Source organism: Halorubrum vacuolatum (genome assembly GCF_900188065.1).
Taxonomy (GTDB): domain Archaea; phylum Halobacteriota; class Halobacteria; order Halobacteriales; family Haloferacaceae; genus Halorubrum; species Halorubrum vacuolatum.
This window is the reverse complement of record NZ_FZNQ01000019.1, coordinates 1-42,081: the sequence shown is the minus strand read 5'-3', so window position 1 is coordinate 42,081 and position 42,081 is coordinate 1. Positions and strand designations below refer to the sequence as shown.

The following is a 42,081-nucleotide window of genomic DNA, read 5'->3' as shown; positions in this document are numbered from 1 at the left end:
TTGTTGTACACAGACAGGACTTCCTCATTCCTTCCGAAAGATGCCTCGATAAGCCGCCGCTATCACGCGGTTTCTCGCTTAACTAAAGACGGATGCAGGCGACGCTTTTGATCGTCTCCATGTCGTGTTTCTCCAACCGCCGCTGCAACTCGTAGGCGAAAAGCAGGTTCGCGAGCTTGCTCCGACCATACGCGCGCCACTTCCCGTAGGATCGCTCCCAGTTGAGGTCGGTGAAGTCCATCTCGCCCTGCTCGTGGGCCGCCGAGGAGTGGGTGATCACGCGGGCCGCCTCGGCGGCGCGAAGCAGCGGAAACAGTCGACCCGTGAGCGCGAAGTGGCCGAGGTGGTTGACGCCAAACTGCGTCTCGAAGCCGTCCTCGGTCTCGGATCGCGGGATCGCCATCACGCCCGCGTTGTTACAGAGCACGTCGATGGCGTCGAAGTCGGCGGTGATCCCCTCCGCGAACGATCGGATCGACGCGAGCGAGGCGAGGTCACACTCGCGGACGACGAGCGCCTCCTCGGGAACCCGACTACGGCCCTCCTCGCGTCGGATCGCCGATTTGGCACGCGCTCCCCGTTCGACGCTTCGACAGGCCATGATCACGGTCGCGCCCTTCCGTGCGAACACGCGGGTCGCCTCGTAGCCGAGTCCGCCGTTCGCGCCGGTGATGACGACGGTTCGGCCCGCCATCGAGGGTACGTCCGCGTCGGTCCACTCGCTCATGACCGATCGAGGCGCCACATGCACCCAAATCTGTCGCCACGGGTCGCAGTCTCCCGGCGCGTCCGCCGATCACTCGGCATCGGGAAACGGCACCTCGATCCGGTGCCCGTCCTCGGGAATGAAACAGTCGCCGTCGAAGGCCGCCCGGGCGTCGTCCCGTATCGACGATGGATCGCCGGCATACCGCGAGGAGATGTGTACGAGCGCCAGCCGCGTCACGTCGGCCCGCGCGGCGATCTCGCCGGCCTCCCGTCCGGTCGAGTGGGCGGTCTCGCGGGCCCGATCGGCCAGGCCGTCGGCGAAGGTCGCGTCGTGGATGAGGAGGTCCGCGCCGCGGGCGACCGCGACGGTTCGATCGTGTGGGCGGGTGTCGGCCGTGTAGACCACCGTCCGTCCCGGACGCGGCGGTCCGACGACCTGTTCGGGCTCCACGACCGTCCCGTCCTCGGCTTCGACCGCCTCGCCCGCGTGTAACCGCCCGAACTTCGGGCCGACGGGGACGCCCAGCGCTTCGGCTTTCGGGCGGTCGAACCGGCCCGGTCGATCCGCCTCCGTGAGGACGTACCCCTGTGAACGCGTGCGGTGGACCGTCTCGAAGGCCTCCACGCGGTAGCCGTCGGCGTAGAGGGCGACCTCGCCGGGCTTTACGGGCTCGATGGCGACCCGGAAGCCCGGGTCGTGGCCGACGGCGTGGACGAGGTCGTGGAGGTCACCATGGGTGTTCGGCGGGCAGTGGATCGTGAGGGGCTCGTCGCGGCCGTTGAAATCGAGCGTCTGGATCAGCCCCGGGATCCCGAGGACGTGGTCGCCGTGGAGATGTGAGACGAAGATGTGGTCGATCCCGAAGCCCGTGCCGAACCGCATCATCTGCCGCTGGGTGCCCTCCCCGCAGTCGAAAAGCAGCCGGTCACCCTCGCGGTTGATGAGGATGGCGCTCGGCGCGCGCTCGGTCGTGGGGACGGCACCGCCCGTCCCGAGGAAGGTGACGCGAAGGGACATACTCCCATCTTCCGTCCGGGATTTTTAAACCGGTGTCGATGCGCTTCCCTCCACCACGTCTCCCTCTGCTCGCGTCCCGGGGCGACCGCCCGACCCGTGGCGACCCGTTAATGTGGGAGCGTCTCCGAGTGAGGATCATGTACGATGCGATCGCCGCGCTCGTCGCCCGCGACGGCTGGCGGGCGGAGGGTGCGGCCGCGCGCGTCCACTACGAGGGAGCGGGTGACCGTTTCGCCGTGGAGTACTACGCGCCGACGGATGCGGTCCTCTACTGGTCGGTTCCGACCGACGGCGACGTGGATCGGGATGCGGATCCCGACGGCGACACCGCCCGCGCCGACCGCGGAGCCGTCGGCACGGCGACGCCCATCCGTCGCGATGACGTTCCGGACCCGCTCCGAAAGCGGATCCGTGCGGATCTCTCGGCGGCAGGTGTCGATCCGGCCGTTGAGCGACGGTCGGTTTGAACCGTTCTCCGGGGTAACGGCGGGACGCTCTCTGACGGATCGACTCAGCGCTCTTCGCCGTAGTCCGCGAACTTCTCCCGGAGGTGATCGACTTCCTCGTCCGGCAGGAGTTCGGGCTCCCCGATCGCACGCGCCTGATAGTGAATCCGCGCGCAGTATTCGACCATCTCCGCGGTTTCAAGCGCCGACCCGAGCGTGTCGCCGACCGCGAGCACGCCGTGGTTGGCGAGCAGGCAAGCGTTGTACTCCTCGCCGAGCGCCGCCACCGCCTTCCGGCCGAGCGCCTCCGTCCCGTAGGTCACGTACTCCGCGACGGGTACCTTGTCGCCGATGAAGGCGATGAGGTAGTGGGACGGGCGGATCGGGTCGTTAAGGCTCGCGAACGTGCTCGCGTACGGGGAGTGGGTGTGGACGATCCCGCCGACGTCGTCGCGGGCGGCGTACACCAGCCGATGCATGTCGACCTCGTTCGAGGGCTTCTTCCCGTCGTGAACCACGTCGCCGTCGAGATCGAGGATCGGCACGTCCTCCGGTTCGATCTCCGGATAGGGGACCCCCGAGGGGCTGATCGCGAAGCCCTCGGGTCCGGTCCGCCGACTGACGTTCCCCCCGGTGGCTTTGGTCAACCCTTTCTCGAGCATCTCCCGGCCGTACCGCTTGACAGCCTCCCTGGCGTCGCGTCCCGTCGCGTCGTCCCCGCTCGTGTTCGTCATGATTGGCTCACGTGACGTGGCTATCGTCCCGACCGGTGAGTAAAGCTACGGGTCATGTCGCCTCCGCCGCGCGTTCGTCGATCCGGACGTCCGGAACGCCCGCTTCGCGGAGGCGAACCCCTATGCCCGTCGGCCCCCGTGTACGGATAATGGGTGGCATCGACTGGGAGGAGGATGACCCCTTCGAGGAACAGCGTGCGGAGATCGAGAACCCGATGCGTCGGCTCTTTTCGACCTACGGGGTCCCGAACTGGTTCTCGCTCACCGTCGGGATCGTCGGCAGCGTCTTCGCACGCGCGCTCGACCTGCTCCCGCCGCTGCTTCTCGGCATCGCCATCGACACGGTCTTTCTCGACGACCGCCCCTTCGCACTCCCGCTCGTGCCTGACGCGTGGCTGCCCGCGGACGACGACTCGCAGTTCTTCCTCGTCGTCGCGATCATCGCGGGGTCGTTCGTCTTCGGGGCGCTGTTTCACTGGATCCGTAATTGGGGCTTCAACGCCTTCTCACAGGACATCCAACACGAGATCCGGACGGACACCTACGATCGGATGCAGCGGCTGAACATGGAGTTCTTCTCGGACAAACAGACCGGCGAGATGATGTCCATCCTCTCGAACGACGTGAACCAGCTCGAACGGTTCCTCAACGACGGGCTCAACTCCTTTTTCCGGCTCTCGGTGATGGTCTTCGGGATCGCGGGGCTGCTCATCTACCTCAACCCGCAGCTCGCGCTCGTCTCGTTGCTTCCGGTCCCGCTCATCGCCGGGTTTACGTATCTCTTCGTCAAGTTGATCCAACCGAAATACGCCGAGGTTCGCTCCTCGGTCGGGACGCTCAACTCCCGGCTGGAGAACAACCTCGGCGGCATTCAGGTGATCAAGGCGTCGAACACCGAGGAGTACGAATCCGGCCGCGTCGACGACGTCTCCCGGGCGTACTTCGATGCGAACTGGGGGGCGATCAATATCCGGATCAAGTTCTTCCCGGGCCTGCAACTCCTCTCCGGGTTCGGCTTCGTGCTCACCTTCCTCGTGGGCGGCTACTGGGTGTCAACGGGGACCGCGCCCGGCCCGTTCACCGGGGCGCTCGGCGTCGGCACGTTCGTCACGTTCATCCTCTACACCCAGCAGTTCGTCTGGCCGATGGCGCAGTTCGGCCAGATCATCAATATGTACCAGCGCGCCCGGGCGTCCTCCGCGCGGATCTTCGGGCTGATGGACGAGACGAGCCGGCTCGGCGAGGAGGACGGCGCCGACGAGCTCGTCGTCACCGACGGCGACGTGGCTTATGAGGACGTCTCCTTCGGCTACGACGGTGGCGATCGGGTCGTCTCCGACATCGACTTCGCCGTCGAGGGCGGCGAGACGCTCGCGCTCGTCGGGCCGACCGGCGCGGGGAAATCGACGGTGCTCAAGCTGTTGCTCCGGATGTACGACGTCGACGAGGGGGCGATCCGGATCGACGGCCACGACATCCGTGACGTGACCCTTCGCTCGCTGCGTGAGTCGATCGGGTACGTCGGCCAGTCCGCGTACCTGTTTTATGGCACCGTCGAGGAGAACATCGCGTACGGCGCGTTCGACGCGAGCCCCGAGGAGATCCGCGAGGCCGCACGCGCCGCCGAGGCCCACGAGTTCATCGAGAACCTCCCGGACGGCTACGACACCATGGTGGGCGAGCGTGGCGTGAAACTCTCCGGGGGGCAGCGCCAGCGGCTCACCATCGCTCGGGCGATCCTCAAGGAGCCGGCGATCCTCGTGCTCGACGAGGCGACCTCCGACGTCGACACCGAGACGGAGATGCTCATCCAGCGCTCGTTAAACCGGCTGACGGCCGACCGGACGACCTTCGCGATCGCCCACCGGCTCTCGACGATCCGCGACGCCGATACGATCCTCGTGTTGGAGGGCGGTCGGATCGTTGAGCGGGGCACCCACGAGGAGCTGCTCGCGGAGGACGGGCTCTACGCGCACCTCTGGGGCGTGCAGGCCGGCGAGATCGACGAGCTTCCCCGCGAGTTCATCGAGCGGGCCCAGCGCCGGACCGCCCGGATCGTCGACGAGGCGGAGACCGACGATGACTGAGAGGGGCGGTTCCCCGACTGTGCGGAAGGCACCGGTTCAGACCGACAGCTTGCTCCACTCGGCGTCGTCATCGCCGCCCTCGTCGGTCAGTAGCTCCGCCGCCTCGTTCGCCTCGAAAGCTGATCCGGCCGCGAGTCCATCGAGGATGGCGTCCCGTACGTCCCGTGGGTCACGGAACGTGACCTCTTCGGCGCGTCCGAGGGCGTCCTCCAGCCGATCGACGCCGTCGGGTCCCTCGAACTCGAAGCCCCCATATGTCTCGATGAGTTCCGCCGACGTTACCGGATACACGTGTTCCCGGAGCGCTTCCCGCAGCGGTCCGAACGTCGCGACCTCCCGTTCCCCCTCCTCGGACTCGTCCATGGGAGTCGTTCGCGTGGATATAAATTAACTGTCGGGGTGAATTCGCCACCGTCGCCGTCCGAGCGGATCCGTCTTCGACCACCGCTTATAGGTGACCGACCGCCGATGTGGCCGTATGCAACTCGCGGATGCGACGTGGACGGACGTCAGGGACGCCGCCGTCGATATCGCCGTCATTCCGGTCGGCAGCACCGAACAGCACGGCCCACACGCCCCGCTCGGGACCGACACGCTCGCCGCCGCCGCCGTCGCGGAGGCCGGCGTGGCGGCGTATGAGGCGGAACACGGCGCGGACACGGCGATCGTGACGCCGCCCATCCCCATCGGGATCGCCGAGGAACACCGCGCGTTCGACGGCACGATGTGGGTCTCGCCCGATACGTTCCGGGCGTACGTGCGGGAGGCGGCCGCCTCGCTCACCGCTCACGGGATCGATCGCGTCGTGTTCGCGAACGGACACGGCGGCAACATCGACGCCCTCGCCGAGGTCTCCCGACGGTTCTCGCGCGATCCCGCACACGACGGCTACGCCGTCGCGTTCACCTGGTTCAACGCGGTCGGCGAGCACACGGGGGAGATGGGACATGGCGGCCCGCTGGAGACCGCGCTCATGCGGGCGACCCATCCTGAACTCGTCCGGGAAGACCGGATCGAGGCGGCCCGGGAGGGCGGGTCCGACCGGTGGGGCGAGTGGGTCGCCGGCGTCAACCTCGCACACGACTCCGACGGGTTCACCGAGAACGGCGTCGTCGGCGACCCTGCCGACGGCGACGCGGACCGGGGCGAGGAGCTGCACACGCTCGCTGGCGACGCCCTCGCCGAGTTGCTCGCGGCGGTCGTCGAACGTGAACGCTCGACGTGACGGATCACTCGAACTCGGTCAGCTCCGGTTCGACGTCGCGATGGGCGTCCGATTCGTGTTCATGTGTTTCGCGGTAGACGTCGCGGTAGCGCCAGATCTTTCGGAACAGGAGGTAGGCGAAAACGCCCTGAAAGCCGAGGATGAAGACGAACAGCGCGGGAATCTGGGGGATACCGGTGAGCGCGGAGATACCCACGGTCACCGGCCCGACCAGGCTGTTATACAGCGCGTGGATCGCCGCGGCGATGAGCAGCCCCTTCACGATGATCGGCCCACGGTTCTCCGGGTTGAACTTCGCGAGCCCGAGGTAATAGCCCGCGAACGCGGAGTAGACGACGTGGCCGGGGCCGACGAGCGCGCGGACCGCGGCGATGCCGTCGCCGGCGCCGAGCGCGCCGACGGCGAACTCCAACTCGTCGAGGTCGACGTTCTGGGCGATGTAGACGAAGTTCTCGATGACGACGAACCCGAGGCCCGCGATCGCGCCGTAGACCGCGCCGTCGATGACGGCGTCGAAGCGGTCGTCGCTGTAGGCGTAGAGCCGGACCGCGAGCAGCTTCACGGTCTCCTCGACGGGGCCGACGATCAGGAAGAAAAAGAGGACGAGCCCGAGGTAGCCGAGGGGCGCGAAAAACGGGCGCGTGAAACTGTTCAACACGGCCGCGAACGACGCCGTGAGGATCGACAACAGGAAGGTCGCGACGAGCAACGAGAGCGGCTCGTTCGTCGTCACATCGGAGACGTACACGTACGCCGCAAGGCCCAGCGCCGGGATCGCCGACAGCGCGACGAGCGCGGCGACGACGGGATCGAAGACGAGCCCCAGCCCGAAGGAGGCGAGGATCGCGAGCAGGATGACGAACGCGACGAGCAGCACGAAGAGCTTCGCGGAGCGGGTGATGAGCCAGTGGACGGCGACGGCGAGCCCGTCGAGGGAGGTCCGCTCCTCCCACGTCGCGACGTCATAGAGGTCCCGATCGTCGTCCGCGGCGGTCTCGATCGGGTCCGACCCTGAGGACATGCGTATCGATCGCTTCGGTGCGATCCGGGATAGACCTTGCCGCCGTGACATCGTGGGTCGCGACGTCGACGGACGCTGACGGGTACCGCCGTTCACGTCTCGAGCCGTCAGGCTTGAACCCACGGCAACCGAAGGACGGGTATGTATCCGTTCGACCGTCGGCCCCTGCCGTTTGCGCCGAGGTGCCAGCGCACATGACCGCTCGCATCCGCCTTCGCGGGATCTACACGACCGCGCTCACCCGCCTCCTCCTCGATGCCGGCTACGAGGTCGTCGACGCCTCCGATCCGATCCGCCGGCGGTTCGAGGCCGACTTCCCGGACGTCCCGCCGGACGTCACGGTCTCGACGAGTACGGACCGAACCGGCGTCGGGCTCTCGGGCGACCCGGAGGCGACGGCCTCGGTCCTCGATCACCTGTGCGATGTCGGCGTCGACGCGCTCTCGTGGCACGATCCCGCCCCGCCCGGGGCCGTCTTCGACGGCACGGTGACGGAGACGCTCGGCGGCGGCGCGGTCGTCGCGCTCGCGGTGGACGAGGACGGCCGCGACGTTCCGGGCGGAGGCGACAGCGTCGAGGGCTACCTTCCCTACAACGCCGTCGACGCCCACGTCGAAACGGGCGATCCCGTTCGCCTGCAGGTCCGCGAGTCGTCGCCGCCGTGGGCGGATTCACGGCCGACCCTCGACGGCGACCTCCGGGTTACGGGGGGGCTCGTAACCCTCGAACCCGGCTCCGGCACGCGCGTCGACGGCCGAACCGACGCGGCCGCCCGCGAACTGGCCGGGATGGTCGACCTCCTCGGGCTGGAGCCGCCTTCGGGCTGGCGGGCCGTCTGGAGCCGGGCGGCCGTCGACGCCGACGGCGACGCGCTCGCGGCCGCGCTCGAGGCGGCAACCGAGCGGGCCGAGCGGTTCGCCGCCGACATCGGCGAGTTGGGCGTCCGTGCGGGGTCCGACCCCGCCGAGGACGGCCCTCTCGCATCCCCCCACGTCGGCGCGTGGGTCTGGTTCGGGCGCGAGTGTCGATTCGAGCTCGATTCCGCCCGCCGCCGCGTGACGACCACCCTTCCGGGTCACCACCGGATCAAGGCCGGATCGTCGGACGCCTCCGCCGGCGTCGACCTCGCGGAGGCGCTCTGTGAGCCCTCGCCGGACGCCGAGTTCCCGTTCGAGGCGGTCGTGGGGGCCTTCGGCCCGAGCGAGGGCGACGCGCTTCGGATCGAACACGGGAAGCCCGACGGTCGGCTGATCGTCCTCGGGGAGGGCGAGGTGACCGCGGTCGAGCCGGACGGCTCCGTCACCGTCGAGCGGTCGATGACCGGCGGGGGGACCTATGACGGCCTCGACGTTCCCCGGGACGCGGGCGACGTCGCCGTGACGAGTTTAAAAGAGGGCCGATGGTGGTACCCGACGACCTATCGCGGGACGGACGGGACGGTGAAAGGGACCTACGTCAACGTCTGTACGCCCGTGGAGCTCTTTCCGGACGGCGCCCGCTACGTCGACCTTCACGTCGACGTGATCAAACACGCCGACGGCACCGTCGAGCGCGTTGACGACGAGATCCTCGATGCCTCCGTCGCGGACGGGAACACGCCGGAGACGTTGGCCGAGAAGGCACGGGCGGTTGCGAGCGCGCTTGAGGGAGCGCTCTGAGCGGGTACGGATCGTCGCGGGAACGGACGTCGATTTAAAAGTGGTTCGCGGATTCGGTCTCGTACCGGAGGTCGCCGCCGCGGCCCCCCTCGACCGTGGAGGCGCCCTGATCGCCGCTTGCGGGGACCTTCACGTGCACGTCGGTGACCTCCTCGAAATCCATGATGAGGTCCCGACGGATGTTGTCGGCGGTGACGTTCGAGATCCCACAGCCCGAGCAGGTGCCGCCGAGCTCGACGACGACCTCGCCGGTCTCCTCGTTCGCCTCACGGACGACGCTCGTCCCCCCGTGCATCTGAATGATCGGCATCTGACCGACCATCCACCGCTCGATCCGGTCCGCGAGGCTCTCATCGCTCATACCCCTCCATACGGACCGGAACCTTTGGAAGGTTGCGGTTTGGGACTCCACGACGCCACGGAAAACAAGTGTGTCACGATCTCACGTGATCGTTTGCCCGACCGCCGGGGGTTCACCGCTCACTCGGGCGCACGCGCCTCGAAGAAGACCTCCGGTTCCATGAGTTGCAGTTCGACCACGTCGCGGTCGTCGAGCGGTCGCAGGCGGATCGTCAACGAGCCATGGGTGTCGGCCGCCATCCGCATCGGCCCGGCGTCCTCATCGAAGAGGAACGTCGGTACGCAGCACGCGAACTCGGACGTCTCGTCCTCGCCGACGACGAGTCGAAAGGTGACCCCGGCCTCCGCGGCCGCATAGACGCGGAACGCGTCGATCTCGACCTCGGCCATTCGCTCGCTTACGTCCTCGAACGCTGACCCCGGGATCAACACGTCGAGCCGCGCGTCACCCTCGATCGGGTTGACGTCGCCCGGGCGGACCGAAAGCGCGTCCCAGCCCCGCTCGCGGTACTCCTCGACGGTGGCGTCGGTGTCGGCCAACACGTCCGCCCATCGGCTATCCAGCGCGCGACGGTGGTGCTCGTTCATACTCTCATCCGGTTGACGGACGGTGTTAAACGTTCGTTCCTTGCGGTCGTCTCCGTTTCCCTCGTGTCACCGCCTGCGTATCGCCGCTCGCGCACCGCCGCTTGCGCGTCGCCGGTCGCGCGCCGCCGCTCGCGCGTCACCGCTCGCGCACGACGACGAACTCAGCGAGGTCACGCAGGTAGCCGATCGCCTCGCTTTCCGGCGGGTCCGCGTCCGCAAGCGCCGCGAGCGCGAGCGATGACTGCTCGCGGGCCCGCTCGTTCACCTCCTCCGGGGAGAGCGACGTGACCTGTACGACCGAGGGACGATCCATCTCGGCGTCCTGCCCGGTCGGCTTCCCGAGGTCGTCGGCGTCGGCGGTCGCATCGAGCACGTCATCGCGCATCTGGAAGGCGACGCCGACGCGCTCGGCGTACTCCCCGAAGGAGTCGACGACGGCGGGCTCCGCGTCCCCGGCGACCGCGCCGAGTTCGGCGGCCGCCCGAAAGAGCGCGCCCGTTTTGCGTCGGGCGAGGTCCATGTATTCGGCCTCGTTCGTGGGGCGGGCGACAAGCTCCGTCGCCTCGCCCTCCCCGAGTTCGACCATCGCCTCCGCGACGATCCGCATCGCCCGCTCGTCCGATGAAAAGAGCGCGAACGCCTCGCCTAAGAGCCCGTCGCTCGTGACGATGGCCGGGCCGTAGCCGAACTCGGCCCATGCCGAGGGGGTTCCCCGGCGGATGTCCGAGCGGTCGATGATGTCGTCGATGACGAGCGAGGCGTTGTGGACGAACTCGATACCGGCGGCGAAGTCGACGGCGTCCTCGGGCTCGCCGCCGAGCGCCTCACAGGCGAGGATGGTCACCGCGGGCCGGACCCGCTTGCCGCCCGCGAGCACGACGTGTTCGAGCTCCGCGGAGAGCTCCTCGGGCTCGACCGCGTCGATGGCCGCCTCCAGTCGATCGTCGACGAGCTCGACCCGACGCTGCAGATACTCCATTACGCGATGTCGGTGCCGACAGCGCAAAGGCCTGACGGACCGGGGACGCGATCGTGAGCATCGTGGGACGTGGTCGTGAGCCGTCGGGGCCGTTTCACCCTTCAACCGCGGCTCAGGTGAACCGCACGCCGAGGTCGTGGAGCCCGTCGTTGTGCTGGGCGATATTGATAAGCAGCGGCGTGAGCGCCTCGATCTCGGGGGCGTTGGCGAGCCCGCCGGCGTCGAGCGCGCGCAGGCCCTCGATCCCCTCGGCGAGGTCGGTCACGATCCCCTTCGCGTCCTCGTCGTCGCCGATCACGAGGGTGTCGACGCCGAGGTCGGCATCGAGGTTCGCGAGCCGGCCCGCCGCGAGGTTGTGGAACGCGCCGACGACGGCGACGCCCTCGGGAGCGGCGTTCGCGGCGATCCGCGTCACGGATCCCACCCCCGGTTTGTGGTAGTGGAAGCCGTCCTCGTCGCGTTTCATTCCCGTCGCCGGCGAGACGAGGATGTCGCCGTCATCGAGGACGTCGGCGACCTCCTCGACGGTGTCGCCGACGTGGTACGGGGGTACCGCGAGGACGACGACGTCGGCGCGTTCGGCGGCCGCGACGTTCCCGTGGCCCGCGATCGAGACGTCGTCGACGCCGCGGCTGTCGAGTTCCGTCTCGTAGGCCGCCGCCTTCGTCTCCGCCCGTTCCGGATCGCGCGAGCCGATGATCACCGTGTGTGACGTGTCGTATGCCCATCGGAGCGCGAGCCCCTCGCCGATGTCGCCCGTCCCGCCGAGCAGCGCGATCTTCATATAAACGCTGGGGTCGGCGTCGTCTTAGGGGTTGCGTGACCGGCCGTCCTCGCCACCGTCGGTCGCCCTTTGGGTGGTCGTTCCCGTCATCCCGTATTATATCACTGACACCCCCGGCCCCGCCGCCGTGCCCGTCGTTATTTATCACCACCGGGCGTCGCTCGAATATGGAGCAACAGGAGCGCGTCGCCGCCTTCATCGACCGTCACGGCCTCGACTGTCCGCTCGCACACCGCGTTCTCGACCTCGAAAGCGAGGTGGGCGAGCTGGCGAAGGAGGTGTTGGTCTCGACCGACTACGGCGATCGCCCGGACGACGCCGCGATCGCCGTCGACGAGCTCGGTGACGCCCTCTTTGCGCTGCTCGCGCTCGCGGAGTCGGCCGGCGTCGACGCCGAGGAGGCGCTCGACGTCGCGCTGGGAAAGTATCGGCAACGGCTCGACGAGTCGGGCGACGCCGGCTCGGGGGCGTGACTGGAGGACGGCGCCAGGGGTGCGCGCTCGGCGATGGCAGGGGCCGCGGGATGTGGACACCCGTCCACTTATAAGACGGATCGGACGGGAAGCACACACAAAAAGCTCGAATCCCACGAGAGTCGCTGGTCGCCTGCGGAACCGAGCGCACACCGCGGAAAGCTTCTTATACGAGGGTGTCATACACTAGCATGCATGTCTAGCGCACCCAGTACGAACGAGGACGTGTTCGACGAATTCCTGTCCGACCGCGGTCACGAGACGGAGATCGTACGCTGGGAGCGATCCTATAACAAGCTCCAGTGTCCGGAGTGCGGTGCGCTTCACGCGGAGGGATCGACCCGCTGTGGCGTCTGCGACTGGCGGCCGAGCTGAGCCACCCGATCCGACATCGAAGCGGCCTCGGGTATCCGCCCGGATCGCCGTATCCGAACGCCTTGCCGCTTTCTTTCGATGAGAGTCGCCGGTAGTATTATTTACGATGATCGATTAGCTCCGATCATGCCGAGGTGCCAGAACTGTGATTCGTTCGTGACGACGGACTACGTGCGGGTGTTTACCCCCAACGGGGTCGATCGACCCCGCGTCTGTCCCTCCTGTGAGGACCTCGTCCGTGACGGTGCTGACGTCCGCAAAGCGCGGGCGACGAGGAACAACTGAGTACGCCCGGTCGACCCACCGCTCTTAAGAAGAACCGTGCTCATTACGGTAGCATGACCGATCCGACCGTGACCCGCCTGTTCGGCGGTCCCGGGAGCGGGAAGACGACCGCGCTCCTGGACCGCGTCGAGGGCATCTTGGACGAGGAGGATGCGGACGTCCGCGACGTCCTCGTCGTCTCGTACACCCGAGCGGCCGCCGCGGAGATCCGCGACCGGCTCGCCGAACGCCTCGACGTCTCGCCCCGCTCGTTACAGGGGAACGTCTCGACGATGCACGCGAAGGCGTACGAACTGCTCAACCTCTCGCGGGGCGACGTGGTGAGCGAGAGCGACAAGGAGGCGTTCTGTACGGAGTACGGCATCGAGTTCGAGGACGAACACCGCGGCGCCGGCCGCCGCACCGCCCGCTCGACGACCATCGGCAACAAGATCATCGCCACCTCCCAGTGGCTCCAGCGCACCGAGCGCGACGTGGCCGACTGGTATGACGTCCCCTTCCAGTGGAACGTCGAGGAGGTCCGGCTCCCGCCCGACGTCGACCCCAACGCCCAGGAGGGGAACAAGTACACGCCGACGTGGCCCTCGGATGACGACCGGATCGACATCCCGGAGACGATCCGCGCGTGGCGGGCATATAAAGGTGACAACGGACTCGTCGGCTTCGCCGACATGCTCGAACGCGTCTCCCAGCGCTCGCTCGTCCCGAGCGTCGATTACTTGATCATCGACGAGTTCCAGGACATCACGACGCTGCAGTACAACGTCTTCGAGGAGTGGCGGCCCCACATGAAGAAGGTCCTCATCGCCGGCGACGACGACCAGGTCGTCTACGCGTGGCAGGGCGCCGATCCCGACCTGCTTCTCGACACCGCCGTCGACGAGGACGTCATCCTCCCGAACTCCTACCGGCTCCCCTCGGAGATCCTCAACGTCGTCAACGCGGAGATCCGTCACATCGACAAACGTCAGGAGAAGGACCTTCGTCCGCGCAAGGAGGGTGGCACGGTGGAGGCGATCGAGTCGCCCTCGATGCTCGAACTCGTCCGTAACGTCCGATACACGGTCGATGACGACGAGGGAAGCGTGATGTGTCTCTTCCGGGCGCGCTATCAGATGTTCGATTTCATCGACGAGTTCATCGATCACGGCATTCCGTTCACGATGCTCACGGACGGCCGGATGTGGACCGACCGGCTCCAGGACTATGTCAGCGCGATCGAAAAATCCGCCGCGGGCGACCCGGTAAACGGGCTTGAGGCCCGGCGGCTCGCCGACATGCTTCAGGAGTCGGCGTTCGGCACGAACGCGCGTGAGGATTTTTATGACCTCATCGAGGACCGCGAGGAGGAGGCCGACGCCGACGACGCCGCCGAGATCGAACTCACGACCGACGAGTTGAAATCACACATCCCGTTCCTGCCCGGCCCCGAAAGCGCCGACGACATGGTGCGGAAGGTGACGAGCTTTCAGCGCAAGTCGATGGCGGCGTACTTCACAAACGACTATCAGGAGATGGACCCGAGCCGCGTTCGCGTTGGGACGATCCACTCCGCGAAGGGTCGTGAGGCCGACCACGTCTTCGTCGCGACGGACCTCACGGAGAAGGTCGTCGAGCAGATGGCGGCTTCCATCGACGACCCGACCGCCGTCGACGGGGTCGACGAGTTCACGAAATCGACGAGCCCGGTCCCGATCCTCACCGACAACGAGCGGCGGGTGTTTTACGTCGGGATGTCGCGCGCCCGCGAACGGCTCGTGATCTTGGAGAGCCTCATCAGCGGCGCGCCCACCCTCCCCATCAGCGTCCTGCTTTTCAACGAGCTTCGCGATGAACCGCCGTCGGAGCTGATCGAGGAGGTACAAAGCGAGCTCGCGGTCCCGGAACCGGAACCGTGACCGAGGGGCCGGACCGCTCACCACCGGCGGGGAACCGCCGATCGACGGAGCCCATCACGCCGCCGGTCGAGCCGAGCGACACTCACCCGCGTGGGGACGCCCCACGAACCGACCTGTCGCCGCTGCTTGCGGCATGTGAGGCCGCGGACGCCGACGGCGTCGTCGTGATCGGGGACCGTTTCGATGACAACCTCCGGTACCTGACCCGGTTTTCGGGTCCCGACCGCCCGTTCGCGCTGGTCGTGGTTCCGGCGCGTGCGGAGTCGCGTTCGGGGGGCCCGGACCCGTCGTCCGCTCGGGCGGTCCTCTGTGCCCCGGCGCTGTTTCACGAGCAGGCGGCCCGCGAGTTCGTCGAGGCGGCCCGGGAGCCGGTGGACGCCGATCCTCCGGACGGGTCCAACCAACCGTTCCACGACGGGATCACCCGTTCCGTCTGCATCGAAGACGCCGGCGACCCTCCCGGCCTCCGCGCCGCGTCCGTCCTCGATGACCTGCTCGCCGACCGATCCGACCCGACGGTGCTCACCCCACGGTCGATCCCCCACGACGCCGCCCTTCATCTCGAAGGGGCGGGGTACGGGCTCGCCTCGACGACCGCCGTCGCCGACGCCCGCGCGATCAAGACGGCCGAGGAGATCGATCGCCTCGGGCGGGTCCAGCGCGCGACGACGCGGGCGATGGCGCGTGCCGAAACCGTACTTGCGGAGAGCGGTCCCGTGTACGACCCCGACGCGCTCGCGACGCTCGGGGTCGAGGAGCCGGTTCTCGTCTGGCGCGACGGGCCGCTCTCGACGGAGCGTCTCCGCCGGCAGGTGAACGCGACGCTCGCACGCTACGGCGTCCGTGACGCGGGCAACACGGTCATCGGCGCGGGGGCCAGCGCTGCGGACCTCCACTACACGGGCGTCGACCTCCTCCGCCCCGGCGAGACCGTCCTGCTCGATATCTCCCCCCGCGGCCCGCACGGCTACTACGGCGATCTGACCCGGACGTTCGTCGTCGACGGGGACGGCGGCTGGGAACGCCGGGCGTACGTCGCGGTCGAGGCCGCCCGGAAGGCCGCGCTCGCCACCCTGAATCCCGGTGTCACCGCACGCGAGGTCCACCGGGAGGCGGCGGCCGAACTCGCCGCCTACGGCTTCGATCCGAACGCCGGGGAGGGGGAGGCGGGCTTCACGCACGGCACCGGCCACGGGGTCGGCATGAGCCTCCATGAAGCGCCGTCGCTCTCGGCGGACCTCGAGCTTCGACCGGGCCACGTCGTCACGATCGAGCCCGGCGTTTACGACCCGGATCTCGGCGGCGTCCGGCTGGAGGACCTCGTCGCGGTGACCGACGACGGTCACTCGATCCTCGCGAGCTATCCGTTCCGGATGGTTCCGAAGACTCCCGAGCGTCCCTAACCCTCCCGGGCATCCTCACGCCCTCGGCCGTCCGCACGCTCCCTGACGGCCGCGACCGCGGGCTCCAACGCCGCATAGAGCGCGTCGACGTCCGCGGGAAACACCTCGATGGGCTTCGGGCGGCTGTGGGTGTGGATCCGCACCCGATCCCGTTTTCGGTAGGTCCGAAGCAGGCTCCACGCGCCGAAGACGACCATACCGACCCCGAGCAGGACGTTTTCATCGAGCGAGAGGACCCCGACGCCGCACAGCGCGAGGCTCATGATCGCGAGGAACCAGTCGAACCGCTCGTTCGTCACCTCGCTCACGTTGGTGTAGGGTATGCTTTCGGTCCGCTCCTCCCCCGCGATCAGCAGCCGTTCGTCGGTGACGGCGACCGCCCGTCCGGATCGGAGCCGTCCCCGGTAGCGGAGTCGTTCCTCGGGGTCGAGTTCGAGGCCCCGTCGGTCCGCCATGGTCGACCCGCTCAATCGGCGCCCCTCGCGGGCGTCTCCTCCCCGCGGGAGCGGAACCGCTCGAAGGCGGTGACGAACTCGTCTTCGCCCTCCGCGAGCTGCTCCCACTGTTCGAGGCCGCGTTCCGCTCTGGTGCCCCTGATCGTGTTGTCGAGGACGAAGGCGACGATCCCGCCGACGGCCATCGTCGTCGAGCCGATGACGAAGATCGTGTCGGCGACGATCTGCTGGCCGAGCACGGGTCCGACGACCGCCGCCCCGGCGGCGATCTCGCGGAACGCGGCGGCCTCGCCGACGTTGGCCATGTACTCGGGGATCGCGAGGCCGACGAAGAGCGCGATGCCGATGATGAAGACGTTCCGTGAGGCGTCGAGGTCGACGTATTTGAGGTTCGCGAGCCCGACGGCCGCGATCTGGCCGAACATCACGATGTAGAGCGCGCCGACGATGGGCCCGGGAATGGTCGTGATGAGCGCGCCGAAGTAGCCGATGAACCCGACGATCAGCATGGCGACCGCGCCGATCTGGACGACGTACCGCGAGGCGACGCCGGTGATCCCGATCGCGCCGATGTTCTCGCCGTAGGAGGTGGAGCCGTTGCCGGTGCCCATGATCCCGGCGAAGACGTTGCCGACGCCCTCCATCCCGATCCCGTGGTTGATCCGCTTCTCGCTCGGTGCGCCGACGCCGGCGATGCGGGCGACCGCGAAGTAGTCGCCGACGCTTTCGATCATCGAAGCGACCACGCCGGCGAAGATGCCGACGATGAACGCGGCCGTAAACTGCGGCATCCCCCACTGCAACGGGGTGATCACCTGCACGGCCGGCGCGCCGGCGATGACCGCGGTGTCGACGTATCCCAGCGTCTCGGGGCCGTAGACGCCCGTCACCGAGAGGACGGCGGCGACGAGCCAGGCGATCGTGATCCCCAAAAGCACGGGGAATAGCCGGGCGTACCGGCTGTACTGGTCGAGGTACTGTGAGAACGCCACGATCAGGAACAGGGTGAGCCCGAGCAGCCACCAGTTCTGATCGGGGGTGGTCACGTCGTCGACGCCGATCAACGAGAGCCCGATCAGCACGATGACGGGCGCGATGACGACCGGCGAGAGGTACTGTTTGAGCCGGCCAAGCGCGCCGACGTACCCGAGCAGGACCTGCACGAGCGCGGCGACGATGACCGCCCCCTGCAGTTCGAGGATCGTCGCCTCCCAGCCGGCGCCCATCGTGGCGATGATCGCGAGCGCGGGTGCGAGCAACGCGAACGTCCCGCCCTGGACGATCGGATAGCGGTTCCCGACCGTCGTCTGGAGGAGGGTGGCGACCCCGGAGACGACGAAGAACGTCCCGACGAGCCGGGCCGTCTCCGCGGGCGGCATCTCCATCGCTCCGGCGAGAATGAGCGGGATCGCCACGTTCGCGCCGATCATCGTGAGGTAGTGCTGGAGACCCAAAAACACCGACTGGCCCAGCGGCGGCCGGTCATCGATCCCGTATTCCACGAACGACGCCTCCTCGCGGGAGACCGCTCCCCCGTCGGTTCTTCCTTCCTGTCGGGCCTCGGTGTCCGTCATTGCTTGCTTCTCCGGGTGCCCGCCCACTCCGGTTCACGCGGACACCGGTCTGGCTGGATCGGCAATGCATATCGAAATAAACCTGTCGCTCCATTCCGACGATCCATCCACCGATATCCCGATACGCCGATCGGATCGATACGTCTCACGGCCGATCGGGGTCGAAATGTCAACGGCACGTGCCTCGTCGGGACAACGACTATAGCAGTTGCCACACGACCTGCAACCATGACAGAACGCGTGTTAGTCCCGGTGGACGGCTCAAGTCGGTCGATGGAGGCGCTGGAGTACGCGATCGCCATGTACCCCGATGCGGCGATAACACTGTATCACGTCATCGAGTCGGGTCAGGGGGACATCGGCGCGCTTTCGGGGATCACTGGGAACATTCCGGACGAGGAAGCGGCGATGACTCATGCCGAGGAGGTCCTTTCGACGGCGAGCGAGCGTGCCACCGAACTCGGTGCAACCGTCGAAACCGCCCGTGGTCGTGGGCGGCCGGATCGACTCATCGTCAAAGAGGCCGGCGAGGGCGAATACGATCTGGTCGTGATCGGGAGTCACGGCCGCGACGGGGTCGCTCGCGTCCTCATGGGGAGCGTTGCCGAGAAGGTCGCCCGACGCTCTCCAGTACCGGTGTTGATCTACCGCTAACCCTCGGCGGCGCCACCGCGGGTGACGTGTCTCGGCCCGGGAAACCTTCATGCGGCACGCGGCCGAGAATCCGAGCATGACCGACGACTGCATCTTCTGTGCGATCGTCGCCGGCGACATCCCGGCGCGAACGGTGTATGAGACCGACGAGGTGCTCGCCTTTTTGGACGCGAACCCGCTCGCCCGCGGGCACACCCTCGTCATCCCGAAGGACCACGCCCAACACGTCGGCGACCTCGATCCCGAGCGCTCGCGTGCGCTCTTCGACGCCGTGTCGACGCTCACCCCACGCGTTCAGGCGGCCGTCGACGCCGACGCCGCCACCGTCGGCATCAACGACGGCGAGGCGGCCGGTCAGGAGGTGCCGCACGTCCACGTCCACCTGATCCCGCGGTTCGATGGCGACGGCGGGGGGCCGATCCACGCGGTCGCCGGCGAGCATCCCGATCTCTCGGACGACGAGTTGGACGGGATCGCGGCGGCGATCGCGGAGTAACTCGAACGGTCGGTCCACCCATCCGTCTCCGGCACGCTCCGGAGCGGTTAAATACGAAACCGCGGGAAGCGACGGGTATGACGGCGACGACGCTCGCGCTCGTCGGGGCGACCGGCGGCGCGGGGACGACACGCACCGCGATCGAGTTGGCGACGATCGGCGTCCGTGACGGCCGGGACGTGACCGTCCTCGACGGCGACTTCGTCACCCAGGGGCTCGGCGAATACGTCGAGGGGCGGATCAGCACGGATCTCACGGCGCTCGTGACGGACCGCACCGACGACGCGCTGACGGCCGCGGCCTACTCGCCGTCGGGGATCGCCGACGTCGATTCGCCCGCCCGGCTGAACGTCGTTCCCGCCCATGCGCCGTTCGAGCGGGTCGCCCGCGCGCGGACCGCCGAGGCGGCGCAGGCGTTCGAGCGGCGGATCGCGGAGGCCGCAAGTGGCGCTGATGCCGTGATCGTCGACGTCTCCCCGGTCGCCTCGAACGAGGCCATCGCCGCGGTCACGACGGTCGATCGGGTGATCGCGGTCCGCCCCGCGAGCCCACACGGACGCGACGCCCTCCAGCGACTTCGCGGTCGTATTCAGGACGTGGGGGCGTCCGTCGACGCGACGATCGCCGTGACGGGAACCGGCGGCGCGCTCGCCGATCCCGACGAGGAGCGCGATGCGGACGTGGTCATCCCCGCGACGGATCCGGCGATCGCGGCCGCACCGACCGCCGCGACGGGTGATAGCGCCTATACACAGGCGATCGCGTCGGCGTATGCGGACCTGTTCGGAACGACGCTCGGGATCGACTTCGAGGAGGAGGGACTGCTCTCTCGGCTTCGCTGAACCGTTCTCTGTCGTTTGCCGGGTGGCACTCAGCGGAGGTCCTCGGGCGTCCCCAGCGCATCCCCGAGGTCGGCCGTCCCGAGTGCCCCGCTTCCGAGGCCGCCCGTCCCGAGTGCCCCGCTTCCGAGGCCGCCCGTCCCGCGCGACCCGCTTCCGAGACCCCTGCCGAGCGGCCCGCCTCCGGCGAGATATGCGTCGACCGCGCGCTCGACCGCGGGGATCGGATCGTGTGTCTCCACGTAGGTCGCGAGCGCGAAGTCCGCCTCGTCGCCGCCGGTCAACTCGACCGCCTCGCTTCGTGGGAGTCGTCCGTCGAGCCAGTCGCGGACGATCCCGCGTCGCGTCGGCGCGAACGGGGTGACCCCGGCGACGCCACAGCGATGTAACGCCTTGGCGGCCGTCATCGGGGTGATCCCGGCCCCGTCGGCGGCGTCGCCGACGCTTCGACCGGCGGTGTACGCCTCGACGAGCGTCGCCGTCGCCTCCGGGGTGCAGGGGAGCCCGTCCGCGTGTTCGCGGAGCCGTTCGGCGAGCGGCGTCCCGGTGTCGTCCGCGACGGCGACGCCCCGATCGCGCTGGCGGGCGACGACCTCCAGCCCTTCGGCGATATCGGACAGCGTCATACCTCGACTCTTCGACCTGATGGCTTAAAACCATTGGACGGCACGCGGGTATTCGGCACGGTCACCTACCGGTAACCGATTAGTTATCGATCCCCGAGAACGCCGATCGGCCCCGGATCCACCGGGGTTTAAGTAAGGCATCGGGACCGAGGTTCAGGTGTGATGAGTGAGGCACGCTCGACTCGCGTTCGGTCGTACGGCTCGCAGACGGCTCGCCCCGCCGGGACTCGAGACTCCGTCGAGACGGAGCGAACGACGGATGCCCGATCCGTTCCCGAGGAGACCTGCCCGGAGTGCGGCGGACGCACGCGGATGCTGAACGCGGAGACGGTCTGTGACGACTGCGGGCTCGTCGTCGAGGCCGACCGGATCGACTACGGACCGGAGTGGCGATCGTTCGCCGACGACGCGACGGCCCCCGAGCGGACCGGCGCGCCGCTCACACGCTCGCGCCACGATCGCGGGCTCTCGACGGAGATCGGCCGCTCGACCCGCATCAAGGGGCGGAAGCGCCGTCGGCTCGCCCGGATGCGAACCCAGCACAATCGCGCGCGTATCTCCTCGAAGCGCGACCGCAACAAGGTGTATGCGTACACCGAGATCCGGCGATTGACGGGCGCGTTGGAGCTGCCGGACAGCATTCGTGATATGGCCTGTGCGCTGTTCGATTCCGCCCAGTCGGAGCGGCTCCTCCGCGGGCGGTCGATCGAGGGATTCGCCTGTGCATGCGTCTACGTCGCCTGCCGAACCGCCGACGTCCCCCGAACGGTCGCGGAGGTCTGTGCCGAGGCGAAAGCGACCGTGAACGAACACGAGGCGGCGTTCGACGCGATGAACCGCGAACTGGGGCTTCCGCTCGGGCCGACGCCACCGGCCGCCTACCTCCCGCGGTTCGCCTCCGCGCTCGATTGTGACCCGCTCGTGGAGCGCCGTGCGCGTGAACTCGCCGACCGGGCCGTCGAGGAGGGGATCGCGAACGGCCGCAATCCCGCGGGGGTCGCCGCCGGTTGTCTCTATACGGCCGGTCGGGAGTTCGACGCCGACATCACCCAGGGCGACGTCGCCGACCTCGCCGACGTGACGACGGTGACGGTCCGCCGGACCTACGTCGATCTCACCGACGAGGACATGAATTCCTGATCGGTCACGGCGTGAGTGGATCCCGTCCCCCGTGTCCCCAGCGGCGCACGCGACGGATCGTCCTCTCGGCGGTGCCGTCGTTCCTCTTTCGTGCGGTGACGTGACGAAAAACGGGTGCTCACGGCTTTACTCCGCTGTCTGTAACTTTTATTCACGGCCGAGTAAAAAATTCGACGGGCTTATCCCTCTCGGACGCCAACGAACAGGTATGAGCCAGACAGCGACGCAACGACGAACCGAATCGACCGGCATCGAAACGGTCCTCATCGCCGTCGACACCGAGGACGAAAACCGGACGGCACAGCTCACCGAGGAGGCCATCGACGTCGCGGCCCCCGTCGACGCCGCGGTCACCCTCCTCCACGTGTTCACCGAGGACGAGTTCGACGAGGTTCGGGAGGTCCTCGCGGTGGACGCCGCAAGCGAGGAGTCGAGCCCGGATGCGGTCGCGAAACGCCACACCACGACGCGAACCGTCTCCAAGGCGTTGTCGGCGGCCGACGTCGACCACGAGATCCGCGGCGCGGTCGGCGACCATGCCGACGGGATCGTCGCGGTCGCCGAGGATATCGAGGCCGACCGGATCCTCGTCGGCGGCCGAAACCGGTCGCCGACCGGCAAGGCGGTCTTCGGCAGCGTCGCCCAGGACGTGATGTTGACCGCCCCGTGTCCGGTCACGTTCGTCCGTTCGGACACGGAGTGAGGGGCTGGAGCCGAGCATTTTCGATGCCGCCCACGACGGCCGATCCCACGAAGCGGCCCGTTTAAGTGAGATGGGGACGCGGATCGGATCGATGTACTACGTGGGCGTCGACCTCGGCGCGACGAACGTCCGGGCGGTCGTCGGCGACGACGCCGGCACCATTCTCGGGTCCGACGCACGCCGCACCCCCCGCGGTCCGAACGGCATCGCGGTCACGGAAGCCGTCCTGACGGTCGTCCGTACCGCCTGCCGGGAGGCGAGCGTCGACCCGAGCGAGGTGGTCGCCGCCGGGATCGGTTCCATCGGCCCGTTGGATCTGGCCGCCGGCGTCGTCCAGCGCCCGGCGAACCTCCCGGACGTCGTCGAACGGATCCCGCTGACGGGGCCGGTTTCGGAACTGCTCGACACCGATGAGGTCTACCTCCACAACGACACCAACGCCGGGGTGATCGGCGAGCGGTTCCACAGCGAGCGCAACCCCGACGACATGGTGTATCTCACCATCTCCTCGGGGATCGGCGCGGGCGTCGCCGTCGACGGCAACGTGCTCTCGGGCTGGGACGGCAACGCCGGCGAGGTCGGCCACATGACCGTCGACCCACACGGGTTTATGACCTGTGGCTGTGGCCACGACGGCCACTGGGAGGCGTACTGCTCGGGCAACAACATCCCGAAATACGCCCGCGAGCTCCACGAGGAGGACCCCGTCGAGACCGTCCTCCCGATCGAGGACCCCGATTTCACCGCCGTCGACGTCTTCGCGGCGGCCGGCGAGGACATCTTCGCCGATCACGTCATCGCGCAGGTCGCCCACTGGAACGCGATGGGGATCGCGAACGTCATCCACGCGTACGCGCCCCTCGTCGTCAGCGTCGGTGGCGCGGTCGCGCTCAACAACCCCGAGCGCGTCCTCGATCCCGTCCGCGAGAAGCTCGCCGAGATGGTCTTTATCAACGTCCCCGAGATCCGACTCACCGACCTCGGCGACGACGTCGTGGTGAAGGGAGCGCTCGCGAGCGCGCTCACCGGCGGCACCGGGGATCGCTCACGGCTCGGCGTCGCCTCCGACTGAGGTTGACCCGTGTGCGTTCGTTGATCCGTCCCTGTCGCTTCCGTTGAGCCGACTTACTCCTCGTCGGCCGCGTCTTGCAGCGCCCCGCGGATCGCCGGAATGGTGCCGGTGAGCGAGCCGACCTCCGTCGCGGCCGCCTCGATGTCGGTCACGAGCGACTCCAGCGTCTCGATCTCGGCTTTGAGGTCGTCTGCGTCCTCGAAGGCGTCCGCGCGCTCGCCGAGGACGTACGCCTTCTTCGCCGATCGGACGTGATCCACCGCGTCGCCGACGGTTAGCGCCGATTTCAGTCCGTTGAGTACGCCGAGGACGTTGTCCGCGTCGGTCTCCCAGACGTCGGCGGCCGCCGGCAACTCCTCGCGGGCGGCCGCGAGGTGCTCTTCGACCTCCGCACGCGTCTCCGCGGCCGCCTCGCCGAACAGGTCCTCGTCGTCGAACGTGGATTGGCTCATACCCGGGAAATCGACCCGACACCTGTTAAAAACGAGCCCGAAAGCGAAAGTGAACGCGTCGGCCGATCCTTTCAGGCTGCCGTCCGATCGGTCCGGACCATCGTCCGGTCCGTCCGATTCGTCGACCGACCATCCCGCTTATACGGCGGGACGCCGACATTCGAATGAATGAGCGAGGAGTTTGGATTGCTCGAACCGGACGAGAACCCCGGTGACGAGTGGGAGGAACTCGACGTCTCCGATACGGCCGCCGACCGCATCGCCCGCCGGCAGGACCGGGAGTTCGACGAGTTCCGCAAGCGGATCAAGGACACGGAGCAGTTCAAACTCCAGGAGTCGGTCTTCGACGACGCGACGCTCGCGGCCATTTATAAACTCGTGCAGGACGGCTACGTCGACGCGTTCGGCGGTCCGGTGTCGACGGGCAAGGAGGCCAGCGTGTTCGAGGCGCTCGGCGGGCGGGCGGGTGAACGGCCCGAATCGGGGGCGCGCACGGCCGACGACGCACCGGGCCACCCCGACCGCGAGGTCGCCGTCAAGGTGTATCGGATCAACTCCTCGAACTTCCGGCAGATGCGCGACTACCTGGAGGGTGATCCCCGGTTCGAAGGGATCGCGAGCGACAAGAAGGCCGTCGTCCTCGCGTGGACGAAAAAGGAGTTCGCCAACCTCAGCCGTGCCCGCAAGGCGGGCGTGCGCGTCCCCGAACCGATCGCCGTCCAGCGGAACGTCCTCGTGATGGAACTCGTCGGCCACGCCGATGACCGCGCGAGGCGGCTCTCGGAGGTGACCGTGGAGAACCCCGAAACCGCTTACGGCGTCGTCCGCGAGTACATGCGCCGGCTCTACCGGGCGGGGCTGATCCACGGCGACCTCTCGGAGTACAACATGATCATCCACGACGGCGAGCTCGTCGTCATCGACCTGGGGCAGGCGGTGACGGTTCATCACCCGAACGCGGGCGAGTTCCTCGAACGCGACTGTGTGAACGTCGCGAACTTCTTCACCCGAGCGGGCCACTCGGTCTCCCCTGATGACCTCCGCGCGTACGTGACCGAACCGGAGCCGGATCCGACCGGGGAGCCGGAGTCGGCCCAATGAGCCCGGAGATCGACTGATGCCGACGATACCCTGTGACCCGACGGTCGCCCGCGAACGATTAGCGGCTGCGGGCGTCGAGATCGAGCCCGGGAACACCGACCACGAACGCTGGCGGGCGCGCCGTGAGGGGGCGGTCGCGGTCGCGTACGACGGGAAGGTCGTCGTTCAAGGCCGGGATCCGACCCGGCTCGTCGGGTTGCTTCAGGGGGGCGGCGGCCGCGCGCACGTCTACTTCGACGGGGCGAGCCGTGGCAATCCCGGCCCGGCCGCCGTCGGCTGGTGTCTCGTCACGAGCGACGGCATCGTCGCGGAGGGCGGCGAGCGGATCGAGTCGACGACGAACAATCGTGCGGAGTACGCGGCGCTGATCCGCGCGCTGGAGGCGGCCGTCGACTACGGATTCGAGGAGGTGGACGTCCGTGGCGACTCGGAGCTGATCGTCAAACAGGTCCGCGGGGAGTGGAACGTCAACGACCCCGGCCTCCGGGAGCGTCGGGTCCGCGTCCACGAGCTGTTGGACCGGTTCGATCGCTGGTCGCTGGTGCACGTTCCGCGGGAAATAAACGCACGCGCCGACGAGTTGGCGAACGAGGCACTCGACGATGCGACCCGATGAGGAACCACCGGAGTGGGCGAAACGAAAGGCCCGGGAGATCATGGCGGCGGAACGGACGGACCCGGAACACGGCGACGAAGCGGCGGACACGCCCGCCGACACGGCGTCGGAGGGACACCTCCCGGATGAGGCGGTCGAGGAGGCGGAACGGCTCACCCGCCTCGCCCGGGAGGCGACCGATCCGGCCGCGGCTCGAAGCTACCGTGACCGTCGTGACGCACTCGTCGAGGAGTACGACTACACGCCACGGCTCCGTGAGGAGGACGATACCCTGGTGTTGTATCCGTCCGAGTGGGTCGAGGGCGGCACCGTCCAGTTGGACCGGGTCGAAGACACCGATCGGGCCGTCGAGGTGTCGCTGTCGGGCCCCGGCGACGCGGACCGCTATCGGGAGGTGGCGGCGTACAACGACGCGATCGCGGCCGTCGTTGCCGCGGCGGTCGCCGAGGCCGTCGACGGGGATCGTTCGCTCGCGGAGGGAGCGGGCGAGGATGCGGGATCGCTCGCGCCGGTGGAGTCGCTTGCGGATCTCGACCCGATCGCCAACGCGGACCCGGCCGTGGCGAGGGCGCACGCCGAGAACGCCCGCCGGTTCGCGACGTTCATGAGCAGCCACTACGTCCGCCCCGTCGACGAGGCGACGCCGGCGACCCGCGCGGAGTTCCGTGAGGAGTATCTCCCACGCAACGGCTGGCCGACCGAGACACAACTCGAGGTCGTCGAGGAGTCGCTCGCGCTGATAGCGGACGTGACGGCCGATGTCGACGTGGCCGACGTGACGGCCGATATCGACGTGGCCGACGTGACGGCCGATATCGACGTGGACGCGGTGGTCGATAGGGATGGAACGCCCGCGCTCGGCGATCCATCGGATACGGACGGGGCGACCAGTCCGGAAACCGAGTGAGCCGGTGCGGCCGCTGTCGACGATGTGAATGCGCGGCGAGCGCCGCGCCGTGTGACAGAACCGATCGCGTCTCGATACGCCGGATGTGGCCGTCCGCTTACGCCTGTCGGTCGACGATCTCGCGCACGTCGTTCGCGCGGTCATCGTCGGTCACGAAGCGCTTGAGAACCCACTCCAGCCGGCCAAGGACGACGTCATACCCGTCGGCGGTCAGCTCGTACTGGTTCGTCCGCTTGTCGAGTTCGCTCTTCTCGACGAAGCCCATCTCGACGAGATCATCCAGGTTTGGATAGAGCCGGCCGTGGTTTACCTCGGCGTCGTAGTATGCCTCGAGTTCGCGCTTGATCGCCAGCCCGTACATGGGCTCTTCGGCGAGGATCGCGAGGATATTTTGCTGGAACGCGGTCAAATCACGGGCCGCAGTCGACGCCTCGGTGACAGCTTGTGCCTCTGACATAGCTGCTGAAATGTCACCCGGACATATAACGTTTCTCAAGAATCGTCACGATTTGATTCGTTATCCCTGCTGACAAACGGTGACGAGACGTTCGAACACGCGCAGTGTGTCGAAAATTCAGCTGACGAACCTGCCGATCCGGATCATGGATATTTCGGAACGTTGTCGTATCAATCGAAAAATCGTTACTTTTGGGAAACCTCCGTCGATGATTCATAATTGTGCGACTCTCACCCATCCCTGCAACATGCGCTGCGGGAAGTCGGGGCGGGTCCGCGGGAGTCACGCTGATATCCGTCTGGTTTGCTCCCGACCAACTGACGCACCGCTGTGACGCCGATTCGACCCTCGTTCATCCTCGAACTGCGACCCGAAAGGGCTTTGATGACCTTGACCGGACGGGAACACATATGACGAACCTCTGGGAGGACCTCGAGACGGGACCGAACGCACCCGAGGAGATCTACGCCGTCGTCGAGTGTCTCAAAGGCGATCGCAACAAATACGAATACGACAAGGACATTCCCGCGGTCGTCCTCGACCGGGTGCTTCACTCGAACGTCCATTATCCGGCCGATTACGGCTTCATTCCGCGCTCGTATTACGACGACGGCGACCCCTTCGACGTGATGGTGTTGGTCGAGGATCGGACGTTCCCCGGCTGTGTCATCGAGGCGCGTCCCGTCGCGTTGATGCGGATGGACGACGACGGCGAACAGGACGACAAGGTGATCGCGGTCCCGATAGAGGACCCCCGATTCGATCATATCGAGGACCTTGCGGATATCCCCGATCAGACCCGTGCGGAGATCGACGAGTTCTTTTCGACGTATAAAAACCTCGAGGCGGGCAAGGAGGTCGAGACGCTGGGCTGGGAGGACAAAGCCGCCGCCAAGGACGCTATTCGTCACGCACAGGACCTGTACGCCGAACACTTCGGCTGACGCCGTCGCGCATCGGCCGCCCTCGAACTTGCCCCCGACCGTGGACCGTTCCTCGCGCGTCCCGACCGATGACGGACGATGACGAACCTCCACGCTCACGCCCCGAACATTCGTCCGGGGAGTTCCGCCGACCGCGTGGATGCGTCCCGCTCATGGATATGTCCTCGATGCATACCCCGCGGCTCCGGCCATGCATTATGCACATGGGTAATTTTTAGATGGTGGAGCGCCTCCTTTCTCCCGTTATGGCCGCACGCTCCAGCTCGTTCGGTATCGCCCATCCAACCGTCGTCCCGACCAACTTCGACCCGCGCGAGACCCCCGGTTCGAAGGAGGAGGACGAGTCGCGCTGAGGCGGTCGGCGCCGAGGGAACGCCTCGATCGGTCGTCGATGTCGTCGGCGAGTCGCTGATGGTCGCTTTTGGGTCACATCGTCGATGATCGGTTTTCAGTCATCCCGTCGATGACCTCGGTGAGCGGTTTCGCCCCGTCACAGTATCGTTCGAATCGCTCCTCGGCCCACGTACGGACTATCGGATCGCGGGACTCGAAGACACACCGTGGACTGTTTCGGTCGTCGTGTGTGACGACACAGACGTGATCGCCGCGTGTGAAGAGCCCGTACTCGACCGGCTCCGCGGCGACGAGGACCGTCGCGTCCTCGTCCTCCAGCGCACGTTCGGTCGCCGAGGTGAACTCCGCGACCGACGCCGCCATGACCTCCTTGTCGATCACGAGCCGGATCCGTGCCCCGTGATCGAGGGTACCGGCTGCGGCCTCGTTGTATCGGCGCGTGACGATGGGTGAGATGGCCTGTACCTCCTCACCAGCCGCCTCGCGGATGATCTCGACGACCCGGTCGACCGCAGCGAGCGGGTCGCGGCCGTCCGCGACCGTGAGTTCGCCACATGTGAGTCCCTCGGCCGGGAAGCCGGCGTCCGCACGCTCGAGGTCGGCGGCGAACCGCCCCACCCGGTCGGCCAGTTCGACCTCCTCCAGTAACGATTCATAGGCGTCGTGGACACGCTCGCCGGCGGGCGTCATGTGATAGTCGCCTTCGCGTGTAACCACCCAGCGTCGCTCACGAAACCCCGCGAGGACGCGTTGGACCGTCGTCCGCGTCGCTTCGATCTCGTCGGTGATCGCCGCCGGTCGGCGCGGCTCCCGACGGATCGTTCGCAGGATCGCGACCCGCGCCGGCGACCCGGAGAGATAGCGTATCCCGTCGCGTGGGTTCTCCTCCGACATCATTCGCCCTATTTATACACCGGGGGGCTGTTAACGGTATCGTCGTCGTTTGTGCCCGACATCGCCGTTCGATGTGTACGCGCGTCCACTCAGTTCGGCTCCGTCGGCGTCGAACACCGCAGACAGAGCGTCGTGTTCGCCACGTAGTTGACGTCGTCCGACCCACACGCCGGACAGATGAACCGACCGGTCCGATACTCCGTGGATCCCCGCGGCGCGTGGAGCTTTCCGTTCGACACGCGCGCCCGAGCGAGGGCTTGCATCCGTGACCGTTTAACCGCGACCCGTCGGGTCAGCGCATCTGGGCCGCCCCCGCCGTGGAGATCGTCCCAGGAGAGGTCGTCGGGCCGTGAGAGGTGCGTGCACAGCTCCGTGCCGGCCTGGAGGAACGGCCGTCCGGTCTCCGCGGCGGGTGCGTCGAGGTCGAGGGAGTCGTACGCCCGTACGGCTCGATCGTAGGCCGCCTCCGCCCGTTCGCCGTCGTCGATGACGGCCCGAAGATCGCCGACGAACTCGTTGCAGACCGCCCGTTCGACGGGCGTCTCGAGCACGTGATCGCGGAGTTCGCCGGCGACGACGATCCCCTCGGCGACGGGCGCGTCCGCCCGCGTCTCGGCTCCGGCGATCCGGTGACAGACCGCCGCGGTCGCGAACGCCGCGAGCGCCCATCCCGCCCGTGACCGTTCGACCGCTTCGTACGCCCCGAGCCCGGCCGGGCCGTGTCCGGCGAGGATGGCTCGCGCCGCGGTGGTGTACGCTTCGGCGGCGACATCGTGGCGTTCGGCAGCCAGGGCGTGTATGGCACGATCCCGTGGATCCATCGTCTTCCTCGTGGCCGTCGTCTCGTCCATATCATCACGAGGGAACGCGTTCGGATAACCCCGTGGCCGAACCGGGTCGTCCGGACGCTCCGTGTCCCGATCGATGTCGTTTCGAGGAGGGGTCCCCGCGCGCTTCCGAACGAAACCAAAAACAGTTACTAAAAAGCCAAAAACACCTGTTCAGAAATCAAAAAAATTTATCAATCTGAGCGGAGTAGGGATGCAACATGGTGTGGCTGCACCCATCCGACCCCGTGTCGCCACGGGCGGGCACCGAACGACTCCGGGGTGAAACGCGGTGACCGCCGAGAGCGGTCCGTCACGGATTCGGGAGCGCGATCGCACGGGCGGGACGAGTGAAACCTCCACGACCCGCGCGGCCGCCGGCGAGCGCTGCCCCGAGTGTGACGGCGGACTCGTCGTCGCCGAGGAGGCGGCGGAGCTCCACTGTGCGGAGTGCGGGCTGGTCGTCGACGCAGACCGGGTCGATCACGGTCCGGAGTGGCGGGCCTACGACGACTCACAGCGCACGGAGCGCTCCCGCGTCGGCGCGCCGGCGACCGAGCTCATCCACGACCGTGGGCTCTCGACGGACATCGACTGGCGCGACCGCGACGCGGCCGGTCGAGTCCTCTCGGCGGAGCGACGCGCCGAGATGCGCCGGCTCCGCACGTGGCACGAGCGATTTCGCACTCAGGATGCAGAGGATCGGAACCTGAAGTACGCGCTCGGGGAGATCGATCGCATGGCTTCCGGACTCGGTGTCCCACGTTCGACGCGCGAGACCGCCTCGGTCATCTATCGCCGCGCGCTGGACCAGGGGTTGCTTCCCGGTCGGTCGATAGAGGGGGTCGCCGCGGCGGCGCTGTATGCGGCGACGCGGCTCGACGGGATCGCCCGCAGCATCGACGAGGTCGCGACCGTAAGCCGGATCGACGCCCTCGAGATCGAGCGCACCTACCGCTACATCAACCGCGAACTGTCGCTCAAGGTCCCGCCGACCGACCCGAACGAGTACGTCGGCCGATTCGCCTCGGCGCTCGACTGCTCCGATGCCGTCACCCGGCGCGCACGCGAACTGGTCCGGGCGGCGACGGATGCGGGCGTCCATAGCGGCCGCCATCCCGTCGGGATCGCGGCGGCGGCGCTGTACGCGGCGGCGACGATCGAGGACGTGACCATCACCCAATCGGACGTCGCCGAGGCGGCAGACGTGAGCGAGGTCACCATCCGCAACCGGTATCGGGAGGTCCTCGACGCGTATCGGGACTGATCGATCCGCTGGCTCACGGTCGGGCCGGTTCGCCTCTCGCCCCGCTTATCGCCGTCTGTCGATCCATCGACCGAGTCTCCCGTCGGGCATTCCCGACCGGACGAGCCGGTCGAAGGCTCCGGTCGGAAGGATCGCGCCGACCCGTGGCAGCCACCGCGCCCGTGCCCCGACGCGGTAGCGGGCCCTCGGTCGGCGCGTCGTCGTCGCGGTCACCACTCGCGTCGTGACCGTCTCCGGTGGAACCGACTCCGGTGCGTACGACTCGAAGGCCCGATAGACGTCCGTATACGGCGATCCGTCCGGCCGGCGTGGTTCCCGATCCCCGTCGTTCGTCCCGATCGCCTCACGCAACGCGGTCGCCGCCCGCTCGTTGAATCCCGTTCTCGTCGGCCCCGGTTCGATGAGCACGACATCGACGTCGTGAGCCCGGAGTTCGCGTCTGAGCGTCGTTGCGTACGCGGCGAGTCCCGCCTTCGCGGCGCTGTACCCGCCGTGAAACGGGAGCGGCACGCTTCCGGCCATCGATCCGACGATGACGACCCGGCCCGACCGAGCCCGGAGCGTCGACAACAGGGGCTGGACGACGGCGTGGACGGCGACTAGGTTCGCCTCGAGGTGTTCACGCAGCCGCTCGGGCGAGCAGTCCTCCACCGCGCCGAGGGAATACCACCCCACACAGCTCACGACGGCGTCCGCCGCGACTCCCTCCACGGCCGCGGCGGCATGCTCCTCGTTCGTCAGGTCGACGACCGTCGCCTCCAGCGCCTCCGTGTGATCGACCGACTCACGCAGGGAATCGAGCCCGTCCGCGTCGCGATCGAGCGCCACGACCTCGTGACCGGCGTCGAGGAATCGGCTCACCGCCCGCCGACCGATGCCGCCCGCGGCCCCCGCACACACGATCCGCATGCTCGCCGGTTCGGTCTCCGCGTGGATACGTCCTCGGGTCGGTGCCGTCCGCAAGGCGTGCCGCGACCCCGATCCCGAACCCGGAAGGCTTTGTGTCGGCCGCCCCCCGGTTCGGGTATGTTCACCGGTATCGTCGAGGGAACCGGCGTCGTCTCCGAGCGAACCGAGACGGACGACGGACTGAGGCTCCGTATCGACGTTGCGGGACTGGGATTCGATGCCCTGACACACGGCCAGTCGATAAGCGTCAGTGGCGTCTGTCTCACCGTCGAGCGGCACGGAAACGCGACCGTCAGCGCGGCCGACGGGGGACCGGACGACCTGTCCGCGGCCGGTCCGGCGTCGTGGTTCGAGGTGTTCCTCGCGCGCGAGACGGTCGACCGGACCTATCTCGGCGACGTCAGCGAGGGCGACGTCGTCAACGTCGAGCGGGCGATGCCCGCGGACGGGCGCTTCGACGGGCACCTCGTTCAGGGCCACGTCGACACCGTCGCGACCGTGACCGGGATCGACCGGGTCGGCGAGGACTGGCGATTCACCTTCTCGATCCCGGACGGTCATGGCCGCTATCTGGTTCAAAAGGGGTCGGTCACGCTCGATGGAATCTCGTTGACGATCGCCGACCGCCGGGACGGGGAGTTCGACGTCGCGATCATCCCGACGACCTACGCTCTGACGACGCTTTCGGACAAGGACGTCGGCGACCCCGTTCACTTGGAAGTGGACGTGATCGCGAAGTACGTCGAACGGATGGTCGACGGCTACTGAGCGGCCGACCGCTCGCCTTCCTTTTCAAAACCGCTCATCACCGAGCGTCCGGCTCGCCATATCCCGACGATCGTGGGGACGGTTCGCTCACCACGTGTTCACATGCTTCCCGTAACCTACTTCACAACTCGAACCTAACTACAATATAATGGCAAACACTCGAACGAGAATCAAGAATATCTTCGAGAGTCGTTTCGATCGGATAATCACCTCGGCCGACGGAGCCCTCTACCCGTTCGAGGCGATCGGGATCCAGTCGGCGCAGTATCTCGGCGCGGAGTCGACCGACCCACGGACCTCCATCTCGGTCTCCTCGGACGGCTACGTCGTCGAGACGAAGAACTGATCGGCAGGCAACCTTTTTATCCGAAACCGAGACGATCCTCCCCTGTGATCGCCTATAGTGAACCGCTCTCGGATCGCCGTCGTCACGGCTCTCATCGTCGCCGGCGAGCGCGCGATTCACCCGCGAGAACCGGGCAAGGACAACGCTTATGCGAGGGCTCGCCAACCGACGAGGTAGAGTTATGGGAGTGATCGAGGACGTCTATGAGGACCTCGACACCGACGTGGACATCGAGGCGTTCAGGGCGGCCGTCGAGGACAAAGTCGAACAGATGGGCGGCCTCGCGGACGAGGAGACGGCCGCGATGCTCATCGCCCACGAGCTACAGGACGCGGAGGCCGAGACCATCGCCGACATCGAACCGGGCATGAACGAGGTGAAGTTCCTCGGGAAGGTGACCGCCATCGGCGACCTCCGGACCTTCGAACGCGACGGCGAGGACGCCGAGGGCCGCGTCTGTAACGTCGAGATCGCCGACGCCTCCGGCTCGGTCCGTGTCGCGCTCTGGGACGAGATGGCGACCGCCGCCGTGGAGGAGCTCGAGGTCGGACAGGTCCTCCGGGTGATGGGCCGCCCGAAGGAGGGATACAGCGGGCTGGAGGTCAGCGCCGACAAGGTCGAACCGGACGAGGACGCCGAGGTCGACGTGCAGGTGCTCGACACCTATCGCGTCGAGGACCTCACGCTCGGTGCCTCCGACGTCGACCTCGTCGGCAAGGTGCTCGACACCGGCTCCATGCGCACCTTCTCGCGTGACGACGGCTCGGAAGGACGGGTCGCCAATCTGACCGTCGGCGACGAGACCGGCCGGGTCAGGGTCACGATGTGGGACGACAAAGCCGACCTCGTCGAGAAGTTCGAGGCGGGCGAGACCGTCGAGGTCGGCGACGGCTACGTCCGCGAGCGCGACGGCGACCTCGAACTGCACGTCGGCGACCGTGGGACGGTCGAACGCGTCGACGAGGACGTCGAGTACATTCCGGAGACGACGCCCATCGCCGAACTGGAGATCGACCAGACCGTCGATATCGCCGGCGGCGTCATCGAGAGCGACCCGAAACGGACCTTCGATCGCGATGACGGCTCGGAGGGGCAGGTCCGCAACGTCCGGATCAAAGACGACACCGGCGAGATCCGCGTCGCGCTGTGGGGCGAGAAGGCCGACGCCGACATCGACCTCGCCGACCACGTCGTCTTCGCGGACGTCCTGATCAAGGACGGCTGGCAGGACGACCTCGAGGCGTCCGCGAACTGGCGCTCGACGGTCTCCGTGCTCGACTCCCCGCCGGCCGGATCGAACAGCTCGGAGGCGACCGACGGTTCGGCCGAGGCGTCGGCCGGTAGCGCCACCTCGGCGACCACCGGTACCGAGACGGGCCTCGGTGCGTTCGGTTCAACAAACGGCGGCGCCGACGATGCCAGTTCAGCCGACACCGAAACGGGTGCCGTGGCCACTGCGACCGTCGATGGCGACACCGATGGGACCGCGGTGACCACCGCGGCTGACGGGACGGACACCGTCGAGTTCACCGGGACCGTGGTGCAGGTCGGCGACCCCGTCATCCTCGACGACGGCACGCAAACGAAACGGGTCGAGACGGACGCGACCCTCCGGCTCGGCGAGGAGGTCACCGTCCGTGGCCCCGAACGGAACGGGACGATCCACGCCGCCGACGTCTTCTGAACCCGGCTGTCGGCGATTCTCCTCCCCGGCGTTCTCCTCCCCGGCGTTCTCCTCTCCGGCGTTCTCTTCCCCGCCGTCCCTCGTCGACTCCCCTCGCCGTCACCCGGCCAAACCCGGCCCGGGATGGCTTTCCGAGAGCGCCTCAACGGACTCGATGACCCGCCTCGACCGTCCAGAGGGCGCCTAACGGAAAGCGTTATACGCTGGACGGACGCGTGTGTGTGTATGAGTGTCGAGTTGCCGTTCGCGCCGGTCGATCAGATCATTCGGCGGAACGCGGGCGAGCTCCGCGTGAGCGCGGACGCCGCCGAGGAGCTGGCTCGACGGATCCAGACACACGGCGCGGAGCTGGCCATCGACGCGGCCGAGCGGGCGACCGCGGATGGCCGGAAGACGCTGATGGCGTCCGACTTCGGCGTCGAGCAGGTGATCGCCCGGGACCGTTTGACGCTCCCCGTCGCCCCGGTCGACCGGATCGCTCGGCTTCGGATCGACGATCGGTATCGGGTCGGCGTCGACGCCCGGATCGCCTTGGCCGACATCCTCGAGGACTACGCGGACAACGTCGCGAGCGCGGCGGCGACGCTCGCGCGACACGCCGACCGACGAACCGTACAGGCGGAGGACATCGAGACGTACTTCGCGCTCTTCGGGTAGATGCGCTTCGGCTACAGCGAGCGGTGTCTCGCACACGACACGGGCGAACGACACCCTGAGACGGCCGACCGGCTCCGCGCGATCCGGCGCGGGCTCGCACGGCGTCACAGCGTCGAGTACACCGAGAGCGACCCCGCCGACCGTGAGGCGATCGTCGCGGTTCACGACGAGGGATACGTCGACGAATTGGAGTCGTTCTGTGCGGACGGGGGCGGTAACTGGGACCCCGACACCGTCGCCGTCGAGGCCACGTGGGACGCGGCGCTCACCTCCGCGGGGCTCTCACAGTGGGCCGCTCGGGAGGCGCTCACCGGCGCGACCGGGCGGGAGACGCCCTTCGCGCTCGGTCGGCCGCCCGGCCATCATGCGGTCCCCGCCGACGCGATGGGCTTCTGCTTTTTCAACAACGCGGCGGTCGCCGCCCAGACGGTGCTCGATGACGGGCTCGCAGAGCGCGTGGCGATCTTCGATTGGGACGTGCATCACGGCAACGGGACCCAGGACATCTTTTATAAACGCGACGACGTGTTTTATGCCTCGATACACGAGGACGGGCTCTATCCGGCGACGGGAGCGATCTCCGAGATCGGCACCCGCGATGGCGAGGGAACGACGCTGAACGCCCCACTTGCAGCCGGTGCCGGTGATCCTGACTTCCTCGCCGTAATCGATGAGGTGCTCGGGCCTGCACTCGACCGCTTCGACCCCGATCTCCTCATCGTCTCCGCGGGGTTCGACGCGCACCGACACGACCCGATCTCGCGGATGCGGGTCTCATCGGAGGGATACGCGCTCATGACCGATCACGTTCGGTCGATCGCCGACCGGGTCGACGCCGCGGTCGCGTACGTCCTGGAGGGCGGCTACGGGCTCGACACGCTCGCGGACGGCGTCTCGATGGTCCACGAGACGTACGACGGCCGATCCCCGATCGCCCCCGATGACGACCCCGACCCGAAAACCGAGGCGATTATCGAGGACCTGCGCTCACGGCTCGGTCTCGCCGACTGAGTCGAACGTGTCGGGGAGGTGAGGCACGTACCGAACGGTCCGGCTCGTCCTGCCCGCTACGGGCGCGGCTCGTAGAACCCCGCGAGTGCGACCCCGAATCGGTCCGCGAGGGTCGTGACGGCGTCGCCGACGAGCACCTCCCGATCGAGGAACTCCCGTTCGATGTGTGCACCGAGCGCGACGTCGGTCGCGGCGTCGCTTTCGAGGTACTCGCGGACGGTCGTGAACTCACGTTCTCGCTCGACGACGTACCTGTCCCCCTCGATGAAGGGGCCGTAGGTGTCGGGGTCGACGTCGTCGGCGTAGGCGGCATAAAACCCCTCCGCGTGGCTCCGGACCGCGAGCGGCGGCCCCTCGTGACGCTCGACACGTGGGCGTTCCGTCACCGCCAACTCGGCGTACAGCATCGCCAGCCCTCGGTCGGCGCGGTTGGGTCGCGTATCGTCGCTCGTTCCGGATCCCCCCGGATCATCCGTAATTCCGTCCGTTCCGGAACCGCCGTCGTCCTGGAGCACGGTCGCCGCCGCATGCAACGCGGCGTCGTGCCGGTCGTCGACCATCGCCTCCGCCCGCAGCACGTCGAAGCCGTGCGCGTTCAGCCCGCGGACGACGCCGTCGAGCGATCGTTGGAGCTGTGGCCACAGTTGATCGTCGACGAGGTCGGGCGCGTCGAAGACGACGGCGACCGGGGTCGCCCCGCGCCGGGTGAGATGCTCCCGGACCCTCGCGGCGTCGAGCGGTTCGGGGACCGTTCGTTCGAAGGGCTCTTCTCGGGGATTTTCGAGGAAGTCCCGTGCGTAGTGTTGCAGTCGTGCGAGGTTCGCCGGCGAGAGCACGGCGGCGACGTTCCGGGTGGGATCCGTTGGGTCGACGACGACGAGCGGGTCCTCGAAGGTTCGCTCGGCGTGTCCCTCGGGGTCGAACTCGACCGGCGGATGCCAGCTCCGTGCGGACTCGATGAGCGGGAGGAACCCGCCGAGTTCGACGACGAGCAGCTCCGTGAGGTAACCGGAGAACCCCTCGGTGCGGAGGTCGCTGCCGTACGCGCCGATCCCTTTTAAAAAGGCCTTGGTGAGGACGACGTCCTCGGCGAGGTCGTCGTCGAGTCGCTCTCGGAGGTAGGCGTCGTGAAACGGGGTGCGGTCGACGGCGGAGATGAGGTCGGCGGCCGACGGCACGGCATAACAGGGCACGAGGTCGACGGAGAACCCCTCGTGTTCGCCCTTCACGTATGGGTGTTCGGCGTACTCCTCGTGGCCGTCGGGAAGGACCGCGTGGCCGACCATGAGGCCATAGCGCTCAAGCTCCTCGCGATTGAGGTCGGGCGGGAACCGAACGAAGAGGTCGATGTCACGGTCGCCGGCGACCCACGTTCCGCGGGCGGTCGAGCCCACCTGGACCACGTCGGCGTCGACGGGGAGGTCGGCGATGGCCTCGTGGGCCGCCTCGGTGAGCGCGTCGGCGACCTCGCGGAGCCGCTCGCGTTCCGCATCGCCGGGGATCACCCGTTCGCGGACGTGTGCGAGGACCGTCTCGAGTTCGCTCATGGCCGGAATTCTCGGGGTTCAGCCGAAAGCGTGTCGGTGTCGCGGGGTGGAAACGAAAGCCCTATCAAAACTACCCGAGTACGGGGGGATACGGGCCGAAGTAGCTCAGTTGGTAGAGCGCCTCGCTGTTAACGAGGCGGTCCCAGGTTCGAGTCCTGGCTTCGGCGCGTTTTCCGCTCCCCACTCCGCCACCGTCGGGTATCCGCCGCGGACGACCCGCGCGGATCCGGTATGCTAAAGGGCGAACCGCCGGTATCGACGTGTACGGGCCTTTAGCTTAGTCTGGCTTAAAGCGCTCCGCTCATAACGGAGTGATCGCCGGTTCAAATCCGGCAAGGCCCATCAAGATTCTACGCGATTCGTGGCCGAAAGAGGAAACGCCGTTAGCGGCATCCTCGTATGTCTGAAAGGCCCGAATTCAGATTGGACTGAACCCCTTCGTTCGGGAGAGCCCGTTAAAGATCTTGTTGGCCCCCCTTGCCGTCCTGCGAAAAGTATAGTGTACGGGGGCTGTCGATGATCCGGCTTATTCCCGCTGAGCGGGCCGCATCAGCCTGCTTATCGTGTAATTCGCACGTCTCGGATGATTTCCGCCGGGTCCACGGTGACGATGACGATCGAGCCCATCGCTGTCCCGAGTGTGACACCTGGGTTCGTATCTGTGAGGGGAGTGCCGCCGGTCGGGACGTTCCCACGCCGGACCCACGAACGCACCCGGCGCGGAACGGCGGGGAGCCGTGGAACGGAGGGCTGTCCGGATGACGCCCTTCGTGCGGGCGAGCCGATTGTACGATCCCGCCCACGGCCCACGAGCCCACGCCTACGATGCCGCTCGACTTCGTTGGCAGCGTGACGCCGACCGGAGGGGTCGATGAGTAGCGTGAATCTCCCCACCTGCGGGAGCTGTGGAGTGGCTCGTCCATCTGTCCGAGATCGCGGTGATGGGCTCGAATGCGCCGGCTGTTACCTCGATCGGGAGGATCGTCGATGAAGGCCGTCGAGACGGCCCCACACGAGTACTCGGCGAACTACGTGTATCCCGATGGGCTTGGGCCGTGGTTCGGTGCGGCGCGGCTGTGTGATGCCACAGGAAGCCGACGCGGAAGCTTCCGGCTCGACGGCGAGACGTGGCGGGTCACCCTCTCGTTTCAGGAGTCCGGGCTCGCCCCGCCCGAAGGCGGCGAGACACGGGACGGAACGCGCGTCGAGTTCGAGACGATCCGCGAGTTTCGGCTCAACGCCGTCCGCGACGACGACGTGGGCGAGAAGAAGGTGAAGGCGCTCATCCAGCCCCGGTGGTATGGGCTCGAATCGAAGAGCGGCAAGAAGGCCGCCCGTCCCCTGTGGGAGCTGGGCGACGCGGTAAACGTTCGCGTTCGAGCAGCGAACGTCGAGTTCAATCGCGTCGAGACGATCATCCAGCGGGCTGCCGGTGCGGTGACGCTCGATCCGATGTACTTCACGAACCGTTCTCCGGACTATTCGGTCGTCACCGATGCCGCGCGATATGTTCGGCTTCACCGCGGCGTTTCCGGTCCGGTCCACGCCCGCGAGGGACCAATCGCCCGGATGGGTCATCTCCTCGAAAGCGATCGCGAGGGATACCGGAAGATCGTTCAGGACGACACCGAACGCGCGGGCTACTATCACACGGTGACTCTCGGGCAGCGACGAATCCGCGAGTGCTTCCCCGACCACGAGATCCCGAAGGAGTTGAAGCACTACTACGCACGAAACGCCGAATCGATGCCCGACGACCACCCGCTCGCACACCCGAAGGTAGAGGCGTCGTATCAGTCGAGTCGGTGGGACGAAACACTTCGACCGGCCGATCACGATCGACTCTCGACCGAACTTGAGGAGGCGGTACTCGCGACGATCAACGAGGCGGGCCTGCCGACACAGCCGCTCGATGACGACGGGCCCGGCCGTGGGCGGACGTACGTCCCCGACGCATACTTTCTCGCCGAGACGGTCGACCGATCGCGGGTGCTGTCGCTTCAGTTGGAGCGGGTCGAGAGCGACCAGCGGAACGTGGTCGTTCGACAGCTCGCCAACGGGCTTTCGCCGGTCGAGTGGGATTCGCTTCAGACGCTCGTCTCCGACGGCGGCAGGGTGTCGCCTGCGGAGATCGCGGACGAACACGACTGGCACCCCGACAGCGTGCGGCGTGGGCTCCGGCGAATCGAGGATATGGTGGTCCGCGAACAGGGCTCGGTCGCGCTCCGGTCACACTACGTCGCCGAGCAGGTCGTCGAGGCGCTCAACGCGGCTCGCGAGGGAGTTCGGAACGCACTCGGTACAGCAGCGAACGCGGTCGAGAACGCCGAACGGCAGGCGCTCGACGAGCGGACCGACGAGCTGATCGCGTTCTGCCAAGCGAACGGGATTCACGTCGACGAGCGCGAGGCGCGGCTTCGCGTTCGGATGGGGAACCTCGCGGGCGAGTCCTGGGCCGAGCTGGTGACCCGGCTGAAGCGGTACTGGGTCGCCGCCGGGCGGGACCCGGAGCGGCTGAAGGATGCAGAGACCCACTATCGCGATGAAGCCGGACCGAAGATCCGGCCGGCTCGCGGTGCGTGGGGGAGGGGTCAGACTCTCCGGTAACGCGGCCCCTCGTGAGTGGCAACGCTATTCTGACCCTGATTTAGCGACTCTTTTCACCGGTTTTCGACGGCTGAGCGGTGGCTCTCGACGACGATCTCGGCGCGAGCCCATGCCCATCGACAGCTCGACGAGCTGCTCGCGCCGGCGGATCGACACCGGGGGGTCGGTCGCCGGTTAGGGGTGTGGCTAAGGCCACATTTTCTAAGGGACCGCACCACTCGCGTCGAGCGATCAAAAAATGTCAAGGGTGAGAATAGTATCAGTCGCTAAACAGTCAGCGCATTTCCGTTCATGACCTGAGGCCACTCGCGACGCTCTTCAAAACCGGGGAAGAGTGCGCCGGTAGTGTTCCAGAACGACCCGAGTGTCAACGTGCACGTCATAAGGGCTCTGAGAGGTCCCCTAGATAAATTATGAGTCTCGCTTATGGAGTCTGCCCAACGTTTATTTTGCCCTGGATCCAGAATAGGACATGTCACTCCTCTTTCCTCCCGAGCCAACTAAAGAGCGTATAAAAACATGGGGCTGCGTATAATGTTGGAGTAGCTGACTATTGAGGATCTGATTCGACAGATGAAGTTCTTGTCGCTAAACATGGAATGATTGAGCACTTATCCACACCTTGGAAGGGATATTATATACCTCGGCAAGACTTTTCCAGTGCCTGTGATGCGGCAAACCACATTATGAAAGGTGTTACCTTGGTAAGACAGATTGGATAGTGGTCATCGAACGGATAGAGAGCGCTCTAGACACTCACATAAGGTAGGCAATGTTCTTGTTTTGAAGTTTATCTAAATTATTCACTTATTCTCCATAAGACAGCTGAAACGACGACCGTAGAGTATACAATAGGAAGAGTAAACAGTCCAACAGTAATGGTGCCTATAACGTTTTGGGCGACGAACAAGTTTAGGAGAAAAACAAATGCGGCTATTCCCGCAGAGATATTTAGAACTACTAGGCAGGTTACGATTAGTAATGCCCATACATTTTCTGGAAGAACATATCTCAAGGAATTTTGGATAGCTCTACTTTCGGTACTTCACGAATGACGTAATCGGTCAGATTGAATCGTCGAATTAACCACGAGAAAGTGTCTGGTTCTGGATGTGTTTGAGATCCCTGAACC

At 67.1% G+C, this 42,081-nt stretch carries 44 protein-coding genes, 2 tRNA genes and 1 pseudogene; 29 read left to right on the top strand and 18 right to left on the bottom strand.

Annotation, left to right across the window (positions count from 1 at the left end; all coding sequences use genetic code 11):
• Positions 1–94: 94 nt before the first annotated feature.
• Positions 95–727, bottom strand: a pseudogene (locus tag CHB65_RS13845) (SDR family NAD(P)-dependent oxidoreductase); the annotation flags it as partial.
• A gap of 69 nt (positions 728–796) precedes the next feature.
• The gene (gene rnz / locus CHB65_RS13840) at positions 797–1,726 is read right to left on the bottom strand and encodes a ribonuclease Z (RefSeq protein WP_089385643.1); all 930 of its coding nucleotides are present in this window, start codon (positions 1,724–1,726) and stop codon (positions 797–799) included.
• 137 nt (positions 1,727–1,863) lie between these two features.
• On the opposite strand from rnz, the gene CHB65_RS13835 reads away from it, so the two are divergent.
• A complete protein-coding gene (locus CHB65_RS13835) occupies positions 1,864–2,193 on the top strand; it encodes a DUF7538 family protein (protein ID WP_089385642.1) in 330 nt (109 codons plus the stop codon).
• A 44-nt stretch (positions 2,194–2,237) separates the two neighbouring features.
• On the opposite strand, the gene CHB65_RS13830 is transcribed toward CHB65_RS13835, so the two are convergent.
• On the bottom strand, positions 2,238–2,906 hold the full coding sequence (locus CHB65_RS13830) for a class II aldolase/adducin family protein (RefSeq protein WP_089385641.1): 669 nt from the start codon (positions 2,904–2,906) through the stop codon (positions 2,238–2,240).
• Between the two features lie 149 nt (positions 2,907–3,055).
• On the opposite strand from CHB65_RS13830, the gene CHB65_RS13825 reads away from it, so the two are divergent.
• Complete coding sequence (locus tag CHB65_RS13825; protein ID WP_089385640.1) at positions 3,056–4,993, top strand: ABC transporter ATP-binding protein; 1,938 nt, start codon at positions 3,056–3,058, stop codon at positions 4,991–4,993.
• A 36-nt stretch (positions 4,994–5,029) separates the two neighbouring features.
• Here CHB65_RS13825 and CHB65_RS13820 read toward each other — a convergent pair whose 3' ends face one another.
• Positions 5,030–5,356, bottom strand: a complete 327-nt coding sequence (locus CHB65_RS13820; RefSeq protein WP_089385639.1) for a DUF5789 family protein — start codon at positions 5,354–5,356, stop codon at positions 5,030–5,032.
• Positions 5,357–5,471: 115 nt separating this feature from the next.
• On the opposite strand from CHB65_RS13820, the gene CHB65_RS13815 reads away from it, so the two are divergent.
• Entirely contained in the window at positions 5,472–6,218 is a 747-nt protein-coding gene (locus CHB65_RS13815; protein ID WP_089385638.1) for a creatininase family protein, read from the top strand.
• 4 nt (positions 6,219–6,222) lie between these two features.
• On the opposite strand, the gene CHB65_RS13810 is transcribed toward CHB65_RS13815, so the two are convergent.
• The gene (locus tag CHB65_RS13810; RefSeq protein ID WP_089385637.1) at positions 6,223–7,239 is read right to left on the bottom strand and encodes a PrsW family intramembrane metalloprotease; all 1,017 of its coding nucleotides are present in this window, start codon (positions 7,237–7,239) and stop codon (positions 6,223–6,225) included.
• Positions 7,240–7,433: 194 nt separating this feature from the next.
• On the opposite strand from CHB65_RS13810, the gene CHB65_RS13805 reads away from it, so the two are divergent.
• Complete coding sequence (locus CHB65_RS13805; protein ID WP_089385636.1) at positions 7,434–8,897, top strand: DUF402 domain-containing protein; 1,464 nt, start codon at positions 7,434–7,436, stop codon at positions 8,895–8,897.
• A gap of 34 nt (positions 8,898–8,931) precedes the next feature.
• Here CHB65_RS13805 and CHB65_RS13800 read toward each other — a convergent pair whose 3' ends face one another.
• From CHB65_RS13800 to npdG, 4 genes are all read right to left on the bottom strand, one after another.
• Positions 8,932–9,258 carry a NifU family protein gene (locus CHB65_RS13800; RefSeq protein WP_089385635.1) on the bottom strand — a complete coding sequence of 109 codons (327 nt, stop codon included), beginning with the start codon at positions 9,256–9,258 and terminating at the stop codon, positions 8,932–8,934.
• A 119-nt stretch (positions 9,259–9,377) separates the two neighbouring features.
• Positions 9,378–9,845, bottom strand: a complete 468-nt coding sequence (locus tag CHB65_RS13795) for a DUF7529 family protein (protein ID WP_089385634.1) — start codon at positions 9,843–9,845, stop codon at positions 9,378–9,380.
• A gap of 136 nt (positions 9,846–9,981) precedes the next feature.
• Complete coding sequence (locus tag CHB65_RS13790) at positions 9,982–10,824, bottom strand: polyprenyl synthetase family protein (RefSeq protein ID WP_089385633.1); 843 nt, start codon at positions 10,822–10,824, stop codon at positions 9,982–9,984.
• A gap of 112 nt (positions 10,825–10,936) precedes the next feature.
• On the bottom strand, positions 10,937–11,608 hold the full coding sequence (npdG, locus tag CHB65_RS13785) for an NADPH-dependent F420 reductase (protein WP_089385632.1): 672 nt from the start codon (positions 11,606–11,608) through the stop codon (positions 10,937–10,939).
• Between the two features lie 167 nt (positions 11,609–11,775).
• Here npdG and CHB65_RS13780 point away from each other — a divergent pair, with 167 nt between their 5' ends.
• From CHB65_RS13780 to CHB65_RS13765, 5 genes are all read left to right on the top strand, one after another.
• On the top strand, positions 11,776–12,081 hold the full coding sequence (locus tag CHB65_RS13780) for a MazG nucleotide pyrophosphohydrolase domain-containing protein (RefSeq protein WP_089385631.1): 306 nt from the start codon (positions 11,776–11,778) through the stop codon (positions 12,079–12,081).
• Positions 12,082–12,276: 195 nt separating this feature from the next.
• Positions 12,277–12,456: an HVO_0416 family zinc finger protein gene (locus CHB65_RS13775; protein ID WP_089385630.1), complete on the top strand. Its 180-nt coding sequence runs from the start codon at positions 12,277–12,279 to the stop codon at positions 12,454–12,456.
• Positions 12,457–12,582: 126 nt separating this feature from the next.
• Positions 12,583–12,741, top strand: coding sequence for a DUF7563 family protein (locus CHB65_RS17505; protein ID WP_179213671.1), 159 nt, complete (start codon positions 12,583–12,585; stop codon positions 12,739–12,741).
• A 53-nt stretch (positions 12,742–12,794) separates the two neighbouring features.
• The gene (locus CHB65_RS13770; protein WP_089385629.1) at positions 12,795–14,639 is read left to right on the top strand and encodes a UvrD-helicase domain-containing protein; all 1,845 of its coding nucleotides are present in this window, start codon (positions 12,795–12,797) and stop codon (positions 14,637–14,639) included.
• A 53-nt stretch (positions 14,640–14,692) separates the two neighbouring features.
• The gene (locus CHB65_RS13765) at positions 14,693–16,042 is read left to right on the top strand and encodes a M24 family metallopeptidase (RefSeq protein ID WP_089385648.1); all 1,350 of its coding nucleotides are present in this window, start codon (positions 14,693–14,695) and stop codon (positions 16,040–16,042) included.
• Here CHB65_RS13765 and CHB65_RS13760 read toward each other — a convergent pair.
• Both CHB65_RS13760 and CHB65_RS13755 read right to left on the bottom strand, forming a co-directional pair.
• The gene (locus CHB65_RS13760) at positions 16,039–16,497 is read right to left on the bottom strand and encodes a hypothetical protein (RefSeq protein WP_089385628.1); all 459 of its coding nucleotides are present in this window, start codon (positions 16,495–16,497) and stop codon (positions 16,039–16,041) included. The genes CHB65_RS13765 and CHB65_RS13760 overlap by 4 nt on opposite strands.
• An 11-nt stretch (positions 16,498–16,508) precedes the next feature.
• Positions 16,509–18,071, bottom strand: coding sequence for a uracil-xanthine permease family protein (locus tag CHB65_RS13755; RefSeq protein ID WP_089385627.1), 1,563 nt, complete (start codon positions 18,069–18,071; stop codon positions 16,509–16,511).
• 228 nt (positions 18,072–18,299) lie between these two features.
• On the opposite strand from CHB65_RS13755, the gene CHB65_RS13750 reads away from it, so the two are divergent.
• The 3 genes from CHB65_RS13750 to CHB65_RS13740 all read left to right on the top strand — a co-directional run bounded on the left by CHB65_RS13750 (position 18,300) and on the right by CHB65_RS13740 (position 20,063).
• On the top strand, positions 18,300–18,725 hold the full coding sequence (locus tag CHB65_RS13750; protein WP_089385626.1) for a universal stress protein: 426 nt from the start codon (positions 18,300–18,302) through the stop codon (positions 18,723–18,725).
• A 76-nt stretch (positions 18,726–18,801) separates the two neighbouring features.
• A complete protein-coding gene (locus CHB65_RS13745) occupies positions 18,802–19,221 on the top strand; it encodes an HIT family protein (RefSeq protein ID WP_089385625.1) in 420 nt (139 codons plus the stop codon).
• 77 nt (positions 19,222–19,298) lie between these two features.
• Positions 19,299–20,063 (top strand): ParA family protein, encoded by a 765-nt coding sequence (locus tag CHB65_RS13740; RefSeq protein ID WP_089385624.1) that lies wholly within the window; start codon positions 19,299–19,301, stop codon positions 20,061–20,063.
• Positions 20,064–20,092: 29 nt separating this feature from the next.
• Here the strand turns inward: CHB65_RS13740 and CHB65_RS13735 are convergent, their stop codons facing one another.
• Positions 20,093–20,686: a DUF7858 family protein gene (locus tag CHB65_RS13735; RefSeq protein WP_245809986.1), complete on the bottom strand. Its 594-nt coding sequence runs from the start codon at positions 20,684–20,686 to the stop codon at positions 20,093–20,095.
• Between the two features lie 162 nt (positions 20,687–20,848).
• Between CHB65_RS13735 and CHB65_RS13730 the strand changes: the two genes are divergently transcribed.
• The 3 genes from CHB65_RS13730 to CHB65_RS13720 all read left to right on the top strand — a co-directional run bounded on the left by CHB65_RS13730 (position 20,849) and on the right by CHB65_RS13720 (position 23,601).
• Complete coding sequence (locus CHB65_RS13730) at positions 20,849–21,826, top strand: transcription initiation factor IIB (RefSeq protein WP_089385623.1); 978 nt, start codon at positions 20,849–20,851, stop codon at positions 21,824–21,826.
• 208 nt (positions 21,827–22,034) lie between these two features.
• Positions 22,035–22,529 (top strand): universal stress protein, encoded by a 495-nt coding sequence (locus tag CHB65_RS13725; RefSeq protein ID WP_089385622.1) that lies wholly within the window; start codon positions 22,035–22,037, stop codon positions 22,527–22,529.
• A gap of 91 nt (positions 22,530–22,620) precedes the next feature.
• Positions 22,621–23,601, top strand: coding sequence for an ROK family protein (locus tag CHB65_RS13720; protein ID WP_089385647.1), 981 nt, complete (start codon positions 22,621–22,623; stop codon positions 23,599–23,601).
• A gap of 53 nt (positions 23,602–23,654) precedes the next feature.
• Here the strand turns inward: CHB65_RS13720 and CHB65_RS13715 are convergent, their stop codons facing one another.
• Entirely contained in the window at positions 23,655–24,053 is a 399-nt protein-coding gene (locus CHB65_RS13715) for a DUF5790 family protein (RefSeq protein ID WP_089385621.1), read from the bottom strand.
• A 168-nt stretch (positions 24,054–24,221) separates the two neighbouring features.
• On the opposite strand from CHB65_RS13715, the gene rio1 reads away from it, so the two are divergent.
• Genes rio1 through CHB65_RS18015 form a run of 3 tightly spaced genes read left to right on the top strand, consistent with a single transcriptional unit; the run spans position 24,222 to position 26,677 of the window.
• Complete coding sequence (gene rio1, locus CHB65_RS13710; RefSeq protein WP_089385620.1) at positions 24,222–25,154, top strand: serine/threonine-protein kinase Rio1; 933 nt, start codon at positions 24,222–24,224, stop codon at positions 25,152–25,154.
• Positions 25,155–25,170: 16 nt separating this feature from the next.
• A complete protein-coding gene (gene rnhA, locus CHB65_RS13705) occupies positions 25,171–25,770 on the top strand; it encodes a ribonuclease HI (protein WP_089385619.1) in 600 nt (199 codons plus the stop codon).
• On the top strand, positions 25,757–26,677 hold the full coding sequence (locus CHB65_RS18015; protein ID WP_394335418.1) for a DUF7108 domain-containing protein: 921 nt from the start codon (positions 25,757–25,759) through the stop codon (positions 26,675–26,677). Before rnhA ends, CHB65_RS18015 begins: the two co-directional genes overlap by 14 nt.
• A 97-nt stretch (positions 26,678–26,774) precedes the next feature.
• On the opposite strand, the gene CHB65_RS13695 is transcribed toward CHB65_RS18015, so the two are convergent.
• Positions 26,775–27,134 carry a PadR family transcriptional regulator gene (locus CHB65_RS13695; protein ID WP_089385618.1) on the bottom strand — a complete coding sequence of 120 codons (360 nt, stop codon included), beginning with the start codon at positions 27,132–27,134 and terminating at the stop codon, positions 26,775–26,777.
• 410 nt (positions 27,135–27,544) lie between these two features.
• Between CHB65_RS13695 and CHB65_RS13690 the strand changes: the two genes are divergently transcribed.
• A complete protein-coding gene (locus tag CHB65_RS13690) occupies positions 27,545–28,078 on the top strand; it encodes an inorganic diphosphatase (protein ID WP_089385617.1) in 534 nt (177 codons plus the stop codon).
• Between the two features lie 426 nt (positions 28,079–28,504).
• Here the strand turns inward: CHB65_RS13690 and CHB65_RS13685 are convergent, their stop codons facing one another.
• Together CHB65_RS13685 and CHB65_RS13680 are read right to left on the bottom strand one after the other, a co-directional pair.
• Complete coding sequence (locus CHB65_RS13685; protein ID WP_089385646.1) at positions 28,505–29,326, bottom strand: helix-turn-helix transcriptional regulator; 822 nt, start codon at positions 29,324–29,326, stop codon at positions 28,505–28,507.
• A gap of 89 nt (positions 29,327–29,415) precedes the next feature.
• Positions 29,416–30,177, bottom strand: a complete 762-nt coding sequence (locus tag CHB65_RS13680; protein WP_089385616.1) for a hypothetical protein — start codon at positions 30,175–30,177, stop codon at positions 29,416–29,418.
• 268 nt (positions 30,178–30,445) lie between these two features.
• Between CHB65_RS13680 and CHB65_RS13675 the strand changes: the two genes are divergently transcribed.
• Positions 30,446–31,420 carry a transcription initiation factor IIB gene (locus CHB65_RS13675; protein ID WP_218818952.1) on the top strand — a complete coding sequence of 325 codons (975 nt, stop codon included), beginning with the start codon at positions 30,446–30,448 and terminating at the stop codon, positions 31,418–31,420.
• A 45-nt stretch (positions 31,421–31,465) separates the two neighbouring features.
• Here CHB65_RS13675 and CHB65_RS13670 read toward each other — a convergent pair whose 3' ends face one another.
• Positions 31,466–32,329, bottom strand: coding sequence for an SDR family NAD(P)-dependent oxidoreductase (locus CHB65_RS13670; RefSeq protein ID WP_089385615.1), 864 nt, complete (start codon positions 32,327–32,329; stop codon positions 31,466–31,468).
• Positions 32,330–32,446: 117 nt separating this feature from the next.
• Here CHB65_RS13670 and CHB65_RS13665 point away from each other — a divergent pair, with 117 nt between their 5' ends.
• The 5 genes from CHB65_RS13665 to CHB65_RS13645 all read left to right on the top strand — a co-directional run bounded on the left by CHB65_RS13665 (position 32,447) and on the right by CHB65_RS13645 (position 36,795).
• Positions 32,447–33,097 (top strand): riboflavin synthase, encoded by a 651-nt coding sequence (locus tag CHB65_RS13665; RefSeq protein WP_089385614.1) that lies wholly within the window; start codon positions 32,447–32,449, stop codon positions 33,095–33,097.
• Positions 33,098–33,245: 148 nt separating this feature from the next.
• Entirely contained in the window at positions 33,246–33,443 is a 198-nt protein-coding gene (locus tag CHB65_RS13660; protein WP_089385613.1) for a hypothetical protein, read from the top strand.
• Positions 33,444–33,624: 181 nt separating this feature from the next.
• On the top strand, positions 33,625–35,127 hold the full coding sequence (locus CHB65_RS13655; RefSeq protein WP_179213670.1) for a single-stranded DNA binding protein: 1,503 nt from the start codon (positions 33,625–33,627) through the stop codon (positions 35,125–35,127).
• Positions 35,128–35,352: 225 nt separating this feature from the next.
• Positions 35,353–35,784, top strand: coding sequence for a histone (locus tag CHB65_RS13650; RefSeq protein WP_089385611.1), 432 nt, complete (start codon positions 35,353–35,355; stop codon positions 35,782–35,784).
• Positions 35,785–36,795 carry a histone deacetylase family protein gene (locus CHB65_RS13645; protein ID WP_089385610.1) on the top strand — a complete coding sequence of 337 codons (1,011 nt, stop codon included), beginning with the start codon at positions 35,785–35,787 and terminating at the stop codon, positions 36,793–36,795.
• Between the two features lie 56 nt (positions 36,796–36,851).
• Here CHB65_RS13645 and cca read toward each other — a convergent pair whose 3' ends face one another.
• The gene (cca, locus tag CHB65_RS13640; protein WP_089385609.1) at positions 36,852–38,342 is read right to left on the bottom strand and encodes a CCA tRNA nucleotidyltransferase; all 1,491 of its coding nucleotides are present in this window, start codon (positions 38,340–38,342) and stop codon (positions 36,852–36,854) included.
• 94 nt (positions 38,343–38,436) lie between these two features.
• Here cca and CHB65_RS13635 point away from each other — a divergent pair.
• The 4 genes from CHB65_RS13635 (at position 38,437) to CHB65_RS13620 (ending at position 40,949) form a co-directional block, all read left to right on the top strand.
• Positions 38,437–38,509 (top strand) — tRNA-Asn (locus tag CHB65_RS13635).
• 99 nt (positions 38,510–38,608) lie between these two features.
• Positions 38,609–38,684 (top strand) — tRNA-Ile (locus CHB65_RS13630).
• Positions 38,685–38,858: 174 nt separating this feature from the next.
• Positions 38,859–39,104 (top strand): DUF7563 family protein, encoded by a 246-nt coding sequence (locus CHB65_RS18080; protein WP_089385608.1) that lies wholly within the window; start codon positions 38,859–38,861, stop codon positions 39,102–39,104.
• A 225-nt stretch (positions 39,105–39,329) separates the two neighbouring features.
• Positions 39,330–40,949 (top strand): DUF7845 domain-containing protein, encoded by a 1,620-nt coding sequence (locus tag CHB65_RS13620; RefSeq protein WP_089385607.1) that lies wholly within the window; start codon positions 39,330–39,332, stop codon positions 40,947–40,949.
• Positions 40,950–42,081: the final 1,132 nt, after the last annotated feature.

Excerpts from the sequence above, each read along its gene's own strand:
- CHB65_RS13750 (WP_089385626.1), top strand. The coding sequence starts at position 18,300 with ATGACAGAACGCGTGTTAGTCCCGGTGGACGGCTCAAGTCGGTCGATG.
- CHB65_RS13655 (WP_179213670.1), top strand. The coding sequence starts at position 33,625 with ATGGGAGTGATCGAGGACGTCTATGAGGACCTCGACACCGACGTGGAC.
- CHB65_RS13670 (WP_089385615.1), bottom strand. The coding sequence starts at position 32,329 with ATGCGGATCGTGTGTGCGGGGGCCGCGGGCGGCATCGGTCGGCGGGCG.
- CHB65_RS13735 (WP_245809986.1), bottom strand. The coding sequence starts at position 20,686 with ATGACGCTGTCCGATATCGCCGAAGGGCTGGAGGTCGTCGCCCGCCAG.
- CHB65_RS13825 (WP_089385640.1), top strand. The coding sequence starts at position 3,056 with ATGGGTGGCATCGACTGGGAGGAGGATGACCCCTTCGAGGAACAGCGT.
- CHB65_RS17505 (WP_179213671.1), top strand. The coding sequence starts at position 12,583 with ATGCCGAGGTGCCAGAACTGTGATTCGTTCGTGACGACGGACTACGTG.
- CHB65_RS13810 (WP_089385637.1), bottom strand. The coding sequence starts at position 7,239 with ATGTCCTCAGGGTCGGACCCGATCGAGACCGCCGCGGACGACGATCGG.
- CHB65_RS13620 (WP_089385607.1), top strand. The coding sequence starts at position 39,330 with ATGAAGGCCGTCGAGACGGCCCCACACGAGTACTCGGCGAACTACGTG.
- CHB65_RS13775 (WP_089385630.1), top strand. The coding sequence starts at position 12,277 with ATGTCTAGCGCACCCAGTACGAACGAGGACGTGTTCGACGAATTCCTG.
- CHB65_RS13755 (WP_089385627.1), bottom strand. The coding sequence starts at position 18,071 with ATGACGGACACCGAGGCCCGACAGGAAGGAAGAACCGACGGGGGAGCG.
- CHB65_RS13780 (WP_089385631.1), top strand. The coding sequence starts at position 11,776 with ATGGAGCAACAGGAGCGCGTCGCCGCCTTCATCGACCGTCACGGCCTC.
- rnhA (WP_089385619.1), top strand. The coding sequence starts at position 25,171 with ATGCCGACGATACCCTGTGACCCGACGGTCGCCCGCGAACGATTAGCG.
- CHB65_RS13725 (WP_089385622.1), top strand. The coding sequence starts at position 22,035 with ATGAGCCAGACAGCGACGCAACGACGAACCGAATCGACCGGCATCGAA.
- rnz (WP_089385643.1), bottom strand. The coding sequence starts at position 1,726 with ATGTCCCTTCGCGTCACCTTCCTCGGGACGGGCGGTGCCGTCCCCACG.
- CHB65_RS13835 (WP_089385642.1), top strand. The coding sequence starts at position 1,864 with ATGTACGATGCGATCGCCGCGCTCGTCGCCCGCGACGGCTGGCGGGCG.
- CHB65_RS13795 (WP_089385634.1), bottom strand. The coding sequence starts at position 9,845 with ATGAACGAGCACCACCGTCGCGCGCTGGATAGCCGATGGGCGGACGTG.
- CHB65_RS13715 (WP_089385621.1), bottom strand. The coding sequence starts at position 24,053 with ATGAGCCAATCCACGTTCGACGACGAGGACCTGTTCGGCGAGGCGGCC.
- CHB65_RS13815 (WP_089385638.1), top strand. The coding sequence starts at position 5,472 with ATGCAACTCGCGGATGCGACGTGGACGGACGTCAGGGACGCCGCCGTC.
- CHB65_RS13665 (WP_089385614.1), top strand. The coding sequence starts at position 32,447 with ATGTTCACCGGTATCGTCGAGGGAACCGGCGTCGTCTCCGAGCGAACC.
- CHB65_RS13740 (WP_089385624.1), top strand. The coding sequence starts at position 19,299 with ATGACGGCGACGACGCTCGCGCTCGTCGGGGCGACCGGCGGCGCGGGG.
- CHB65_RS13645 (WP_089385610.1), top strand. The coding sequence starts at position 35,785 with ATGCGCTTCGGCTACAGCGAGCGGTGTCTCGCACACGACACGGGCGAA.
- CHB65_RS13805 (WP_089385636.1), top strand. The coding sequence starts at position 7,434 with ATGACCGCTCGCATCCGCCTTCGCGGGATCTACACGACCGCGCTCACC.
- CHB65_RS13790 (WP_089385633.1), bottom strand. The coding sequence starts at position 10,824 with ATGGAGTATCTGCAGCGTCGGGTCGAGCTCGTCGACGATCGACTGGAG.
- CHB65_RS13830 (WP_089385641.1), bottom strand. The coding sequence starts at position 2,906 with ATGACGAACACGAGCGGGGACGACGCGACGGGACGCGACGCCAGGGAG.
- CHB65_RS13730 (WP_089385623.1), top strand. The coding sequence starts at position 20,849 with ATGAGTGAGGCACGCTCGACTCGCGTTCGGTCGTACGGCTCGCAGACG.
- CHB65_RS18015 (WP_394335418.1), top strand. The coding sequence starts at position 25,757 with ATGCGACCCGATGAGGAACCACCGGAGTGGGCGAAACGAAAGGCCCGG.
- CHB65_RS13770 (WP_089385629.1), top strand. The coding sequence starts at position 12,795 with ATGACCGATCCGACCGTGACCCGCCTGTTCGGCGGTCCCGGGAGCGGG.
- CHB65_RS18080 (WP_089385608.1), top strand. The coding sequence starts at position 38,859 with ATGATCCGGCTTATTCCCGCTGAGCGGGCCGCATCAGCCTGCTTATCG.
- CHB65_RS13820 (WP_089385639.1), bottom strand. The coding sequence starts at position 5,356 with ATGGACGAGTCCGAGGAGGGGGAACGGGAGGTCGCGACGTTCGGACCG.
- CHB65_RS13685 (WP_089385646.1), bottom strand. The coding sequence starts at position 29,326 with ATGTCGGAGGAGAACCCACGCGACGGGATACGCTATCTCTCCGGGTCG.
- rio1 (WP_089385620.1), top strand. The coding sequence starts at position 24,222 with ATGAGCGAGGAGTTTGGATTGCTCGAACCGGACGAGAACCCCGGTGAC.
- cca (WP_089385609.1), bottom strand. The coding sequence starts at position 38,342 with ATGAGCGAACTCGAGACGGTCCTCGCACACGTCCGCGAACGGGTGATC.
- CHB65_RS13660 (WP_089385613.1), top strand. The coding sequence starts at position 33,246 with ATGGCAAACACTCGAACGAGAATCAAGAATATCTTCGAGAGTCGTTTC.
- CHB65_RS13690 (WP_089385617.1), top strand. The coding sequence starts at position 27,545 with ATGACGAACCTCTGGGAGGACCTCGAGACGGGACCGAACGCACCCGAG.
- CHB65_RS13760 (WP_089385628.1), bottom strand. The coding sequence starts at position 16,497 with ATGGCGGACCGACGGGGCCTCGAACTCGACCCCGAGGAACGACTCCGC.
- CHB65_RS13695 (WP_089385618.1), bottom strand. The coding sequence starts at position 27,134 with ATGTCAGAGGCACAAGCTGTCACCGAGGCGTCGACTGCGGCCCGTGAT.
- CHB65_RS13800 (WP_089385635.1), bottom strand. The coding sequence starts at position 9,258 with ATGAGCGATGAGAGCCTCGCGGACCGGATCGAGCGGTGGATGGTCGGT.
- CHB65_RS13650 (WP_089385611.1), top strand. The coding sequence starts at position 35,353 with ATGAGTGTCGAGTTGCCGTTCGCGCCGGTCGATCAGATCATTCGGCGG.
- npdG (WP_089385632.1), bottom strand. The coding sequence starts at position 11,608 with ATGAAGATCGCGCTGCTCGGCGGGACGGGCGACATCGGCGAGGGGCTC.
- CHB65_RS13680 (WP_089385616.1), bottom strand. The coding sequence starts at position 30,177 with ATGGACGAGACGACGGCCACGAGGAAGACGATGGATCCACGGGATCGT.
- CHB65_RS13745 (WP_089385625.1), top strand. The coding sequence starts at position 18,802 with ATGACCGACGACTGCATCTTCTGTGCGATCGTCGCCGGCGACATCCCG.
- CHB65_RS13720 (WP_089385647.1), top strand. The coding sequence starts at position 22,621 with ATGTACTACGTGGGCGTCGACCTCGGCGCGACGAACGTCCGGGCGGTC.